62 protein-coding genes and 1 tRNA gene (2 of these 63 only partly in view) are annotated in these 53,908 nt (G+C 71.5%); 31 read left to right on the top strand and 32 right to left on the bottom strand.

The window, feature by feature from the left end:
• A protein-coding gene (locus tag ACIRSS_RS13040) for a 3-hydroxyacyl-CoA dehydrogenase family protein (protein WP_400894158.1) crosses the window boundary here: on the top strand, positions 1-1,326 show its 3' portion. It extends 441 nt beyond the left edge of the window; only the last 1,326 of its 1,767 coding nucleotides appear in the window; the start codon falls outside the window, past its left edge; the stop codon is at positions 1,324-1,326.
• Here the strand turns inward: ACIRSS_RS13040 and ACIRSS_RS13035 are convergent, their stop codons facing one another.
• The 4 genes from ACIRSS_RS13035 to ACIRSS_RS13020 all read right to left on the bottom strand — a co-directional run bounded on the left by ACIRSS_RS13035 (position 1,327) and on the right by ACIRSS_RS13020 (position 3,616).
• A complete protein-coding gene (locus ACIRSS_RS13035) occupies positions 1,327-1,842 on the bottom strand; it encodes a hypothetical protein (protein WP_400894156.1) in 516 nt (171 codons plus the stop codon).
• 105 nt (positions 1,843-1,947) lie between these two features.
• Positions 1,948-2,358: a tRNA (N6-threonylcarbamoyladenosine(37)-N6)-methyltransferase TrmO gene (gene tsaA / locus ACIRSS_RS13030; RefSeq protein ID WP_400894154.1), complete on the bottom strand. Its 411-nt coding sequence runs from the start codon at positions 2,356-2,358 to the stop codon at positions 1,948-1,950.
• On the bottom strand, positions 2,355-2,780 hold the full coding sequence (locus tag ACIRSS_RS13025) for a nucleoside deaminase (RefSeq protein WP_400894152.1): 426 nt from the start codon (positions 2,778-2,780) through the stop codon (positions 2,355-2,357). Before ACIRSS_RS13025 ends, tsaA begins: the two co-directional genes overlap by 4 nt.
• A complete protein-coding gene (locus tag ACIRSS_RS13020) occupies positions 2,777-3,616 on the bottom strand; it encodes an LLM class flavin-dependent oxidoreductase (protein ID WP_400894151.1) in 840 nt (279 codons plus the stop codon). The genes ACIRSS_RS13025 and ACIRSS_RS13020 overlap by 4 nt, the downstream gene beginning before the upstream one ends.
• A 93-nt stretch (positions 3,617-3,709) precedes the next feature.
• On the opposite strand from ACIRSS_RS13020, the gene ACIRSS_RS13015 reads away from it, so the two are divergent.
• On the top strand, positions 3,710-4,174 hold the full coding sequence (locus tag ACIRSS_RS13015) for an Lrp/AsnC family transcriptional regulator (RefSeq protein WP_400894149.1): 465 nt from the start codon (positions 3,710-3,712) through the stop codon (positions 4,172-4,174).
• A complete protein-coding gene (locus tag ACIRSS_RS13010; RefSeq protein WP_400894147.1) occupies positions 4,158-4,682 on the top strand; it encodes an adenylate kinase in 525 nt (174 codons plus the stop codon). Before ACIRSS_RS13015 ends, ACIRSS_RS13010 begins: the two co-directional genes overlap by 17 nt.
• 2 nt (positions 4,683-4,684) lie before the next feature.
• Here ACIRSS_RS13010 and ACIRSS_RS13005 read toward each other — a convergent pair whose 3' ends face one another.
• The gene (locus ACIRSS_RS13005) at positions 4,685-5,161 is read right to left on the bottom strand and encodes an Lrp/AsnC family transcriptional regulator (RefSeq protein WP_400894145.1); all 477 of its coding nucleotides are present in this window, start codon (positions 5,159-5,161) and stop codon (positions 4,685-4,687) included.
• Between the two features lie 58 nt (positions 5,162-5,219).
• Between ACIRSS_RS13005 and ACIRSS_RS13000 the strand changes: the two genes are divergently transcribed.
• Positions 5,220-6,338 carry a trans-sulfuration enzyme family protein gene (locus ACIRSS_RS13000; RefSeq protein WP_400894143.1) on the top strand — a complete coding sequence of 373 codons (1,119 nt, stop codon included), beginning with the start codon at positions 5,220-5,222 and terminating at the stop codon, positions 6,336-6,338.
• Here ACIRSS_RS13000 and ACIRSS_RS12995 read toward each other — a convergent pair.
• Positions 6,335-6,547 (bottom strand): FmdB family zinc ribbon protein, encoded by a 213-nt coding sequence (locus tag ACIRSS_RS12995; RefSeq protein WP_400894141.1) that lies wholly within the window; start codon positions 6,545-6,547, stop codon positions 6,335-6,337. The two genes, ACIRSS_RS13000 and ACIRSS_RS12995, sit on opposite strands and share 4 nt — an antisense overlap.
• A 283-nt stretch (positions 6,548-6,830) precedes the next feature.
• Between ACIRSS_RS12995 and ACIRSS_RS12990 the strand changes: the two genes are divergently transcribed.
• From ACIRSS_RS12990 to ACIRSS_RS12980, 3 genes are all read left to right on the top strand, one after another.
• Positions 6,831-7,955 (top strand): alkaline phosphatase family protein, encoded by a 1,125-nt coding sequence (locus ACIRSS_RS12990; protein WP_400894139.1) that lies wholly within the window; start codon positions 6,831-6,833, stop codon positions 7,953-7,955.
• 94 nt (positions 7,956-8,049) lie between these two features.
• A complete protein-coding gene (locus ACIRSS_RS12985; RefSeq protein ID WP_400894137.1) occupies positions 8,050-9,150 on the top strand; it encodes an NAD/NADP octopine/nopaline dehydrogenase family protein in 1,101 nt (366 codons plus the stop codon).
• A gap of 322 nt (positions 9,151-9,472) precedes the next feature.
• Entirely contained in the window at positions 9,473-9,778 is a 306-nt protein-coding gene (locus ACIRSS_RS12980) for a hypothetical protein (protein ID WP_400894136.1), read from the top strand.
• Positions 9,779-9,808: 30 nt separating this feature from the next.
• Here the strand turns inward: ACIRSS_RS12980 and ACIRSS_RS12975 are convergent, their stop codons facing one another.
• Positions 9,809-10,348, bottom strand: coding sequence for a GNAT family N-acetyltransferase (locus tag ACIRSS_RS12975; protein ID WP_400894134.1), 540 nt, complete (start codon positions 10,346-10,348; stop codon positions 9,809-9,811).
• Here ACIRSS_RS12975 and ACIRSS_RS12970 point away from each other — a divergent pair.
• Positions 10,347-11,108 (top strand): alpha/beta fold hydrolase, encoded by a 762-nt coding sequence (locus tag ACIRSS_RS12970; protein WP_400894132.1) that lies wholly within the window; start codon positions 10,347-10,349, stop codon positions 11,106-11,108. The genes ACIRSS_RS12975 and ACIRSS_RS12970 overlap by 2 nt on opposite strands.
• Here ACIRSS_RS12970 and ACIRSS_RS12965 read toward each other — a convergent pair.
• On the bottom strand, positions 11,096-11,908 hold the full coding sequence (locus ACIRSS_RS12965) for a phosphotransferase (RefSeq protein WP_400894130.1): 813 nt from the start codon (positions 11,906-11,908) through the stop codon (positions 11,096-11,098). The two genes, ACIRSS_RS12970 and ACIRSS_RS12965, sit on opposite strands and share 13 nt — an antisense overlap.
• 136 nt (positions 11,909-12,044) lie before the next feature.
• Here ACIRSS_RS12965 and ctaD point away from each other — a divergent pair, with 136 nt between their 5' ends.
• The 4 genes from ctaD (at position 12,045) to ACIRSS_RS12945 (ending at position 16,380) form a co-directional block, all read left to right on the top strand.
• The gene (gene ctaD, locus ACIRSS_RS12960; RefSeq protein WP_400894128.1) at positions 12,045-13,835 is read left to right on the top strand and encodes a cytochrome c oxidase subunit I; all 1,791 of its coding nucleotides are present in this window, start codon (positions 12,045-12,047) and stop codon (positions 13,833-13,835) included.
• Positions 13,836-13,953: 118 nt separating this feature from the next.
• The gene (gene serB, locus ACIRSS_RS12955; RefSeq protein ID WP_400894126.1) at positions 13,954-15,183 is read left to right on the top strand and encodes a phosphoserine phosphatase SerB; all 1,230 of its coding nucleotides are present in this window, start codon (positions 13,954-13,956) and stop codon (positions 15,181-15,183) included.
• Complete coding sequence (locus ACIRSS_RS12950) at positions 15,180-15,959, top strand: peptidyl-tRNA hydrolase (RefSeq protein WP_400894124.1); 780 nt, start codon at positions 15,180-15,182, stop codon at positions 15,957-15,959. Before serB ends, ACIRSS_RS12950 begins: the two co-directional genes overlap by 4 nt.
• A 16-nt stretch (positions 15,960-15,975) precedes the next feature.
• Complete coding sequence (locus ACIRSS_RS12945; protein ID WP_400894122.1) at positions 15,976-16,380, top strand: OsmC family protein; 405 nt, start codon at positions 15,976-15,978, stop codon at positions 16,378-16,380.
• Here the strand turns inward: ACIRSS_RS12945 and ACIRSS_RS12940 are convergent.
• The 3 genes from ACIRSS_RS12940 to ACIRSS_RS12930 all read right to left on the bottom strand — a co-directional run bounded on the left by ACIRSS_RS12940 (position 16,377) and on the right by ACIRSS_RS12930 (position 19,518).
• Complete coding sequence (locus ACIRSS_RS12940) at positions 16,377-16,718, bottom strand: hypothetical protein (RefSeq protein ID WP_086672538.1); 342 nt, start codon at positions 16,716-16,718, stop codon at positions 16,377-16,379. The two genes, ACIRSS_RS12945 and ACIRSS_RS12940, sit on opposite strands and share 4 nt — an antisense overlap.
• Positions 16,719-16,777: 59 nt before the next feature.
• A complete protein-coding gene (locus ACIRSS_RS12935) occupies positions 16,778-18,826 on the bottom strand; it encodes an ATP-dependent DNA helicase (protein WP_400894120.1) in 2,049 nt (682 codons plus the stop codon).
• A 104-nt stretch (positions 18,827-18,930) separates the two neighbouring features.
• Positions 18,931-19,518, bottom strand: a complete 588-nt coding sequence (locus tag ACIRSS_RS12930) for a biotin transporter BioY (RefSeq protein ID WP_364452688.1) — start codon at positions 19,516-19,518, stop codon at positions 18,931-18,933.
• A gap of 214 nt (positions 19,519-19,732) precedes the next feature.
• Here ACIRSS_RS12930 and ACIRSS_RS12925 point away from each other — a divergent pair, with 214 nt between their 5' ends.
• Positions 19,733-20,350: a choice-of-anchor P family protein gene (locus ACIRSS_RS12925; RefSeq protein ID WP_400897438.1), complete on the top strand. Its 618-nt coding sequence runs from the start codon at positions 19,733-19,735 to the stop codon at positions 20,348-20,350.
• On the opposite strand, the gene ACIRSS_RS12920 is transcribed toward ACIRSS_RS12925, so the two are convergent.
• Genes ACIRSS_RS12920 through ACIRSS_RS12910 form a run of 3 tightly spaced genes read right to left on the bottom strand, consistent with a single transcriptional unit; the run spans position 20,351 to position 22,877 of the window.
• Positions 20,351-20,995, bottom strand: coding sequence for a bifunctional 4-hydroxy-2-oxoglutarate aldolase/2-dehydro-3-deoxy-phosphogluconate aldolase (locus tag ACIRSS_RS12920; protein WP_400894118.1), 645 nt, complete (start codon positions 20,993-20,995; stop codon positions 20,351-20,353). It abuts the gene before it with no gap.
• On the bottom strand, positions 20,992-21,561 hold the full coding sequence (locus tag ACIRSS_RS12915; RefSeq protein WP_400894116.1) for an isochorismatase family protein: 570 nt from the start codon (positions 21,559-21,561) through the stop codon (positions 20,992-20,994). Before ACIRSS_RS12915 ends, ACIRSS_RS12920 begins: the two co-directional genes overlap by 4 nt.
• 14 nt (positions 21,562-21,575) lie before the next feature.
• Positions 21,576-22,877, bottom strand: a complete 1,302-nt coding sequence (locus tag ACIRSS_RS12910; RefSeq protein ID WP_400894114.1) for a nicotinate phosphoribosyltransferase — start codon at positions 22,875-22,877, stop codon at positions 21,576-21,578.
• A 74-nt stretch (positions 22,878-22,951) separates the two neighbouring features.
• Between ACIRSS_RS12910 and clpS the strand changes: the two genes are divergently transcribed.
• The 3 genes from clpS to ACIRSS_RS12895 are packed head-to-tail and all read left to right on the top strand — an operon-like array spanning position 22,952 to position 24,782.
• A complete protein-coding gene (gene clpS / locus ACIRSS_RS12905; RefSeq protein WP_400894112.1) occupies positions 22,952-23,251 on the top strand; it encodes an ATP-dependent Clp protease adapter ClpS in 300 nt (99 codons plus the stop codon).
• Entirely contained in the window at positions 23,248-23,805 is a 558-nt protein-coding gene (locus tag ACIRSS_RS12900) for a DUF2017 domain-containing protein (protein ID WP_372664175.1), read from the top strand. Before clpS ends, ACIRSS_RS12900 begins: the two co-directional genes overlap by 4 nt.
• Entirely contained in the window at positions 23,802-24,782 is a 981-nt protein-coding gene (locus ACIRSS_RS12895; RefSeq protein WP_400894110.1) for a P1 family peptidase, read from the top strand. The genes ACIRSS_RS12900 and ACIRSS_RS12895 overlap by 4 nt, the downstream gene beginning before the upstream one ends.
• 41 nt (positions 24,783-24,823) lie before the next feature.
• Here the strand turns inward: ACIRSS_RS12895 and ACIRSS_RS12890 are convergent, their stop codons facing one another.
• Positions 24,824-25,201 (bottom strand): hypothetical protein, encoded by a 378-nt coding sequence (locus tag ACIRSS_RS12890; RefSeq protein ID WP_400894108.1) that lies wholly within the window; start codon positions 25,199-25,201, stop codon positions 24,824-24,826.
• Positions 25,202-25,272: 71 nt separating this feature from the next.
• On the opposite strand from ACIRSS_RS12890, the gene ACIRSS_RS12885 reads away from it, so the two are divergent.
• From ACIRSS_RS12885 to ACIRSS_RS12875, 3 genes are all read left to right on the top strand, one after another.
• Positions 25,273-25,680: a Mov34/MPN/PAD-1 family protein gene (locus tag ACIRSS_RS12885; protein ID WP_400894106.1), complete on the top strand. Its 408-nt coding sequence runs from the start codon at positions 25,273-25,275 to the stop codon at positions 25,678-25,680.
• Positions 25,681-25,746: 66 nt separating this feature from the next.
• Positions 25,747-26,019 carry a MoaD/ThiS family protein gene (locus tag ACIRSS_RS12880; RefSeq protein WP_176175260.1) on the top strand — a complete coding sequence of 91 codons (273 nt, stop codon included), beginning with the start codon at positions 25,747-25,749 and terminating at the stop codon, positions 26,017-26,019.
• Between the two features lie 3 nt (positions 26,020-26,022).
• Positions 26,023-26,973, top strand: a complete 951-nt coding sequence (locus ACIRSS_RS12875) for a PLP-dependent cysteine synthase family protein (protein WP_400894104.1) — start codon at positions 26,023-26,025, stop codon at positions 26,971-26,973.
• A gap of 1 nt (position 26,974) precedes the next feature.
• On the opposite strand, the gene ACIRSS_RS12870 is transcribed toward ACIRSS_RS12875, so the two are convergent.
• On the bottom strand, positions 26,975-27,802 hold the full coding sequence (locus ACIRSS_RS12870) for an MBL fold metallo-hydrolase (protein ID WP_400894103.1): 828 nt from the start codon (positions 27,800-27,802) through the stop codon (positions 26,975-26,977).
• A 10-nt stretch (positions 27,803-27,812) separates the two neighbouring features.
• Between ACIRSS_RS12870 and ACIRSS_RS12865 the strand changes: the two genes are divergently transcribed.
• On the top strand, positions 27,813-28,535 hold the full coding sequence (locus ACIRSS_RS12865) for an aspartate/glutamate racemase family protein (protein WP_400897436.1): 723 nt from the start codon (positions 27,813-27,815) through the stop codon (positions 28,533-28,535).
• Here ACIRSS_RS12865 and ACIRSS_RS12860 read toward each other — a convergent pair.
• On the bottom strand, positions 28,525-29,373 hold the full coding sequence (locus tag ACIRSS_RS12860; RefSeq protein WP_400894101.1) for an arylamine N-acetyltransferase: 849 nt from the start codon (positions 29,371-29,373) through the stop codon (positions 28,525-28,527). The genes ACIRSS_RS12865 and ACIRSS_RS12860 overlap by 11 nt on opposite strands.
• A gap of 91 nt (positions 29,374-29,464) precedes the next feature.
• Here ACIRSS_RS12860 and ACIRSS_RS12855 point away from each other — a divergent pair, with 91 nt between their 5' ends.
• The 5 genes from ACIRSS_RS12855 to rdgB are packed head-to-tail and all read left to right on the top strand — an operon-like array spanning position 29,465 to position 33,109.
• Entirely contained in the window at positions 29,465-30,103 is a 639-nt protein-coding gene (locus ACIRSS_RS12855) for a rhomboid family intramembrane serine protease (protein WP_400894099.1), read from the top strand.
• Positions 30,100-30,906, top strand: a complete 807-nt coding sequence (gene murI, locus ACIRSS_RS12850) for a glutamate racemase (protein WP_400894097.1) — start codon at positions 30,100-30,102, stop codon at positions 30,904-30,906. The genes ACIRSS_RS12855 and murI overlap by 4 nt, the downstream gene beginning before the upstream one ends.
• Before the next feature lie 29 nt (positions 30,907-30,935).
• Entirely contained in the window at positions 30,936-31,703 is a 768-nt protein-coding gene (locus tag ACIRSS_RS12845) for an MBL fold metallo-hydrolase (RefSeq protein WP_400894095.1), read from the top strand.
• 24 nt (positions 31,704-31,727) lie between these two features.
• Positions 31,728-32,504, top strand: a complete 777-nt coding sequence (rph, locus tag ACIRSS_RS12840) for a ribonuclease PH (protein WP_400894093.1) — start codon at positions 31,728-31,730, stop codon at positions 32,502-32,504.
• A complete protein-coding gene (rdgB, locus tag ACIRSS_RS12835) occupies positions 32,501-33,109 on the top strand; it encodes an RdgB/HAM1 family non-canonical purine NTP pyrophosphatase (RefSeq protein WP_400894091.1) in 609 nt (202 codons plus the stop codon). Before rph ends, rdgB begins: the two co-directional genes overlap by 4 nt.
• On the opposite strand, the gene ACIRSS_RS12830 is transcribed toward rdgB, so the two are convergent.
• The 6 genes from ACIRSS_RS12830 to ACIRSS_RS12805 form a co-directional block, all read right to left on the bottom strand.
• Positions 33,106-36,237, bottom strand: a complete 3,132-nt coding sequence (locus tag ACIRSS_RS12830) for an NACHT domain-containing protein (protein WP_400894089.1) — start codon at positions 36,235-36,237, stop codon at positions 33,106-33,108. The two genes, rdgB and ACIRSS_RS12830, sit on opposite strands and share 4 nt — an antisense overlap.
• 79 nt (positions 36,238-36,316) lie before the next feature.
• Positions 36,317-36,790, bottom strand: a complete 474-nt coding sequence (bcp, locus tag ACIRSS_RS12825) for a thioredoxin-dependent thiol peroxidase (protein WP_400894087.1) — start codon at positions 36,788-36,790, stop codon at positions 36,317-36,319.
• A gap of 15 nt (positions 36,791-36,805) precedes the next feature.
• Positions 36,806-37,348 (bottom strand): hypothetical protein, encoded by a 543-nt coding sequence (locus ACIRSS_RS12820; protein WP_400894085.1) that lies wholly within the window; start codon positions 37,346-37,348, stop codon positions 36,806-36,808.
• Positions 37,349-37,540: 192 nt separating this feature from the next.
• A complete protein-coding gene (locus ACIRSS_RS12815; protein WP_364452639.1) occupies positions 37,541-37,723 on the bottom strand; it encodes a hypothetical protein in 183 nt (60 codons plus the stop codon).
• Positions 37,724-37,858: 135 nt separating this feature from the next.
• Entirely contained in the window at positions 37,859-38,746 is an 888-nt protein-coding gene (locus ACIRSS_RS12810) for a hypothetical protein (RefSeq protein WP_400894084.1), read from the bottom strand.
• Between the two features lie 49 nt (positions 38,747-38,795).
• Positions 38,796-39,686: an AraC family transcriptional regulator N-terminal domain-containing protein gene (locus ACIRSS_RS12805; RefSeq protein WP_400894082.1), complete on the bottom strand. Its 891-nt coding sequence runs from the start codon at positions 39,684-39,686 to the stop codon at positions 38,796-38,798.
• A 140-nt stretch (positions 39,687-39,826) separates the two neighbouring features.
• Here ACIRSS_RS12805 and ACIRSS_RS12800 point away from each other — a divergent pair, with 140 nt between their 5' ends.
• Complete coding sequence (locus ACIRSS_RS12800) at positions 39,827-40,909, top strand: aldo/keto reductase (RefSeq protein WP_400894080.1); 1,083 nt, start codon at positions 39,827-39,829, stop codon at positions 40,907-40,909.
• Here the strand turns inward: ACIRSS_RS12800 and ACIRSS_RS12795 are convergent.
• Positions 40,903-41,658 (bottom strand): NAD(P)-binding domain-containing protein, encoded by a 756-nt coding sequence (locus ACIRSS_RS12795; RefSeq protein ID WP_400894078.1) that lies wholly within the window; start codon positions 41,656-41,658, stop codon positions 40,903-40,905. The genes ACIRSS_RS12800 and ACIRSS_RS12795 overlap by 7 nt on opposite strands.
• Before the next feature lie 225 nt (positions 41,659-41,883).
• Positions 41,884-42,801, bottom strand: coding sequence for a helix-turn-helix domain-containing protein (locus ACIRSS_RS12790; RefSeq protein ID WP_400894076.1), 918 nt, complete (start codon positions 42,799-42,801; stop codon positions 41,884-41,886).
• A 71-nt stretch (positions 42,802-42,872) separates the two neighbouring features.
• Here ACIRSS_RS12790 and ACIRSS_RS12785 point away from each other — a divergent pair, with 71 nt between their 5' ends.
• Positions 42,873-43,820 carry a saccharopine dehydrogenase NADP-binding domain-containing protein gene (locus ACIRSS_RS12785; RefSeq protein WP_400894074.1) on the top strand — a complete coding sequence of 316 codons (948 nt, stop codon included), beginning with the start codon at positions 42,873-42,875 and terminating at the stop codon, positions 43,818-43,820.
• Here ACIRSS_RS12785 and ACIRSS_RS12780 read toward each other — a convergent pair.
• On the bottom strand, positions 43,813-44,739 hold the full coding sequence (locus ACIRSS_RS12780; RefSeq protein ID WP_400894072.1) for an AraC family transcriptional regulator: 927 nt from the start codon (positions 44,737-44,739) through the stop codon (positions 43,813-43,815). The two genes, ACIRSS_RS12785 and ACIRSS_RS12780, sit on opposite strands and share 8 nt — an antisense overlap.
• An 84-nt stretch (positions 44,740-44,823) precedes the next feature.
• Here ACIRSS_RS12780 and ACIRSS_RS12775 point away from each other — a divergent pair, with 84 nt between their 5' ends.
• On the top strand, positions 44,824-45,675 hold the full coding sequence (locus ACIRSS_RS12775) for an NAD(P)H-binding protein (RefSeq protein ID WP_400894070.1): 852 nt from the start codon (positions 44,824-44,826) through the stop codon (positions 45,673-45,675).
• A 183-nt stretch (positions 45,676-45,858) separates the two neighbouring features.
• Here the strand turns inward: ACIRSS_RS12775 and ACIRSS_RS12770 are convergent.
• Positions 45,859-45,932 (bottom strand) — tRNA-Leu (locus tag ACIRSS_RS12770).
• A gap of 98 nt (positions 45,933-46,030) precedes the next feature.
• Here ACIRSS_RS12770 and ACIRSS_RS12765 point away from each other — a divergent pair.
• Positions 46,031-46,252, top strand: a complete 222-nt coding sequence (locus tag ACIRSS_RS12765; protein ID WP_086679911.1) for a DUF3618 domain-containing protein — start codon at positions 46,031-46,033, stop codon at positions 46,250-46,252.
• Between the two features lie 7 nt (positions 46,253-46,259).
• Here the strand turns inward: ACIRSS_RS12765 and ACIRSS_RS12760 are convergent, their stop codons facing one another.
• Both ACIRSS_RS12760 and ACIRSS_RS12755 read right to left on the bottom strand, forming a co-directional pair.
• Complete coding sequence (locus ACIRSS_RS12760) at positions 46,260-46,685, bottom strand: hypothetical protein (RefSeq protein ID WP_400897434.1); 426 nt, start codon at positions 46,683-46,685, stop codon at positions 46,260-46,262.
• Positions 46,686-46,906: 221 nt separating this feature from the next.
• Complete coding sequence (locus ACIRSS_RS12755) at positions 46,907-47,464, bottom strand: TetR/AcrR family transcriptional regulator (RefSeq protein ID WP_372664600.1); 558 nt, start codon at positions 47,462-47,464, stop codon at positions 46,907-46,909.
• A 114-nt stretch (positions 47,465-47,578) separates the two neighbouring features.
• Between ACIRSS_RS12755 and ACIRSS_RS12750 the strand changes: the two genes are divergently transcribed.
• Positions 47,579-49,036 carry a flavin-containing monooxygenase gene (locus ACIRSS_RS12750; protein ID WP_400894068.1) on the top strand — a complete coding sequence of 486 codons (1,458 nt, stop codon included), beginning with the start codon at positions 47,579-47,581 and terminating at the stop codon, positions 49,034-49,036.
• 49 nt (positions 49,037-49,085) lie between these two features.
• Here ACIRSS_RS12750 and ACIRSS_RS12745 read toward each other — a convergent pair whose 3' ends face one another.
• The 3 genes from ACIRSS_RS12745 to ACIRSS_RS12735 form a co-directional block, all read right to left on the bottom strand.
• On the bottom strand, positions 49,086-49,556 hold the full coding sequence (locus ACIRSS_RS12745) for a helix-turn-helix domain-containing protein (RefSeq protein ID WP_400894066.1): 471 nt from the start codon (positions 49,554-49,556) through the stop codon (positions 49,086-49,088).
• A 240-nt stretch (positions 49,557-49,796) separates the two neighbouring features.
• Positions 49,797-51,449, bottom strand: a complete 1,653-nt coding sequence (locus ACIRSS_RS12740) for an LCP family protein (RefSeq protein ID WP_400894064.1) — start codon at positions 51,447-51,449, stop codon at positions 49,797-49,799.
• Between the two features lie 133 nt (positions 51,450-51,582).
• Entirely contained in the window at positions 51,583-53,745 is a 2,163-nt protein-coding gene (locus ACIRSS_RS12735; protein WP_400894062.1) for a phospholipase A2, read from the bottom strand.
• Positions 53,746-53,907: 162 nt separating this feature from the next.
• On the opposite strand from ACIRSS_RS12735, the gene ACIRSS_RS12730 reads away from it, so the two are divergent.
• Position 53,908, top strand: partial view of a hypothetical protein gene (locus ACIRSS_RS12730; protein ID WP_400894060.1) — a 1-nt sliver only. 866 nt of this gene lie beyond the right edge of the window; just 1 of its 867 coding nucleotides falls inside the window; only part of the start codon is in view: it crosses the right edge, with 1 base visible at position 53,908; its stop codon lies off the right edge, out of view.

Below are 53,908 nucleotides of genomic sequence, written 5' to 3'. Positions count from 1 at the left end.
CCGGTGCAGAAGCTGGTCGAGATCGTCAAGACGGTGGTGACCGAGCCGGAGGTGGTCGCCGACGTGGTCGCGTTCGCCGAGCGGCTCGGCAAGGTGCCGGTGGTGATCGGCGACCGGGCCGGGTTCATCGCGAACGCGCTGCTGTTCGGCTACCTCAACCACGCGGTCCGGATGTACGAGCAGCGCTACGCGACGCGCGAGGACCTCGACGCGGCGATGCGCTTCGGCTGCGGCTACCCGATGGGCCCGCTGGCGCTGCTCGACCTGATCGGGCTGGACACCGCGTACGAAATCCTCGACACGATGTACCACCAGTCCCGCAACCGGCTGCACGCGCCGGCGCCGCTGCTCAAGCAGATGATCACGGCGAACCTGCTCGGCCGCAAGACCGGCCGCGGCTTCTACACCTACGACGCACCGGATTCGCCGAACGTGATCGCCTCCGAGGTTGTGTCCACTGTGGACTCGGTGCCGCCGCGCCCGGTCGCTCGCGTGGGCGTGGTCGGCACCGGGACGATGGCTACCGGCATCGCCGAGGTGTTCGCCAAGCGCGGCGTCGACGTCGTGCTGCGAGCGCGGAGCCTGGAGAAGGCGCAGGCGTCGGTGGCTCGCGTCAAGAAGTCGCTCGACAAGGCCGTGGTGCGCGGGAAGCTGTCCGAAGAGGACGCTTCGGCCGCGCTGGGCCGGATCACGCCGGTCACCGACTTCGAGGCGCTGGCCGACGTCGACCTGGTCATCGAGGCGGTGGCCGAGGAGCTTTCGGTGAAGCAGGCGGTGTTCGCGACGCTCGACGAGGTCGTCCGCCCGGGCGCGGTCCTGGCGACGACGACGTCGTCGCTGCCGGTGATCGAGTGCGCGGCGGCGACATCCCGGCCGTCGGACGTGATCGGCCTCCACTTCTTCAACCCGGCGCCGGTGATGAAGCTGGTCGAGGTGGTCTCGACGATCGCGACGGCCCCGGACGTCGTCGCGACGGCGAGCGCGGTCTGCGCGGCGGTGGGCAAGCACGCGGTCCACTGTGGAGACCGGGCGGGCTTCATCGTCAACGCGCTGCTGTTCCCGTACTTGAACGACGCGGTGAAGATGCTGGAGGCCCACTACGCGGGCGCGGACGACATCGACACGGCGATGAAGGTGGGCTGCGGCCTGCCGATGGGCCCGTTCGAGCTGCTGGACGTCGTCGGGCTGGACGTATCGCTGGCGATCCAGCGGACGCTGTACAACGAGTTCCGGGAAGAGGGCTTCGCGCCGGCGCCGCTGCTGGAGCACCTCGTCACGGCGGGGCGGCTGGGCCGGAAGACCGGGAAGGGCTTCAAGGACTACTGATCAGCTGCCCAGGCTCAGCGCGACGTTCCCGTTTCGCGCGTCCTCGGGTTGCACCATGATCCGCCCCCGGTGGGACACCTCGACCAGGTAGAACTTCTCGCCCGCCGGAACGTTCGGCGCGGAAAGGGTGAACACGCAACTGCCGGCGCCGTTCGGCCGGCCGGTGCCGAGCGCGCCCTGCGAAAGCACGGTCCCCGCCGCGTTGTAGACGGTGACCGCCGTCCCGGTGGTGATGTCCGAATAGCCGCCGGAGCCGCCACAGGTGCTGTAGCCGTACCCGCCGCTGTTCAGCGTCAACGTGCCGCGGAGGTCGAAGGCCTCCCCGGACGTACCGGGCGGCGTGAGGGGTGCGCCGGAGTCGGCCAGGTCCAGGCCGACCCACAAGGCGCCCACCAGAGCCGCGCCCGCGGCGGCTGCGAGCACCAGGTGCCAGGGGTTCGTCTTGGTCCGCGCCGGCGGCGCAACCTGTGGCGGTGCCCAGGGGTCGGGCAGCTCGGGGTCGAACGCACTGGTCATCGCGATACCTCCGTCGGCACGTCCGAGCGTTGCTCCGTTTGTGCGTAGGAGGTCGGCCGGAAGGAGGTAGCTGTTACCCCGGTACCCCGATCGTGATCGTCCGGCTCAGCGGTCGGTCACCTCGCCCAGGACCGGCTTCACGTCCAGGACTGGCGTGCCGTCGATCGCTTCCAGGCCCGTTACCGTCAGCGTTCCGTCTTCGACCGCCGTCACCGTCACCGTGTGGAGGCCGATCGGGTTGGGGCGGTCCGGGGAGCGCGTCGAGAACACCCCTTCGCGGGGGCGGTCCGGGTCGCTGCGAGGGTGCACCGACTGGACTTCGCGGTCGGCTTCGTGCAGCCACGTCAGCAGGACCAGGCGGTCGCCCGGGCGGAGGTCGGCCGCCGCCGGGTGGTACTCCGGGTTGAACACCACCCTGGCTGGTGGGGCGCCCTCGTCGCCTTGTCTCGGGGCCGTCGCGCGGTCCGTCAACGCCGACTCGATGCGCGCCACCGGGCGGACCTCGTAGCTCGTCACTGGTAGTAGCCCTCGACCGGTACGCGGGCCTCGTCGAACAGCGCCGGGCCCTCCGACTTGTAGCCCCACGTCACCGGCGGGCGCAGCGTGAGGAACTGCTCCGACGACAGCGCGTAGACGACGCGGCCGAGCCCGGACCGCTCGATCGCGCCCGTGCACATGCCGCACGGCTGCGTGCTTGTGAACATCGTCGTCGTCGCCGCGGCTTCCGGGGCCAGGTTCTGCGCCGCCCAGCGGGCGAGCTTCAGCTCCGGGTGCGCGGTGATGTCGTTGTCGGACAACGATGTGTTGCGGTCCTCGGCCAGGATGTTGCCGTCGGCATCGGCCAGCAGCGAGCCGAACGGCGGGTTGCCGTGTTCCTCGCGCGCCTCGCGGGCGAGCTCGATCGCGCGGCGCAGCAGGGCTTCTTCGGTGTCCTTCACCGGTTCTCCTTCCAGGACGCGGCGATCGCCGCGAGGTCCCGCCACGCGACCTCCGGGTGGAGGGTCGCGGCGGGGTCCGCATCGAACGGGTCTAGCACGACGGTGTCCGCGCCCAGCGCCCGCAACTGCGCCAGGTCCTCGATGACCTGGTCGAGCGTTCCTTCTCCGGCACGCCGGTCCGGCCCGGTCACCGGGGTTCCGGTCAGCCGCAGCAGGATCCGCGGCGCGAACGCCGGCACCGGCCGGTCGCCGGCGAGGTTCTTCAGACGCGCCAAGCCTTCCCGGAACCCGGACATCGTCAGCCGCAGCGGGTGCCACGCGTCGCCGAGCTCGATCGCGCGCCGCAGCCCGGCGTCGCTGTGCCCGCCGAGCCACAGCGGGATCGGGCCGGCGCGGTAGTCGTCGTGGTCGGCCCACGCCGCGCGGATCGCCCGCAGGTACTCGCTGGTGAGCTTCCCGCGCTGCTCGAACGGCACGCCGAGCGCGGCGAACTCTTGCTTCGCCCAGCCGATACCGGCGCCGAGCACCAGCCTGCCGCCGCTGAGCACGTCGAGGTTCGCCGCCATCCGGGCCACCAGCAGGGGATGCCGGTACGGCACGACCAGCACGGTGGTGCCGAGGCGCACCCGCTCGGTGACGCCCGCGAGCCACGACAGCGTCGTGAACGGCTCGTAGAACGGCGCCGGGTACTGGCCGGCGACGTCGGGCGTGATCGCGACGTGGTCGGACACCATCAGCAGGTCGAAACCGAGCCCCTCCACCGTCCGCGCCCAGTCGCGCAGCACGCCGGGGTCCGTGCCGGGACCGAAGTTGGGGACGTTCACGCCGATCTTCACCGGGAAAGGCTATCGAGGTCGAAGCCGTGATCGGAAGGGAATGATCACGGCGTTCGGCGGTTTCAGCCGTGGATCTCGCGGTATATTCGCCGAATGACCGAGAGTCTGGACCCGACGGACTGGGCCATCCTGGTCGAGCTCCAGCAGGACGCCCGGCTGCCCCTCACCGAGCTCGGCCGCCGCGTCAACCTCAGCGCGTCGGCCACCACCGAACGGCTCCGCCGCCTCGAGTCGGCGGGCGTGATCACCGGCTACCGCGCCGACATCGACCTCGGCAAGGTCGGCTACCCGGTGCTCGCCGTCGTCCGGCTCAAGTACCCCGGCAGCCGGCACGAGGCACTGCACAAGCTGCTCGGCGAGCGCTTCGAGGTCCTCGAATGCCTGCGCACCACCGGCGACGACTGCTACACGCTCAAGGTCGCCGCGGCCTCGATGGCCCACCTCGAGCGCACGATGGACGAGCTGGCCCAGTTCGGCAGCACGACCACGAGCATCGTCTACAGCCAGACCCTGCCCTACCGCGGACCGCGGGAGCCCGCCCGTGACCTCGAAGCCTGAGCGCATAGTCGTCTACGGCGTCACCGGCTCGGGCAAGTCGACGCTCGCGGCCCGGATCGCCGAGCGCGCCGGCCTGCCCTACGTCTCGGCCGACGACCTCACCTGGGAGCCGGGCTGGGTCGCGGTCCCGGACGACGAGCAGCGCCGCCGCATCGCCGAGGTGTGCGCGGGGGAGCGCTGGGTCCTCGACGCCGCGTACGGCAGGTGGAGGGACGTCGTCCTGCCCCGCACGCAGCTGATCGTCGGCCTCGACTACCCGCGCTGGCTCTCCCTGGGCCGGCTGGTGCGCCGGACCGCCGTGCGCTCGGTGACCCGCGAGCGGATCTGCAACGGCAACGTCGAGTCGTTCCGCCAGATGTTCTCCGCCGACTCGATCATCCGCTGGCACTTCAGGTCGTTCGCGCGGAAGCGGGCGACCATCCGGGATTGGGCGGCGTCGTCGCCGGGCCCCGCGGTCGTCCGGCTGACCTCGCCGCGCGAGACCCGCCGCTGGCTCTCGACGCTCTGACGTCAGGCGCCCGGCGGCAGCAGCGGGCCGCCGCTCCAGTGCTGGAAGACGAGGTTCGTGTGCACGCGGGCGACCTCGTCCCGCGCGGTCAGCTCGTCGAGGACCAGGCGCTGCAGCTCGCCGGCGGAGCTGGTCGCGACGTGCGCGAGGAAGTCGTCCGGCCCGGTCAGGTGGTAGACCGCGCGGACCTCGGGCAGCGACAGCAGGTGCTCGACGAACGGGTCGACCAGCGGCCGCCGGTGCGGGCGGACCTGGACGAACAGGAACGCCTCCAGCGGACGGCCCAGCTTCGCCGCGTCGACCGACGCGTGCTGCCCGGTGATCACGCCGGTGTCGCGGAGCCGGCCGACGCGGTCCAGGCACGTCGACGGCGCGATGCCGACCGCCGCCGCGAGGTCCTTGTTGGTGATCCGGGCATCGTTCTGGAGGAGGCGCAGAATCTCGAGGTCGACCGGACTCAGTTCGACGGAATCGGGCATCGGCGAATGATATCCGAGAGTGTTGCCCCGGATCCGGCGAAAGCTCGACGATGCTGGCATGACCTCCTCGCTGCGCACCCGCGCCGTCCACGCCGGCCGTGACGACCTCACGGACCTCGGCGTGCACGCCGCTCCGCTGGACCTGTCCACGACGTACCCGTCCCGCGACAGTGCCGCCGAAGCCGCCCGGATCGACGCCTTCGCCGCCGGCGCCGAGCTCGACGGGCCGCCGATCTACGGCCGGGTGGGCAACCCGACCGTCGAGCGGTTCGAGCGGGCCCTCGCCGAGCTCGAGGGCTTCGAGCACGGCGTCGCGTTCGCCAGTGGCATGGCCGCCGTCTCGGCCTGCCTGCTTTCCGCGGTGGCGCAAGGGAAACGGCACGTCGTCGCGGTGCGTCCGCTGTACGGCTGCAGCGACCACCTGCTCGAGTCCGGGCTGCTCGGCACCGAGGTCACCTGGGCGGCGCCCGAGGAGGTCGCCGCCGCGCTGCGGCCCGACACCGGGCTGGTGTTCGTCGAGACGCCGGCGAACCCGACCCTCGCCGAGGCCGACATCGCCGCGCTGGCGCTGGCTTGCGGAGATGTGCCCCTGTTGGTGGACAACACGTTCGCGACCCCGGTGCTCCAGCGCCCGGGCCGCCACGGGGCGCGGATCGTGCTGCACAGCGCGACGAAGTTCCTCGGCGGCCACGGCGACGTGATGGGCGGGATCGTCGCGTGTGACGCCGCGGAAGCCGCCCGGCTGCGGCAGATCCGCTTCGCCACCGGCGGCGTGCTGCACCCGCTCGCCGGATACCTGTTGCTGCGCGGGCTTTCCACGCTGCCGGTGCGCGTCAACGCGGCGTCGGCCACCGCGGCGACGCTGGCCGCGCGGCTCGGCGACCACCCCGCGGTGACCGCCGTCCACTACCCGCGGATCGGCGGGCCGCTGGTGGCGTTCGAGGTCGACGGCGACCCGCACGCCCTGATCGGCGCGGTCCGGCTGATCACGCCGGCCGTGAGCCTGGGCAGCGTCGACACGCTGATCCAGCACCCGGGGTCGATCAGCCACCGCATCGTCGACGAGGGCGACCGGCACGACGCCGGCGTGTCCGACCAGCTGATCCGGCTTTCCGCCGGGCTGGAGGACGTCGAGGATCTCTGGGCCGATCTGGAGCAGGCGCTGAAGGCGCTCTAGCCGCAGCAGCCGCCGCCACAGCAGCCCCCGCCGCCACCGGCCGGGACCGCGGGTCCGCTCGCGGCCCCGGTGAGCGCGACGGTGGTGAGCAGCTTGACGGTGTCGGCGTGGCCCTCCGGACAGGCCGCCGGCGCGCCGGATTCGCTCATCGGGCGCAGGAGCTCGAAGGTCTCGGTGCACTCGCGGCAGCGGTAGGCGTAGGTCGGCATGCCGCGATTATCGGCGGAAACGCCTTGCCAGGACAGCCCGGGTCTTCGCGGTGGCTCGCGAGAGTGCTTGGTTGGGGCGCTCGGGGCTCGGCCACTCAGGCCGCGGCATCGCCGGGGGCCTGCGCACCGGGCCGAGGGGGCGGCGGTGGCTGCCGGGACTCGTCCGATCGGGGCTGCGGATTGCCGGGCGGCGGGCGGCCAGGGCTTCGGCCTTGACGAGGGCTTCTGTAACCGCTCGTGCTACCGCTCGGCCGCCCGGACCTGCCAGTGGGAAGCTGGGCGCGTGCAGCCGCCTTCGCTTGCCGATGTTCCGCACCTCGGCCAGGTCGTCCCGTCCCTGCTCGCCGCTCTCGGGGTGCCCGGCTGCGGGAACACCCTCGCCGTGCCGGAGGCGCGCAGCGCCGCGGTGCTGCTCGTCGATGGGCTCGGCCAGGAGCTGCTCGCCGCGCACGCCGCCGACGCGCCCGTGCTGACCGAGCTCGCCCGGGAGTCGCTGCGCGTGGGCTTCCCGTCCACGACCGCCGCGGGCGTGGCCGCGATCGGCACCGGGCTCGCGTCCGGTGAGCACGGCATGGTCGGCTACACCTTCGAGATGCCCGGCACCGGCGTGCTCAACGCGTTGCGCTGGTGCAGCCACGAAGACGGCAGTGACCTGCGGGGCGCCCTCCCGCCCCGCGAGGTGCAGCCGCTGCAGACGACGTTCGAGCGGGCCGCCGCCGCGGGCGTCGACGCGGCCGTCGTGTCGTCCGCCAAGTTCCGCGACACGGCCCTGACCCTGGCCACCCAAAGCGGCGCGCAGTACGCCGGCGTGCACGCGCTGGGCGACCTCGCCGCGCGGACGTTGTCCGTGCTGGACGGGCGCGCGTTCTGCTACGCCTACCACAGCGAACTCGACCTGCTCGGCCACGTCTACGGCCCCGGCTCGGCCGCGTGGCGGATGCAGCTGCGGCAGATCGACCGGCTCGTCGAGTCCCTTGTGGACGGTCTGCCGCCCGGCGCGCTGCTGGCGGTGGTGGCCGACCACGGGATGGTGACCGTCGACGACAAGCTCGACCTCGAAGACGTCCCGGAACTCCTGGAAGGCGTCCGGACGTTCGGGGGCGAGGTGCGCGCCCGGCACGTCTACACCGAGCCGGGTGCGGCCGCGGATGTCCTCGCGGCCTGGCGCGAGGTGCTGGGCGAACGGGCGTGGGTGCGCTCGCGGGAAGAGGCCGTCGCCGAAGGGTGGTTCGGCCACACCGTCAGCGACCGGGTGCTGCCGCGCATCGGCGACGTCGTCGCGGCGGCCCGCGACCGGTTCGGGATGGTGCGGGGGCTCGCCGAAGCCGTCGAGACGTCGCTGATCGGGCAGCACGGGTCGCTGACCACCGCCGAACAGCTGGTTCCGCTCGCCCTCGCCCAGGGCTGACGCGTCCGGTTTCCGGGACCGTGCGCCCGCGGGAACTTTCCCGGGCGGGGCCCCGACCTGTCCACTGCGTACCCGAGTGACGGGAGTGGGCGGAATGGGCGGGCTGAACGGGATCGGGGTCGTCGGAGCCGGTGGCGAGGGAAGGGCCGTCGCGGCGTACCTCGCTTCGCGGGGGCTGGCGGTGCACCTGTGCACGCGGGACCTCGGCGCGGTGGCGGCGATCGCGCGCCGGCGGGAGATCACCGCGAGCGGGGTGCTCGACGGGCGGTTCCCGCTGCGCGAGGTGACCGACGACCCCGCCGCGCTGGCCGGGCGGGCCGTGGTGCTGGTCGCCACCGTGACCACCGCCTACCCGGAGGTCGCCGTCCGGCTCGCGCCGCACCTGCGTGCCGGACAAGTGGTGGTGCTGTTCTCCGGCAAGCTTTGCGGGAGCGTCGAATTCGCGCACGCGCTCGCCGCCGCCGGGGTACCGGACGTCGACGTCGTCGAGACGGACGCGCTGTTCGCCGCGCGGCCGTCCGGCACCGATGGCGTGACGGTGCTGGGCGCCAAGGGCTGGAACCTGATCTCGGGCGGCACGCCGGCCGCCGTCGGACGGCACGCCGGGCTGCTGCGGGAGTGGTTCCCGATGCTGGAGGTCGCGTGCAACCCCGTCGAACGCGGGCTGCACGACTTCGGCGCGGTGGCGCACGTGCCGATCGCGCTCGCCAACCTCGGCACCATCGACCGCGCGGAGGAGCTGCTCTTCTACGTCGACGGCGTTTCGGCGCGGACGGTCGCCCTGCTGGAGCGGACCGAGGCGGAGTTCGCGCTGGTCGCGCGGGCTTACGGCGCGCGGCTGCTGCCGATGACCGAGGTGCTCGACCGGTACTACGGGTGCCCGGCCACGACGCTGCTGGACGCGCTGCGGACGGTGGAGCCGTACCGGACGATCGCCGCGCCGACCAGCCTCGACCACCGGTTCCTGACCGAGGACATCCGCTCGACGCTGGTGCCGCTGCAGGCGCTCGCGCGGTGCGCCGGGGTGGCGACGCCGATGGTGGACGCGGCGATCACGATCATGTCCGTGCTCGGCGGGGAGGACTTCGGGCGGACCGGGCGGACGCTGGCTCGGCTCGGCTGGGACGGGCTGGGGCACGAGGGGATCGTGCGCCGGTTGGGGGCTGGGCGGGTGGTGGCGGGCCGGGCGGCTTGAGACCTCGCGGGGGCTTCCGGCCGACTGGAGGGACGCTGGCCCGGCTGGGCTGGGGCACGAGGGGATCGTGCGCCGGTTGGGGGCGGGGCGGGTGGTGGCGGGCCGGGCGGCTTGAGACTCGCGTGGTGGGGATGCCGGGCCGGTGGCCGGGATTGCGGTGGGGATTCCGGTGGTCTGGAGCTGCGCGGGCCTCGGCGGCCAGTGCTTTTGCCCGGCGCTGTAGGGGTTTCGCCCGGCGCGCTGCCTCCGGCCGGTGGCCTGGTGAACCGGCACCGCGCGGGCCTGGGCGGCTCGCTTCGGCCCTCGCCGTTACCGTGGGCGCGTGCCTCGACGGAACCGTCCCGGCCGCCGCGCGGACGGTGGGCCGCCCGAACGTGAGCTTGGTGCCGCCACCGGGTGGGCGCGTGCCGAGTCCGGGAGCGATGGGGACTGGCTCGTGCGGACCGTCCCCGGCTCGCAGGCCGGCAAGACCTACCGGTGCCCCGGGTGCGACCACGAGATCCGGCCCGGCACGCCGCACCTCGTCGTCTGGCCCGCCGACGACACCGGCTCCGTCGCCGACCGGCGGCACTGGCACCGGGCCTGCTGGGACGCCCGGGCCCGGCGCCGGCCGAACCGCCGCCGCTGAACGCTCTGGAGTTGTCAAACACCGCCCGGCTCAGCGCCGGTAGTGGCGCGAGTACGCGCCGTCGTACATCTCCTCCGTGTACTCGGTGAAGCCGAGCCGCTCCGCCACCCGCAGCGACGGCTTGTTCTCGACGCTGACGCTCGCCAGCACCGGCAGCGACGGCAGGTCGCGGGCACACCACTCCAGGACCGCCAGCCCGGCCTCCACCGCGTACCCCTTGCCCCACGCCGACGGCCGGAACCGGTAGCCGAGGTTCAGCACCTGCTCGCCGTGGAACTCCCGCAGCCGCACCCCGCACATGCCGAGCACCTCGGTGCCCCCGCGTTCGAGCACCGCGGGGTAGCCGAAGCCGTGCTCGGCCCAGTGCGCCAGCCACTCCGAGAACATCGCCGACGCGCGCGGGACGTCGGGCGGGTCGGGGTGGAAGCGGTTGGTGCGCGGGTCGGTGTGGATGTCGACCATCGCCTGCCGGTCCGCCTCGTGGAGCGGACGCAGCAGCAGCCGGTCGGTTTCGATGTCGGTGAACACATCGGCGAAGCTAGCGCGGGGGTCCGACAAAATGGCCCGCATGACCGAACTGCCGCTGGTCCTCCTCCACGCCTTCCCCCTGGACGCCCGCATGTGGAACGCGGTGCGCGAGCCCCTCGCTTCACACCTTCGGGTGATCACGCCGGACCAGCGCGGGCTCGGCCGCTCGCCGCTGCCGGAGTCCGATCGCGAGCCGAGCCTCGAGGACGCCGCGCGCGACGTCGTCGCCCTGCTCGACCGCCTGGACCTGGACCGCGTCGTGCTCGGCGGCTGCTCGATGGGCGGCTACCTCGCGATGGCCGTGCTGCGGCTGGCGCCCGAGCGGGTCGGCGGGCTCGTGCTCATCGACACCAAGGCGACGCCCGACACGCCCGAAGCCGCGCAAAGCCGGCTGGCCGTCGCGAAGCGCGTCGACGACGAAGGCACCGGGGGCTGGCTGGCCGACGCCAACCTGCCGAACCTGCTGGCCGAATCGACCCGCGAAGAGCGGCCTGACGTCGTCGCGACCGTCCGGGAGATCATCGAATCGCAGCCGCCGGCCGGGATCTCGTGGACGGCGCTCGCGCTGCGGACGCGGCCGGATTCCCTGGACCTGCTGCGCGATTCGGGAGTCCCCGCGCTGGTCATCGTCGGCGAAGAGGACCCGATCACCCCGGTGGCGGCGGCCAGCGCCATGGTCGAGGTGCTGGACGGCGCGACGCTCGTGGTGCTCCCGGGCGCCGGTCACCTGACCCCGCTGGAGGACCCGGCGGGCGTGGTCGAGGCGATCCTGTCCTGGTACCCGGCGACTCACGAGAAGTAGGCGGAAAGCGCCGCGCGGGCTTCGGGCAGCCGGTCGGGGAACCGCTGAGCGATCACGAAGCGCCATACGACCGAGTACAGCTCTCGCAGCCGCGTGAAGTGGCGAAGGGCGTCTTCGTCGACGGAAGCCGGGTACGCGGCGAGGTACTCCGGGCCGCCCTGCCGCGCGAGGATCCCCAGGTCCCAGGCCAGCGGCCCGCGCCAGGTGTCCTCGAAGTCCAGCCAGCACGGGCCGGCGGGAGTGGCGATCAGGTTGCCCGGGTGCGCGTCGCCGTGCAGGGGTTGCACGGCGACGTCCGGCGGCCTCGCGGCGAGCCGGGCCGCCTCGGCGCGCAGGCGGGGGTCCAGGTCGTGCCGGTCGAAGACGCGCTCGAGGTCGTCCAGTGGGCCGCGCCGGGGCAGTTCGCCGGGGTACTCGCGCAGGGCCGCGTGCACCTCGGCGAGCGAGCGCGCGACGACGTCCGGTGCGTACCGGTGGTCCGGATCGTGCGGGGTGTGGTGCCAGAGCGTGACCGGCAGGCCCTCGGCGAAATGGGGCCCGGCCGGGGGATCCGCGGCCGGTGAGACGACGAGCACACCACGGTCGGTGAGGAACCGGGAGAGCGCGACGTCCCGTTCCTGCCAGGCCGGACCGGGCCGCGCCAGGCGGGTGGTCCCGGGCACCCGCGCGACCAGCGGACCCAGCCTCACCAGCACGTTCGAGCGCTCGTGGAGCACCTCGGGCTCGTGCGCGCGCAGGCCGAGCCGGGAGGTCACCGTCAGTGCCACGCGAACCGCGGTGCGCGTGTAGTCGTCGGCCACGGCCCGATCTTGCCAGCCGGTGCGCGCGACTGTCGGTAGCGAGGGCTACGATCCCCTTGACCGCCGGAACCGGGCCCCGCCCGCGTCCCGGCGGCCGGACGATGACCACCACAAGGTTTCAGTGTTGGAGGCAGGAGTGACGGCCGTAGCCCCCAAGCCGATCGCGACGCGCCCGTATCCCGCGCGCGAGTCGGTCAAGGGTTCGTACCTGCTGCGGTTGTTCCGCACGACGGACCACAAGCAGATCGGGATCATGTACCTGGTCACGTCGTTCGCCTTCTTCATGGCGGGCGGCGCGATGGCCATGCTCATCCGCACCGAGCTGGCGCGGCCGGGGCAGCAGTTCCTGTCCCAGGAGCAGTACAACCAGCTGTTCACCATGCACGGCACGGTGATGCTGCTGCTGTACGCGACCCCGATCCTCTTCGGCTTCGCGAACTTCGTGCTGCCGCTGCAGATCGGCTCGCCGGACGTCGCGTTCCCGCGGCTGAACGCGTTCTCGTACTGGCTGTACCTCTTCGGCGGCCTGATCGTGCTGTCGGGCTTCCTGACGCCGGGTGGCGCCGCCGACTTCGGCTGGTTCGCCTACACCCCGCTCTCGGACGCGATCCACTCGCCGGGCGTCGGCGCGGACCTGTGGATCTCCGGCCTGGTGGTCTCCGGTCTCGGCACCATCCTCGGCGCGGTCAACATGGTCACCACCGTGGTCTGCCTGCGCGCGCCCGGCATGACGATGTACCGGATGCCGATCTTCACCTGGAACATCCTGGTGACGTCGATCCTGATCCTGCTCGCCTTCCCGATCCTGACCGCGGCCCTGATGGGCCTGCTGGCGGACCGGCACCTCGGGGCGCACGTGTTCGACCCCGAAAACGGCGGCGTGATCCTCTGGCAGCACCTGTTCTGGTTCTTCGGCCATCCCGAGGTCTACATCGTCGCGCTACCGTTCTTCGGGATCGTGTCGGAGATCTTCCCGGTCTTCAGCCGCAAGCCGCTGTTCGGCTACAAGAGCCTGGTCTGGGCGACGCTGGCGATCGCGGCCCTGTCGGTCGCGGTGTGGGCGCACCACATGTACGCCACCGGCGCCGTGCTGCTGCCGTTCTTCTCCTTCATGACGTTCCTGATCGCCGTCCCGACCGGCATCAAGTTCTTCAACTGGATCGGCACGATGTGGAAGGGCCAGCTGTCCTTCGAGACGCCGATGATCTTCTCGATGGGCTTCATCGTCACGTTCCTCTTCGGCGGCCTGACCGGCATCATGCTGGCCGCGCCGGCGATCGACTTCCACGTGTCGGACAGCTACTTCGTCGTCGCGCACTTCCACTACGTGCTCTACGGCACGATCGTGTTCGCCACCTTCGCCGGCATCTACTTCTGGTTCCCGAAGATCACCGGCCGGATGATGGACGAGAAGCTCGGCAAGTGGCACTTCTGGACCACGTTCATCGGCTTCCACGGCACGTTCCTCGTCCAGCACTGGCTGGGTGCCGAGGGCATGCCGCGCCGGTACGCGGACTACCTGACCAGTGACGGCTTCACCACGCTGAACACGATCTCGACGATCGGCGCGTACATCCTCGGTGCCTCGACGCTCCCGTTCATCTGGAACGTCTTCAAGAGCTACCGGTACGGCGAGATCGTCACGGTGGACGACCCGTGGGGCTACGGCAACTCGCTCGAATGGGCGACGTCGTGCCCGCCGCCGCGGCACAACTTCACCGAGCTGCCCCGGATCCGCTCCGAGCGGCCCGCGTTCGAGCTGCACTACCCGCACATGATCGAGCGCATCCACAACGAGGGCGAGATCGGCTTCTTCGGGAAGCAGAAGGTCAACAGCCACGCGGCGCCGTCGCAGGTGCTCACTGAGGCGGTGATCCCGGGTGACCACTCCCAGGACAACGCCAGCGAGCAAGGCGACGACAAGTAACACCCTGAACGAGTGAGAGCGCGTGCCCGGCTTTTGTGAAGCCGGGCACGCGCTCTACTTATGTCCGAGCCCGGACCGGCAGACTGATCGTGCAGCGTTGCCGAACGAGGGATGACCAGTGACCCAGACCCCCGTCCTGATCACGACGACCGGCCCCGACAAGCCGGGTGTCTCGTCCGTGCTGTTCGCCGTGCTGACCCGCCACGACGTCGACGTGCTCGACGTCGAACAGGTCGTCATCCGCGGGCAGCTCGTGCTCGGCGTGCTCGCCGGCGTGTACCGCGACCCCGAGGGCCTGCAGGAGTCCGTCGAGCAGGCGATGGCGTCCGTCGGGATGCAGGTCGAGGTCAAGATCGGCTCGGCGATCGGGGACGACCCGTTCGCGCTCGGCCGCCGCGACTCCACCCACGTGCTGGTCGTGCTCGGGCGGCCGGTCACCGCGCGGGGCTTCTCGGAGGTCGCGCGGCGGCTGGCGTCGCTCGGCGCCAACATCGACGCGATCCGCAGCGTCGCCGACTACCCCGTGACCGGGCTGGAGCTGTACGTCTCGGTCGACCGGGACACCCCCGAGGCCGACGCCGCGCTGCGCTCGGAACTGGCCGACGCGGCCGTCGAAGTCGGGGTCGACATCGCCGTCGAACGGGCCGGGATCACGCGCCGGGCCAAGCGGCTGGTCGTCTTCGACGTCGACTCGACGCTCATCCAGGGCGAGGTCATCGAGATGCTGGGCGCGCACGCCGGCGTCGAACCGGAGATCCGCGAGATCACCGAAGCCGCCATGCGCGGCGAGCTCAACTTCACCGAATCGCTGGAACGCCGGGTCGCGCTGCTGGAAGGCCTGCCGGCCTCGGCGATCGACGAGGTCGCCGCGTCCATCGAGCTGACCCCGGGCGCCCGCACGACGATCCGCACGCTCAAGCGGATGGGGTTCAAGACCGGGGTGGTGTCCGGCGGGTTCACGCAGGTCATCGGCGGTCTGGTGGAAGAGCTGGGCCTGGACTTCGCGGCGGCGAACGAGCTCGAGATCGTCGACGGCAAGCTGACCGGCAAGGTCGTCGGCGAGGTCGTCGACCGCGCGGGCAAGGCGAAGGTGCTTCGCCGCTTCGCCGGTGAGTACGACATCCCGCTCGAGCAGTGCGTCGCGGTCGGCGACGGCGCCAACGACATCGACATGCTTTCGGCGGCCGGTATGGGCGTCGCGTTCAACGCCAAGCCCGCGCTGCGCGAGGTGGCCGACACCGCGCTGTCGCACCCGTACCTCGACGCCGTGCTCTTCGTGCTCGGCCTCACCCGCGGCGAGGTCGAGGCGGCCGACGCCGCCGACGGGCTCGAGCTGATGCGTCCGTGAGCAGCGTTCTCGACCCCCTGGCCGCCCGCTACGCCTACTGGCTGGGGCTTCCGGCCGAAGACACTTCGGACACCTCGGACGAGCTCCCGGAGGAAGTCCGGGCGATGCCGGTCATCCTGCGCATCGAACGCGCCGAGCCGCCGGGCCGCACGCCGCTGCTGGAGGCCGCCGCGGCCGCCGCGCTGGCGGTCTGCCTCGACGAGCGCTCGGAGCCCGGCGGCGAGTGGGCCGAGCCGATGCACGCCTGGCTCGACAACCGGATCCGCAAGGTCGCGCGGCGGGCGCGGGGCGCGCACTGGGCGGCCGTCCAGGACCTGCCGGGCATCACCGTCGAGATCGACGGCGCCGAGGCGCGGGCGCTGGTGCCGGGCCTGGTCGCCGAGGCGCCCAAGGAGGTCTCGCGGCTGCAGATCTCGGGCAGCGAACTGCCGCCGGACGAGCCGGGCCCGATCCCCGGCGGCGTCCCGCTGCTCCTGCTCAACCCGCACGCGCCGATGACCGTCGGCAAGGCCGCCGCACAGGTCGGGCACGCCACGATGATCCTCGCCGCGCTGCTGGACGACGAGCAGCGCGCGGCCTGGGCCGCGCGGGGCTACCGGACCGCGGTGCGGGCGGCGAGCGTCGCGCGGTGGAAGGAACTGCACCCCGGCGACGACCCCGAGGGCGCGTGGCGGCGCGACCGCGTCGTCGCCGTGCGGGACGCCGGGTTCACCGAGGTCGACCCGGGCACCATCACGGTTCTCGCGCAGTGGGAGCCGGAACAAGGGGCATCCTGAGCCGGTTGGAGCGGGCATGGGACTGGAAGTACAGCGCGACGGACAGCACGCGTTCACCGGCCGCAACGACCGCGGCGCGGAGGTCCGGCTCGGCCGGGCGGGCGCGGAAGGGGCGTTCTCGCCCGCCGAACTGCTGCAGATCGCGGCCGCGGGCTGCAGCGCGGTGACGGCCGAAGAGCTGATCACGCGGCGGGTCGGCGAAGACGCGAAGTTCCGGGTGACCGTGAGCGCCGATCGCCGCGAAGGCGCTTCGGAGCTGGACGCCGTGCACGTCGCGTTCGATGTCGACGTGTCGACTTTGGCGGCGGATCAGCGGGAAGCGCTGGCCGGTGCCGTGGACCGCGCGATCGAGCGGCTCTGCACGGTGAGCCGGACGCTCAAGAAGGGGATCCCGGTGACGGAGGAGTTCCCGACCGCCTAGTTCTCGCTGGATTCCCAGACGACGTAGGCCTGGTCGGCGTCGGTCGTCATGGCCTCGATGAACTTCTCGTTGTCGAAGCCCGGCAAGGCCTGCAGGCGCTCGATCAGCGCGTCCGCCGCCGGGTCACCGCTCGGGACCGCGGTGCCCTTGCCGTCGGTGCCCACCAGCATGAAGAAGACGTCTTCGTTCCAGGGGCCGTCGGGGATCACGCGGACCATCACCGACGACAGACCGGCCCACGTGACAGCCTCTTCGCTGCCGTCCGCGAGCCGCCGCCGCACGCCGGTGTCGTCGACGCTGACGGTCCGGGACTGGGCGCTGGACGAATCCTGGGTCAACCGGTGCTCCCTTTATTGCTTCGGTTGCTTCACCGTACCGGGCGGTGTTGTGGACCGCGTCACGCGGGCGCGGCTGCGTCCAGCCGGCGCAGGGCGTCGCGCGCCACCTTCGGGTCCATCGTCGGCCAGAACGGCGGCAGCGAAGCACGGAGGAATCCGCCGTAGCGGGCGTTCGCCAGCCGCGAATCCAGCACCGCGACCACCCCGCGGTCGGTGACCGACCGGTGCAGCCGCCCGGTGCCCTGCGCGAGCAGCAGCGCCGCGTGCGTGGCCGCCACGGTCAGGAACCCGTTGCCGCCGCGGGCTTCCACCGCGCGCTGGCGCGCCGAGGACACCGGGTCGTCCGGCCGCGGGAACGGGATCCGGTCGACCACCACCAGTTGCAGCGACGGCCCGGGCACGTCCACGCCCTGCCACAGGCTCAACGTGCCGAACAAGCACGTGCGGACGTCCTCGGAGAACTTCTGGACCAGCAGCGAAGTCGCGTCTTCGCCCTGGCAGAGGATCGGGAAGTCGAGCCGCTCGCGCATCTCCTCGGCCGCCTGCTTGGCCGCCCGCATCGAGGAGAACAGCCCGAGCGTGCGGCCGCCCGCGGCCTCGATCAGCTCGGCCAGTTCGTCCATTGTGGACGACGCGAGGCCGTCACGGCCCGGCGGCGGCAGGTGCTTGGCCAGGTAGAGGATGCCGTTGCGCTTGTGGTCGAACGGCGAGCCGACGTCCAGGCCGGTCCACTTCGGGCCTGAGTCGTCCGACGGCACTTCCTTGTCCGTCGCGGCTCCCGGCGCCTTTTCGACGCGGGCGGCGCCCGGCGGGAGGCCCCACTGGCGCGCCATGGTGTCGAACGTGCCGCCCAGCGTCAGCGTCGCCGACGTCAGGATCGTCGTGTGCTGGTTGAAGACGCGCTCGCGCAGCAGACCCGCGACGCCGAGCGGCGCCACCTTCAGCGCCGGCGGCCGCGGGTTCGCGGAGTACTTGTCGCCGGAGAGCCAGACGACGTCGCGCTGGTGCGCCTGGTCGTCGTCGAACGCCTCCAGCAGCCGGACCGCGGTGTCGTGCACCTCGTCGAGCAGCGAGCGCGCCAGCTTGCGCGCGGTGGCGCCCTCGACGTCTTCCTTGCGGTCCGAGCCCAGCGCCGTGATGCACGCGTGCGCGGCGTCGCGGACCGCCGGGATCGCGCCCTTCAGCGGCCGCGGCAGCTCGTCCATCCGGCCCGCGGGCAGGTCGTCGACGATCAGCGCCAGCCCGTCACCCGCCTCCAGCAGGCCGTCGGCGACGTCGGCGTCGATCAGCTTGCCGCAGCGGCGCGCGGCCGACGCGCACATCGCGCTGGTCAGCTCGCCGGTGGCGACCGAGGTGACGCGGTCGACGAGGTCGTGCGCCTCGTCGATGATCACGACGTCGTGGTCCGGCAGGACCTGGTAGCCCTGCAGGGCGTCGATCGCCAGCAGCGCGTGGTTGGTGACGATGATGTCGGCGCGGCCGGCCTCGGCACGCGCCTTCTCGGCGAAGCAGTCCGTGCCGATCGGACAGCGCGAAGCGCCGAGACATTCCTTCGCCGTCACCGACACCTGGCGCCACGCCTGGTCGGTGACGCCGGGGACGAGCTCGTCGCGGTCGCCGGTTTCGGTGTCGGACGCCCACTCCCGCAGCCGCGTGACCTCCTTGCCCAGCCGCGACACCGCGAACGGGTCGAAGAGCTGGGCGTCCTCCGGCTCGTCCGGCGCGCCGGAGTCCAGGCGGTGCAGGCACATGTAGTTGCGGCGGCCCTTGAGGATCGCGAAGGTCGGTTCGCGGCCCAGCGGCTTCTTCAACGCCTTCGCCAGCCGGGGGAGGTCGCGGTCGACGAGCTGGCGCTGCAGCGCGATCGTCGCCGTCGAGACGACGACGGTGGCTTCCTTCTCGACGGCGTGGCGGATCGCGGGGACGAGGTAGGCCAAGGACTTGCCGGTGCCGGTGCCCGCCTGCACGGCCAGGTGCTCGCCGGTGCGGATGGCGCGGCCGACGGCGTCCGCCATCTCGACCTGCCCTGGGCGTTCGGCACCGCCCACGGACTCCACCGCGTGGGTGAGGAGTTCGAGGACGCCGGGGAAATCGGTTCGGGCGGGCACAGCGACACACATTAGCCGCCGGGGCCGACAGGATCGGTGATCCGTCGCGAACGGGCCACTCGCGCCGCCGGGGACCTCCCGCGTGGCAGGTCCCCGGCGAGCGGTCAGTCTTCGGTGCGGCCCGAGACCAGCTTCCAGGTCAGCGGCAGCAGACCCGCGGCGACGACGATCTTGATCGCGTCCCCGACGAGGAACGGCGTCACGCCCTTGGCGAACGCGGTGGACAGGTCGAACCCAGTCGACGCCATCAGCCACGGCACACCGAAGGCGTAGATCACGAGGTTGCCGAGCACCATCGTGCCCGCGGTGCGCACCGGCGTCCGGTCGCCGCCGCGGCCGGCCAGGGCGCCCACGAGCGCGCCGGCGAAGACGAACCCGACGATGTAGCCGGCGCTCGCGCCGGACAGGCCCGCGGTGCCGTGCTGGAACCACGGCACGCCCACGGCGCCGACGAGCAGGTACACGAGCATCGACGCGGCACCGCGCGACATGCCGAGCGACGCGCCGACGAGCAGCGCGGCGAACGTCTGGCCGGTCATCGGCACCGGGCTGCCCGGCACCGGGATCGTCAGCTGCGCGGCGGCGCCGGTGAGCACGGCACCGCCGGCGACCAGCGCGATGTCCCGGACGAGCGAACCGGGCACGAGGTCGGCCAGCACGGGCCGCTTGGCGGCGAAGGACAGCGAAGACACAAAACCTCCCAGGGTGGGACACAGGCGACGATCGAGGTTAACGCTCGTTACCCCGGGAAAAGACCCCTGAGTTGCGTTCCTCACCGGCCACCCGTCCGGGTGGACCCGATCAGGGGCGGCGGCCGGCCTGCCGATCACGAAGTGGGTAACTACGAACTGTCACGCGAACCGTGGAGGCCGGCGCATGCGAACCGCCAGGAAGAGGACATTCCGGTTGCTGGCGGTGACGACGCTGGCCGCTCCGCTCCTGGTCGCCGCGGCGCCGGTCACGTCCACCGGATGGGCGTCTTCCGGCTCGCTGGACGTGACCATCGACAACGAGCACGTCGTCACGGGTGACCTGGCGAAATGCACCGCCGACGGCCCCTACGCCGCCCGGACTCCCGGGGGCGAGACCGGTGAGATCGCGGTGTTCGGCACCGGTGAGAGCGGCTGCGGCCGCTCGGACGCGGTGTCGATCGCGCAGGCGTCCGGGCACCGCTTCGAGGCCACGGTGCTCAAGCGCTACGGCGGCCCGGCGCTGTCGGTGCGCACGTACTCGGTGAAGTGCGCGACGACGGCCACGGGCAGCCAGGGCGAGGTCTCGATCGGCGCGGTCGAGGGGATCACCGTGCCCGCGCAGATCCCGCCGAACGACCGGATCGTCATCCCGGGCGGCCCCGCGGGCACGGCGCTGGCCACGGTGATCCTCAACGAGACGGTGACGCCCCAGCCGCCGGACGGCAGCCTGGTGACGCACGCGGTGCACATCGAGCTGTTCCCGCAGGGCGGCCCGGCGAGCGGCGACATCTACCTGGGCACGGCCGCCTGCGACCCGTTCGGGAAGAAGTAGCTAGGCGGTCGTGAAGCGGGCCGCCGCCGCGACGAACTCGCCCGCCCGGGCCGCCAGGTCCGGCAGGCTGCCGCTCGGCGACAGCGCGTCGCCCAGCAACGGTGTCGCCGCGGCGACCGCGATCGCGCCCGCCCGCAGGTAGCCCTCGACGTCGGCCAGGTGGACGCCGCCCGTCGGGACCAGCGGCACGTCCGGCAGCGGGGCGCGGACCGCGCGCAGGTAGGCGATCCCGCCGACCGCCGCGACCGGGAACACCTTCACCGCGGCCGCGCCGAGGCGCCACGCCTGGTCGATCTCGGTCGGCGTCAGCGCGCCGCAGACCACCGGCGTGTCCAGCTCGGCCGCGCGCTCCAGCACCGCCGGGTTGACCGTCGGCGTGATCAGGTACGCCGCGCCCGCGTCGACCGCGATGTCCACATCGGACGGTTCGCGGACGCTGCCCGCGCCGATCAGCGCGTCGTCGCCGAGCGCCAGGCGCAACGCGGTGATGGCCGCGGGCGCGCCCGGCGTCGTCAGCGTCGCTTCGAGCAGGCGGACGCCCGCCGCGTGCAGCACCATCGCCGCGTCGGCGAAGCGCGACGCGTCGGCGGCGCGCAGGATCGCGACGAGCCGGTGTTCCGCCAGCAGTGCCTGCAGGTCCTTCACGCGACGTGCGCCCTTCCGGTGTGCGTGACGCCGGCTTCGTCGAAGTCCCGCAGGGTGCTGTCGACCGAAGCGCGCGCGATCCCGGCCGTGTGGTCGAGCAGCACCCGCACGCCGAACCCGGCCCGGGCCGCGTCCAGCGCCGTCGCCCGCACGCAGTAGTCGGTGGCGATGCCGACGACGTCGACGTCGGTCACGTCGTGCTCGCGCAGCCACGTTTCGAGGGACTTGCCGTCCCGGGACGCGCCTTCGAAGCCCGAGTAGGCCGCGCTGTACTCGCCCTTCGAGAACACCTCGCCGATCGGGACGACGTCGAGCGCCGGGTGGAACGACGCGCCGGGCGTGCCGGCCACGCAGTGCGGCGGCCAGCTCTCCTCGAAGTCCGGCGTCGCGCTGAAGTGGGTGCCCGGGTCGATGTGGTAGTCGCGGGTGGCCACCACGTGCGAGTAACCGCCGGTCGTGCTCAGCGCGGAGATCGTCTCCGCGGCCGCCGCGCCGCCGGCGACGGCCAGCGAACCCCCTTCGCAGAAGTCGTTCTGCACGTCCACCACGATCAGCGCGGTCCCCATGGGTCGGTCTCCGTTCAGAGAAACAGCGTCGGGATAGCGGGCTCGCCGTGCGAGAGCTTGAGGCCCTCCCACGGCAGGCTGACCAGGCCGCGGCGCAGCCGCTGCCTCGCGTCGTCGAGCGTAGGCAGGTCCGCCTCCGCGCGGCCGCCGCGGATCAGGGGAATCTGCAGCGGGCGGTCGTTCGCGTCCGGCTCCGGAGCCTTCCCGGACGTCGTCCAGACGACCTCTTCGACCGCCGTGCCGGTGCCGCGGTGGCGCCGCAGCGCGGACTTGCGCCCGCCCCGGGACTCCTTGTGGGCACTGCGCTTGGCGACCGGCTTGCCGTCCACCTCGACCAGCTTGTAGACCATCCCGGCGGTCGGCGCGCCGGACCCGGTGACCACCGACGTCCCGACGCCGTACGCGTCCACGGGCTCCGCGCGCAGCGCCGCGATGGCGTGCTCGTCGAGGTCACCGGACACGACGATCCGGGTGTCCTTGGCGCCGAGGGAGTCCAGCTGCTCGCGGGCGCGGCGGGCGAGCGGGCCGACGTCGCCCGAGTCGATCCGGATCGCGCCGAGCTCCGGCCCGGCCACGCGGACCGCGGTCTCGATGCCGGCGGTGATGTCGTAGGTGTCGACGAGCAGCGTCGTGTCCGGGCCCATCTTCTCGACCTGCGCGCGGAACGCGGCCTCTTCGCTGTCGTGCAGCAGCATGAACGCGTGCGCGACGGTGCCGCGGGTCGGGATGCCGTAGCGGCGTCCGGCTTCGAGGTTGGACGTGGTCGCGAAGCCGGCCAGGTAGGCGGCGCGCGCGGCCGCGACGGCGGCGTACTCGTGCGTGCGGCGCCCGCCCATCTCGATGATCGGGCGGCCGTGCGCGGCGCCGGACATCCGGGCCGCGGCCGACGCGATGGCGCTGTCGTGGTTGAGGATCGACAGGACCAGCGTCTCCAGCAGCACGCACTCGGCGAACGAGCCGGCGACGGTGAGCAGGGGCGAGCCCGGGAAGTACAGCTCGCCCTCGGGGTAGCCGTCGATGTCGCCCGAGAACTCGTAGTCGGCGAGCCACGCCAGCGTCGCCTCGTCGACGACCGCGGTCGCTTCCAGCTGCGCCAGTTCGGCGTCGGTGAAGCGGAAGTCCGCGATCGCGTCGAGAGCGCGGGCGGTGCCGGCGACGACACCGTAGCGGCGCCCGTCCGGTAGTCGCCGGGCGAACACCTCGAACACGCAGGGCCGCGCGTGCGTCCCGTCGGCGAGCGCGCTGCCCAGCATGGTCAGCTCGTAGTGGTCGGTGAGCAGCGCAGTGCTGGCCGTGGCCGGCTCCGGTGAACCCATGGGGTAAGCCTATTCACCCACATGGCCGGACCTGGCGCGGCGTACCCCGTGCGCCCCGTGACACCATGGGGTGCATGTCCACGCCTGTCGCTTCCGAACAGACGCAGGTCGAGCCGGTCGGGGCCGAGGTCGCCGAGTCGGACACCCCCTGGCGGACCGTGGTCTGGAACGACCCGGTGAACCTCATGTCGTACGTGACGTACGTCTTCCAGAAGCTGTTCGGCTACAGCCGCGACCACGCCACCAAGCTGATGCTGGACGTGCACCACAAGGGCAAGGCGATCGTGTCGTCCGGCAGCAAGGAAAAGGTGGAGGTGGACGTGGCGAAACTCCACGCGGCGGGCCTGTGGGCCACCATGGAGCAGCCCTCGTGAACGGTTGGCGGCGCAAGGGCGCGGTGATCCACGCGGGCTTCGAGCAGCAGGAGGCCGCCGTGCTGCGCGGGCTGGTCAGCCAGCTCGAGGACATGCTGACCGCGCGCGCCGAAGAGGCGCCGCAGGACGAGCTCGCCGAGCTGACGGGTATCCGCACCGGGCCCACCGAGTCCCCGGACGACCCGGTGCTCTCGCGGCTGCTCCCGGACTTCCACAAGCTCGACCCGGACAACCCCTCGCGGGAGGACATCGACTCGGCCGCGGCGATGCGCTCGCTGCACGAGCCGGAGCTGCTGGACGTCAAGGTGGGTGTCGCGAAGATCGTGCTCGACACGCTGCCGCGCGACGGCGGCCACGTCCGGCTGACCGAGGAGCAGGCCGACGCGTGGCTGGGCGCGCTCAACGACGTCCGGCTGGCGCTGGGCACCGCGCTCGACGTCACCGAAGACATGCCCGACGAGCTGCCCGAGGACGACCCGCGGGCGCCGCACCTGGGCGTCTACCACTGGCTGACCTGGGTGCAGGAGACGCTGATCCAGGCGCTGACCGGATGATCACCGACGTCCCGGGTGTCCTCGTCGGGCACCACGAGCGGATCGGCGACGGCTGGGCGACCGGGACGACGGTGGTCCTGGTCCCGGACGGCGCGGTCGGCGCCGTCGACCAGCGCGGCGGCGCACCCGGTACGCGGGAGACCAACCTGCTGGAGCCGGAGAACCTGGTGCAGCGGGTCAACGCGGTGTGCCTCTCCGGCGGTTCCGCGTACGGCCTCGCGGCGGCGGACGGCGTGATGAAGTGGCTTTCCGAGCGCAACCTGGGCTTTCCGGTGGGCGCGCAGCCGCACGAAGTCGTGCCGATCGTGCCCGCGGCCGTGCTGTTCGACCTGCCGCGCAGCGAATGGGGAAACCGGCCCGACGCGTCCTTCGGGTACGCGGCGTGCGAAGCGGCTTCGGGCTCTTTCACGCTGGGCACGGTCGGCGCCGGTGCCGGCGCGGCCGTCGGGTCGTTGAAGGGCGGGATCGGCTCGGCCAGCGAGGTCGTCGGCGAGTACACGGTCGGCGCGCTGGCGGCGGTCAACGCGGCCGGCGAGGCCGTGGACCTGACGACCGGCCGGGCGTATGCGGCCGACCACGGCGACTTCGGCGTGACGTGGCCTTCGCGACCGGCTGACCTGCCGTCCCGGCGGACCGACCTGAACACGACGATCGGCGTGGTCGCGGTGGACGCGGCGTTGTCGAAGGCCGAAGCGCGGCGGCTGGCGGTGGCGGCCCAGGACGGCTTGGCGCGCGCGGTGCGCCCGGCGCACTCGATGTTCGACGGCGACACGGTGTTCGCGCTGGCCACGGGCGCACGCGAGCTGCCGGACGCGAGCGGCCCGTTCGGCTTGGCGGCGCGCCCGGCGGCGTTGGACACGCTGTGCGCGGCGGCGGCGCGGGTGTTCGCGCGGGCGATGGTGCACGGCCTGCTGGCGGCGACCACCGCGGGCGGGGTGCCGGCGTACCGGGACGTCTGGCCGGAGGCGTTCGCGTAACGGCCGCCGGTGACGGCGGGCACCCGGGAGCTGTGACCGGGTCAGAGGTCCGGGAGCGGGTCCGGCGGCAGGTCGTGGGCGCCTTCGAGGTTCGCCGCGCGGACGGCGCTCACGTACTCCTCGTCGATCTCCAGGTGCAGCCGGGCGAAGGACAGCACCGGGCCGAGCGACGGGTGGACCTCGACCGGGCCGATCTCGATGCGCCGGGGGAGCCGGTCGTAGACCGCCTTCGGCGTGTAGCGGCGGAACCGGCCGCCGTAGAGCACCGTGATCGCGCGGTCGGTGACCACGATGAAGAACGCGGCCCGGGTGCGGACGCCGTCGACGTAGAGTGAGGTGCCGGGGATGAGGTACTGGATCCGCTCGCCGTCTTCGAGGAACTCGCGGCAGCGTTCGCGGGCGTTCGCGGGCATCGGCATCCACCGATTGTCCTGGTGAGCGCAATATCTCATCATCTGGACAGCTTGTGTCCACCACCTAAGATGTCGGTGTGCTCCGGATCCGCCGTGAACTCGTCGACGAGATCGTCGCCCATGCCCGTCGTGACCACCCCGACGAGGCGTGCGGCGTCATCGCCGGGCCCGAAGGGTCCGACTCGCCCGAGCGGTTCATCCCCATGCTCAACGCCGCCCGGTCGCCGACGTTCTACGAGTTCGACTCCGGTGACCTGCTGAAGCTCTACCGGGAGATGGACGCCAACGACGAGGTGCCGGTGGTGATCTACCACTCGCACACCGCGACCGAGGCCTACCCGTCGCGGACCGACGCGAACATCGCGGCCGAGCCGGACGCGCACTACGTGCTCGTCTCCACCCGCGACCCCGAAGTGCACGAGTTCCGGTCGTACCGGATCGTGGACGCCGAGATCACCGAGGAGCCGGTCGAGATCGTCGACTGAGCCCGTCGGAATAAACCGCCGCGCCACCGGCGTCTGCGTGTAAGAACCCACCGGAGGTAAGAACCCATGGCCGTGACCGTCTCCATCCCGACGATCCTGCGCACCCACACCGGCGGCGAGAAGTCCGTCGAGGCGAAGGGCGCGACCGTCCTCGAGGTCATCGACGACGTCGAGTCCCGGCACGCCGGCCTCAAGGCGCGCCTGGTGAAGGAGGAGAAGCTGCACCGCTTCATCAACGTCTACGTCAACGACGAGGACGTGCGCTTCGCCGGCGGGCTCGAGGCCGAGGTCAAGGACGGCGACACCCTGACCATCCTCCCCGCCGTGGCCGGTGGCTGATCGATGGCTCGCTTCGAGTCCCTGCTCGACGCGCTCGGCGGCACCCCGCTGGTCGGGCTGCCCCGGCTCTCGCCCACGCACGACGTGCGCCTGTGGGCGAAGCTGGAGGACCGCAACCCGACCGGCTCGATCAAGGACCGCCCCGCGCTGGCCATGATCGAAGCCGCCGAGCGCGAGGGCAAGCTGCGCCGCGGCTCCACGATCCTGGAGCCGACGTCGGGCAACACCGGCATCTCGCTGGCCATGGCCGCCAAGCTCAAGGGCTACGGGCTGGTCTGCGTCATGCCGGAGAACACCTCGACCGAGCGCAAGCAGCTGCTGCAGGCCTACGGCGCGCGGATCGTGTTCTCCCCGGCCGCGGGCGGCTCGAACGAAGCTGTCCGGCGGGCGAAGGAGCTGGCGGAGGCGAACCCCGAGTGGGTGATGCTCTACCAGTACGGCAACCCGGCCAACGCCGACGCGCACTACCGCGGCACCGGGCCCGAGCTGCTGAAGGACCTGCCGACGCTGACGCACTTCGTCGGTGGTCTCGGCACGACCGGCACGCTGGTCGGCGTCGGGCGCTACCTGCACGAGGCGAAGCCGGACGTCCAGGTGATCGCGGCCGAGCCCCGCTACGGTGAGCTGGTGTACGGCCTGCGCAACCTCGACGAGGGGTTCGTCCCGGAGCTGTACGACCCCAGCGTCCTCAACGGCCGCTTCTCCGTCGGCGCGTACGACGCGCTGCGCCGCACGCGCGAGCTGCTGGAGCACGAAGGCATCTTCGCGGGCATTTCGACCGGCGCGGTGCTGCACGCGGCGCTGGCGGTGGCCGAGAAGGCCGCGGCGCGCGGCGAGACGGCGGACGTCGCTTTCGTCGTCGCGGACGCGGGGTGGAAGTACCTGTCGACGGGGGCTTACGCGGGGTCGCTCGACGAGGCCGCCGAACGGCTGGACGGGCAGCTCTGGGCCTGAGTCACTCGGCCTTCCACAGCTCGGGCAGGGCCAGGTCGACGCCGTCGGCCTCGGCCAGCCGCTCGAAGGTCGCCATCGTCGCTCCCAGGTCGTCGAACAGCTTCGGCAGCAGCTTCAGCGGCTTGGACAGCGGGCGCCAGAAGGCGTCCCAGTGGATCGGGCGGACCGCGCGCGGTTCGAGCGCGCGGACGGTCTCGCGCCAGTACCGCTCCCGCCATTCCTCGGTCTGCTTCCCCGCCTCTCCGACCCCCAGGTAGACGACGTCGGCCCGGTAACCCGCCAAAGCGCCGGGCACGAAGTTCGCCGACGCGTGGACCTGGACGCTGGCCGCCGCGTGCGCGATGTGGAACGAGTAGCAGCGGCCGGTCTTGAACGCCTTCGCCTTGGCCGGTACCCGGACCGGCTCGGTGATCTCGCCCGGCACCCGGTCGCCGGCGCTGTGGACGGCCTCGACCGGCGTCACCGTGAAGGCGCCGAACTCGACGGGCCTGCCCGGCAGCAGCTCCTCGAAGGGCTCGGCGGCCAGGCCGTAGCCTTCCTGGACCTTCCGGGTCGACGGCGAACCGGCCAGCGTGGCGCCGGTCAGCTCGGCCACGACCGGCGCGTCGAGGACGTGGTCGACGTGGGAGTGCGCGACCAGGACGGCGTCCAGCTTCGTGACCCCGAGGCGCCGCAGGGCGTCGTCGATGCGGCCGCGATCGGGCGCCACCCGCGTCGCCATCTTCAGCAGTGACGGCCGCGAGAAGAAGCCGTCGACCAGGACGGCCGAGGTGCCGTCGGTGACCAGGACGTTCGACACCCCGGCGAAAGCCGTGCGCAGTTCGGGCATGCTGGACAGCATGAAGGTCATCGGGCTGCTCGGCGGGATGAGCTGGGAATCTTCCGCCGAGTACTACCGCCTCGTGAACGAGCGGGTGAAGACCGCGCTCGGCGGGTTCCACTCGGCGCACACGATCCTCTACTCCGTCGACTTCGCCGCCATCGAAGCGATGCAGGCCGAAGACCGCTGGGACGACGCCGGCGCCGAGCTGAACCGCGCGGCCCGCGCGTTGGAGGCCGCCGGTGCCGACGTCGTCGTGCTCTGCACCAACACCATGCACAAGGTCGCCGACCGGCTCGAAGACGGCCTCGGCATCCCCTTGCTGCACCTCGGCGACGCCACCGCCGAGGCCGTCAAGGCCGCCGGGATCCGGCGGGTCGGGCTGCTCGGCACCGGGTTCACCATGGGACAGCCGTTCTACCGCGACCGGCTCGCCGCGCACGGCCTCGACGTGCTCGTGCCCGCCGAAGCCGACCGCGATCTCGTCCACCGCGTCATCTACGACGAGCTCGTGCTCGGCGTCGTGAAGCCGGAGTCGCGCGAGGCCTATCGCGGCGTGATCGCACGGCTCGTCGAGGCCGGTGCCGAGGGCGTGATCTACGGCTGCACCGAGATCGAGCTGCTCGTCGGCCCGGACGACTCGCCCGTGCCGACCTTCCCCACCTCCCGCCTGCACGCCGACGCCGCCGTCGACTACGCGCTCGGCAAGGCCCCGCTGCCGCCGGCGCCGGTCACACGCTGACCACCGGCCCGCCCGCGTGGGCCTCGTGCTGCGTCACGACCTGCCGCCACAGCCGCTCGCGCTCCTCGTCCGTGAACAGGTCCGGGGTGACGCCGAAGACGTCCGCCGCGGCCGTCCACCACTCGGCCGGCGACTCGACGACCTCCTTCACGCCGTGGCGGTTCAGGGAGAGCGCACGCAGGGTGTCGACGCCCGCCGCGTCCCGCCGTTGCAGCACGCAGACCCGGACGAACCCGGACTCCGGCGAGGTCGACAGCCACGCGTGCTTCTCCGCGAAGTCGCCCATCTCCGCCGCGCCGGGGGCGAAGTCGAAGCCGGTGAAGCTGCCCGACGGGTCGTGGTCGAACCGCCAGCCGCCCGGCGCGACCTCCGACGGCCGCAGCCGGTAGGTGTGCGGGCCCTGGGTGTACGTGCCTTCCCGTAGGGGGAGCGGCTCGTGGATGCCGTCGCCCAGCCCGACGTCGGCCAGCCAAGTCGCCCCGGGGTCGTCCGGCAGGCCGGTGACGGTCAGCGCCAGGTGGTTGCGGTCGACGTTCGGCGCGTCGCCCGGACCGCCCTGCACCCCGCCGAGGTGGCGCGTGACCTGGTAGCCGAGCTCGCGCAGCAGCGCCGAAAAGGCGCCGTTCAGGTGGTAGCAGTACCCGCCGCGGCCACGCAGGATCCGCGCCAGCGACGCCGACGGCTCCAGCGGCGTCGGCCGCCCGAGCTGGACCTCCAGCGCCTCGTACGGCACGCGCTCGACCTGCGCCGCGTGCAGCCGCCGCAGCGCGGCCACGCTCGGCGGCTCCGCCTCGAGGCCGAGCCGGTCCAAGTACCCGTTCACGTCGAAGTTCCCCATGCCGCAGACGCTAGCGGGAGGCACCGACAAAAACGTGGATCAGGGATTTCACCCGAGGTGGAGGCGCCGCGATCGACGTAGCGTCGATCACGTGAGCACTTCGAACCCCGCCCCGGAAACCGACGTCGCCCAGCGCGTCCTGCCGCCGAAGCCCAAGGCGGCCGCGATCGTGGCGCTCTCCTTCACCCTGCTGCTCTACCTGGTCGAGCTGGTGGATGTGATCTTGCCCGGCGACCTGGTCCAGGGCGGCATCCACTCGCGGGTCCTCTCCGGTCTCGACGGCGTGCTGTTCGCGCCGCTGCTGCACGCCGGCTGGTCGCACCTGTTCGCGAACACGGTGCCCGTGCTCGTCTTCTCTTTCCTCGCGATGGCCGCCGGGATCGGCCGGTTCGCGCTGGTCACGGCCATCATCTGGGTGGTGTCCGGGCTCGGCGTGTGGCTGATCGGGCCGGCGAACGGGGTCACCGTCGGCGCGTCCGGGCTGGCCTTCGGCTGGCTCGCCTACCTGCTGGTGCGCGGCATCTTCAACCGCGCGGCCGGGCAGATCCTGGTCGCCGTCGTCCTGCTCGGCGTGTGGAGCGGCATGCTCGCCGGGCTGCTGCCGGGCAACCCCGGCGTTTCCTGGCAGGGACACGTCTTCGGCGCGCTGGCCGGCGTCCTCGCGGCGTGGCTGACGAGCCGCCGGTCGCGCAAGGTCGTCCCGGCGGCGACGGGTAACCTCGAAGGGTGACCTCATCGCCCGCTGATGCCCCGATCGGCGTGTTCGATTCCGGTGTCGGCGGGCTGACGGTGGCGAGGGCGCTCCTCGAGCAGCTGCCCGCCGAGCAGCTCCGGTACGTCGGTGACACGGCGCGCAACCCGTACGGGCCGCTCCCCATCGCCACCGCGCGCGGCTACGCGCTCGAGGCGCTCGACGAGATCGTCGAGAGCGGAGTGAAAGCCCTGGTCATCGCGTGCAACACGGCGTCCGCGGCCTGCCTGCGCGACGCACGTGAGCGCTACGACGTGCCGGTCATCGAGGTGGTCCTCCCGGCCGCGCGGCGCGCCGTCGTGGCCACCCACACCGGCCGGGTCGGCGTGATCGGCACCGAGGGCACCGTGCGCTCGCGCGCGTACGAGGACGCGTTCGCCGCCGCGCCGGGCATCACCCTCACCAGCGTCGCCTGCCCGCGGTTCGTCGACTTCGTCGAGCGCGGCATCACCTCCGGCCGCCAGGTGCTCGGGCTCGCGCAGGGCTACCTGCAGCCGCTGCTCGACGCCGAGGTCGACACGCTCGTGCTCGGCTGCACGCACTACCCGCTCCTGCAGGGCGTGCTGCAGATCGTGATGGGCCAGGAGGTCACCCTCGTGTCGAGCGCGGACGAGACGGCCAAGGACGTCGTCCGCGTGCTCACCGAGCGGGACCTGCTGACGACCCGGGAGACCCCGCCGCGGCACGAGTTCCTGGCCACCGGCTCGGCCGAGCCGTTCACCCGGCTCGCCGCGCGGTTCATGGGGTTCGCCCCGGGTGTCCTCGCTCCCACCACCGCGTGATCAGGCGCCCGGGCGCTTAGGGTGTCGACGTGCGACTGACCATCCTCGGGTGCTCCGGCAGCATCCCCGGGCCGAACACCGCGGCGTCCGGCTACCTGGTCGAGGCCGAGGGCTTCCTGCTCGGCCTCGAACTCGGCAACGGCACGCTGGCGCAGCTGCAGGCCGTGGCCGACCCGTTCGACCTGGACGCCCTGGTGCTCACGCACCTGCACCCCGATCACTGCGCCGACGTCAGCGCGCTCACCGTCCTGCGGCGCTACCACCCGGCGCCGCCGTACCCGGCGCGCCCGCGCCTGCTGCCGCTCTACGCGCCGCCGGACGCGCCGGTCCGGCTGGCCAACGCGTACGCGCCCAACGAGACCGAGCGGGCCGTCACGGACCTCTCCGACGTCTACGCCTTCCACCCGCTGCGGGCGGAGCCGTTCCGGATCGGGCCGTTCGAGGTCGTCGCGGTCGAGGTCGACCACCCGACCCCGGCGTACGGACTGCGCATCTCCTACGGCGGCCGGATCCTGGCGTTCACCGGCGACACCGGGCCGTGCCGGGCGCTGAACGAGCTCGCCGACGGCGTCGACCTGCTGCTGGCCGAGGCGTCCTGGACGGATTCGGCGGAACGGCCGGCGGGCGTGCACCTGTCGGGCAAGCAGGCCGGTGAGCTGGCGCGCGACGCCGGCGTCGGCCGGCTGCTGCTGACGCACATCGCGCCGTGGACGGACGCCGGCGCGGTCCTGGCCGAGGCCTCGGTGGAGTTCCCCGGCGCCGAGGTCGTCAAGCAGGGTGCCGTATACGACGTCTGAGCGGCCGGTCCTAGAGTGCTCTCCGTGGCTCGCAAAGATGGCAGGAACGACGACCAGCTCCGGGACATCAAGATCACCCGGGGGTTCCAGCAGTGGCCGGCGGGGTCGGTCCTGATCGAATTCGGCAACACGCGCGTGCTGTGCGCGGCGAGCGTCACCGAAGGCGTGCCGCGCTGGCGGGCCGGGTCCGGGCTGGGGTGGGTGACCGCCGAGTACGCGATGCTGCCGTCGGCGACGAACACCCGCGGCGACCGCGAGTCGGTCAAGGGCCGCATCGGCGGGCGCACGCACGAGATTTCGCGGCTGATCGGCCGCTCGCTGCGGGCCTGCATCGACCTGGCGGCGCTGGGCGAGAACACGATCGTCATCGACTGCGACGTCATCCAGGCCGACGGCGGCACCCGCACGGCCGCGGTGACCGGCGGGTACGTCGCGCTGGCGGACGCGGTCACGTGGCTGGGCGCGGCGAACCGGCTCAACGACCCGCAGCCGCTGTCGTCGTCGGTGGCGGCGGTGAGCGTCGGCGTGGTCGACGGCCGCGTGCGGCTCGACCTGCCGTACGAAGAGGACTCGCGCGCCGAGGTCGACATGAACGTGGTGGCCACGGACGCGGGCACGCTGATCGAGGTCCAGGGCACCGGCGAGGGCGCGACGTTCGCGCGGTCCACTTTGGACACGATGCTGGACATGGCGCTGGCGGGGTGTGAGGAGCTGACCCGCCTGCAGAACGAGGCGCTGGCGCTGCCGTACCCGGGCGAGCTGCCGGAGCCGCGTCCGGACAAGAAGAAGGGCTCGAAGTGACGAAGCTGCTGCTGGCGACGCGCAACGCGAAGAAGCTGGGCGAGCTGCGGCGGATCCTCGTCGCGGAGGGGATTTCGGGGATAGAGGTCCTCGGTCTCGCGGACGTGCCCGACTTCCCTGAGGCGCCCGAGACAGCGCCGGACTTCGAGGGCAACGCGGTGGCGAAGGCCCGCGACGCGGTGGCGGCGTGCGGGCTGCCGGCCATCGCCGATGATTCGGGTCTCGCGGTCGACGCGTTGAACGGCATGCCGGGCGTGTTGTCGGCGCGGTGGTCGGGTGGCCATGGCGACGACGACGCCAATTTGGACTTGGTGCTGGGGCAGCTGCGGGACGTGCCGGACGAGAGGCGCGGGGCACAGTTCGTGTGCGCGGCGGCTCTTGTTTTGGTGTCGGGTGAGGAGACGGTGGTCCGCGGCGAGTGGCGCGGGTCGTTGGTCCGCGCGCGGCGGGGTGTGAATGGGTTCGGGTATGACCCGATCTTCGTGCCCGACGGGGAGTCGCGGACGTCGGCGGAGATGGAGCCGGCGGAGAAGGACGCGGTTTCCCACCGGGGCAGGGCGTTGCGGGCCCTGCTCCCGGCGTTGCGGGAACTCGCCGAGGGTTAGCGGACGATCAGCTTGACGCCGGGGCCGAGCTTCTCGACGCCGCGGAGCTCGGTTCCGGTGACCGTGATGGTCACGTTCAGTTCAGCCAGCGGGCTCAGGTCCACCGGTCCGATGATTGAGTCAAGAGTCAGCTTGCGCAGCTTTCCGCCAGCAGCGATAGGGCTGAGATCGCCGACCTTCATGCCGTGGAGATTGAGGTTTGCCACCCGAGGAAAGCAGCCGATGATTGTCTCGCCGGCAATCATCGCTCCCTTGCTTTCCTGATGAATTACGACGTTCGTTGGTGCGGTCAACGGTATCGAGGTGGCTAACGTCTTCGGGTGGACTCCTTCCAGGGACAAATGGTTCAATTTTTCCAGCGATGCGAGCGGGTCGAGGCTTCTCACCCGCTGCAGATGACTGAGGCTGAGCAGTTCGAGGCTTGTCAGCTCGCTGAAAGGTTCGAGATTTCGCCAGGGAAGATAACTGTAAAGTATGAAATACCTGAGTCGCTCGAGACTTTTAAGGTTTCGTATACCGGTGAATTTTCGGGCGAAGAAAAGGAAGACTGATGCCAGGTTTGCGTGATCGGTCAACGAACTGAGATCCACCGTTTCTTCCTCGTGGAAGAATACCGAGGCGGATGTTAAGGACGGCAAATAGTTGAGTGTGCTGAGATCCGATTGTCGCTCGGCGGCAGGCAGGACGACCAGCAGCCTGGCAAGGTTCTTGAGGTGGCGCACGTGCGGTAAGAGACGCGTGCTCTTGACGCTCGCTGTGCCTCCGGCTAGCGGAGAATCGGCCAGAACTTCGATCGCGTAGCTTTCGGGGTCGAAAAACTGCCAGGCCTGGATCAGTTGTTCTTGAACCTTCAAGCGTGGGTCTTGCGCGTAGTTACGCAGCAGCCTCAATGCGTCGGTACCTGCGGTGAGCGCAGCCGCCCGTACTGAAGCCGCTGCCATCGCGTTCGACAACCCCTCGAGGGTCTCGGGCATGTACCGCAGAACGCGATGCCCGATCGATGCCAATGACTGTGTCTCTCGCATGCTTCGCGGTGGCACCAAGTGTTCCTGGATCATCGCCTCGACCCGGGCGATGACGTCCGGCGACACGTTGCTCACCGTCTCGAGGCAGGCCGCCGCCAGCAACCGCAGGTGCCGGGCGTGACGGGTTCCCTCGTCCGCCCGGTCCAGAATTCCGTTCAGCAACGTCCCCGCCTGATGGTGTTTCGCGTGGCCGCACGCCATCACGATCGTCTCCCACCACGTGTCCAGGTGGGCTCGGTCGATCAGCGTCTCCAGATAGTCCTGCTCGGTCGCTTCGTTGGCGGCCAGGCACTCCTGGAATGTTCGGTGCACGAAGTCGACCCGGTCCCGCACCGGCTCGCGGAGTACCCCGCTGCGTTCCAAAAGGTGATCCAGCACTTCGTCCGGCGTGTGGTCGACGTGTGGCAGCGACGGCAAGCGCCGGGCTAGGTGCTGCCGGACGCGATCCTTGGGCAGTTCCACCTTCGAAGCCATGGTGAGCCGCCACGCCAGATCGCCGAGCAGGATCTGCTTCTGCGCCTCCGTGAGGATCACGCCGATCTTGCGCTCCGCATCGCGCAGGTGCAGCAACATGGACAGCGCCTTGCGGTACAGATCCATCCGGTCCCGCGGTAGCTCCGACCGGTGGGCCAGATTGAGCGCGCACAACATCGCGCAAAGCAACGGGCTCGCGGCCAGAGTTCGTAAGTGCGGCCGGCTGTCCAGTTGGTTGAGCAGCCGCCTCTGGACCGCGGGCAGGTCGGTGTCCGACCTCACTGTGCCGCCGGCTGCGGCCGCCTTGTGCCAACGCTCCACCAGCGCTCTGATGTCGTCGGCGTTCATCGGCTCGAGCAGGACGCAGCTGAACCCTTCCTGGAGCAACCAGTTCTGGTCCGCCGCGGCCGTGCGGGAGGTCACGACGATCACGTTGGCCGGGAAAGCCAGCGCCAGCTCTCGCAGCCACGCCTTCACCTCGCGACGGTGGCCGGTGCCCACCTCGTCGACCCCGTCGACCAGGACCATGGCCCGGCCCGCATCGAGCAGGCGGCGTGCCCAGCCCTCCGGCGGCGCCAGCATCGGCGCGATGTGCGCGACGAACTCTTCCGGACGCGGTAGCGGCTTCGCGGCGAAGGAGCGCAGCCGGATCGGGAACGGCACCCGGCCGTTCCAGTCGGCGAGCTTGCCGGTGAACCGGCCGCCAGCCGCCGTCACGGCCAGCCAGTCCAGCAGCGTCGTCTTGCCCGACCCGGCCTCCCCACGCACCAGGACCCGGATGGTGCCGCTCAGGGCCGTCTCTACTCGCATGTTCGCGCTACCCGCGTGATCTTGTCGCTTTTCGAACCACAACTCGTCGATGCGACGGTCGGCCGCGCGGGATTCGCCCTCGGGCGAGACGCTCAAGCTCAGGTAGGCGACCGTCAGTGGCAACGCTGGCTGATCGTCCATCGTTAGACCGAGCAGTTCGAGCCGGTCGAGGTCACGGGCGAGCAAGCTCAGATACGTCGCCTCGAACTCGGCGTCGTGATCCGTGCCGTCCGGGGCCGTGAGGCTCGTCTTCGGGAGCCGGGCCAGCAGCTCCTCCAGCTGGTCACTCTGCTTGCTCAGTCGCCCCAGCAGCTCCGCCAGTGCGCGCGGCTGGAACGACGGCAGGTGCCGGACCACCTGCACCAGGTGCCGGCACGCCTGGTCGAGCGCCAGCTCGTACAGCGCCGCCGCCTTCGGCGCGAGGTGCCGCGAAGCCGCCAGGTCGGGCAACGAACCGCGGATCTTGCGAGCCAGCTGCTCGGGATCCGCGTCCGCCGACAGCAACGCCTCGTCCGACAGATCCGCTTTCGTCAGCGCGTCTTCAACCGCGAGGAAAGCCGCGTCGATTTCGTTCTGCGGCAGCGTCGAGAAGCGGTCCGCGAGGACCTGCTCCAGCTGCTCGGCCACCTGCATGCCGATGTTCTGGACCAGGTTCTCCAGCTTGCGCCGCTCGAGCGGCCCCTTCAGCTCACCAGCCGCCAGGTCGACCAGGTCAGCAGACCGCGCGACGCTGGCCTTCCGCCGTTGCAGCCACGACTTCGCCGCCGTTGAAGCGATTTGCCCGCCAAGCTTCAGCGCCGGTGCTTCCAAGCCCGTCAAAACCGTCCTCCCGCCCTCAGACCGCCGGATGTTTCCTGGCGGACCGAGGGAGGACAAGCCTGCAAGCGGGTGGAAGAAGTCAGGAAGCCAGGCCGAGGTCCCGGATCAGCTTCGCCACGTGGCCGGTCGCGCGGACGTTGTAGAACGCGTTCGCGATCTTGCCCTCCGGGTCCACCACGAACGTCGAACGGATCACGCCCATGTAGGTCTTGCCGTAGTTCTTCTTCTCGCCGTACGCGCCCCAGGCCTCGATCACCGTTTTCTCGGGGTCGCCCAGGAGCGGGAACGTCAGGCTCTCGTTCGCGGCGAACTTCGCCAGCTTCGCCTGCGTGTCCGGGGAGATGCCGATGACCTGGTAGCCCGCGTCGTTCAGCTCGGCGAGGTTGTCGCGGAAGTCGCACGCCTGCTTGGTGCAGCCCGGCGTGCTCGCCGCCGGGTAGAAGTACACGACGACGGACTTGCCGCGGAAGTCGCGCAGCGAAACGTCCTTGCCCTCGCTGTCGGGCAGGGTGAAGTCCGGGGCTTCGTCGCCGGGGGAAAGTCGCTCGGTCATGAACCGAGCGTAGCGTCAGGCCGGACCGCAGTAGGTGACCGCGGCGGGCTCGGTCGCGCTAGGGCGGACCTGCAGGCGCAGCTGGGCCGGCTCCTCCGGGACCGCGAACGCCAGCGTGACGTGCACCGAACGGCCCGACGGCACGTCCTTGCCCGCGTCCGCGATGCCGGTGAACCCCTGCGTCGTGTCCACGACCTGCTTGACCGGGCTGCCCGACGAGGTCGCGGTGACCGTGAGGCCCGAGAGCTTGTACGTCGTCGCGCCGTCGTTGGTCAGCTCGACGTCGAACGCCGCGCCGCGCGCGCTGCGCGGGTACGCCGACGCGCTGGGCTGGAACGACTTGGGCGAGCCGACCGAGATGGTGAGGCCGCTGGGGAACCGGTGATCGGCGCCGAACTTGAGGTCGTTGCCCGCCTGCGAAGCCGACGCGCCCGCGCCCGCCGGCGAACCCGCGCCGAGCGCCGCGGTGCCCTCCTGCGCCGAAGGGACCCCGCACGCCACCGCCAGGGAAAGCAGTCCTGTGGTGAACATGATCTTGCACGTGCGCGCGAGCGCCATCGCGGGTACTCCAGTCGGCGGGTCGGGGGTGCCGTTCGGCAACGGGGCGTGCCGGGCGAACCCGCTCCACTCTGGCCGTGATCGCGCGGGGTTACGAGGAAACACAGGGGGTTGTCGCGCACCTGGTGCCGCGCCGTGGCCAATCCGTGACCGGAACGGCACGGGTGGTGACAATCACCACCGACATGCCACTTAAACCGCGAGCGCGAACAGCAGGATGAAGATCGCCACGCCGGCCACCCACGCGGCCATCAGCCAGCCGAAATCGCGCACCGGGTCGACCGCGCGGCTCTCCTCGCCGGGCACGTAGACGCCGCGTTCCTCGAACCAGTCGGCCCAGCGGGTGAACCAGCTCAACGGGTTGCGCGACGACATGCTTCACCTCCGGGCACCGGCATCCCCGTCACAGTACGGGTTCGGCCGGGTACACCGTAAGGCACGGGACCGGTCACCGCCCGTAACTTCGATGTACCACGGCCGAGTGAAGCTCGGCGTCGCTCGTGTAGAAGCTCAGACGACGCCGTTGCGCTGCAGGATCGATACCGCGCGGACGGTCGCGTACCCCCGCCATTCGAGCTCCGCGGCGGGCGAATAGCTCGCGAAATCGACGCGCCAGCCGCCGTCGTCCTGCTGCTCCGAGGCGAGCCGCTGCAGCTCCGCTTCGATGACGGCGTCCGCGAACAACGTGCGGGCGGGGCGGTCCGGCAGCGGCGCGAAGTCCAGTGCCCGCAGGGTTTCCCCTTCGGAACCGCCGGCCACCGGGACCAGGCCGTCGGGCGAGACGTACGCGGCCAGCCGGTCCAGCAGCGGGGCCGCCTCGGCGTGGAAGTCGTGCGCCGCGTCCACCACGCCCACCGCGAACGACAGCGCGATCGCGTGCGGTGCTTCGGAAAGCGCGCGGATTTCGCGGAAGCAGTATTCGGTCGCGGCGGCCAGCCACGGGTGGTCGCGCACCGCGCGGTCGTGGCGGGCGACGCGCAGCGCGACGCCGGCGGCGAACGCCGTGCTCTGCAGCGTCGCCTCCTTCGGGTCGGCCTGGACCCAGAAGGGCGCGCAGCCGGCCGGGTCGGCCACGGGCAGGGCGAAGGGCAGGCCGCCGTCCGGGGTCGACACCGAGGCCAGCCAGTCGCAGAGCGCGGCGGCGTGCGGGGTGGTGTCCGGGCCGAGCTCTTCGAAGACCTCGAAGGCGTGCAGCGCGCCGCCGGGCTGGCTTTCCGGCGCCCGCAGGTCGGGCTCGAGGCCCCAGCCGTAGCCCCCGTCGGGGTTGCGGTAGCCGTCGACGGCGGCCAGCACGGCGTCGGCGTGAGCTTCGCCGCGAAGCAGCTCGAAGCGGCGTCGGTCGAGGAGCCGGGCGTGCGTCGCCATGAACGACGCCGCCGCGGAAAGGTTCACAGCCATGCGCTCAGCCTCGCACCGGCGCGGGCGCGGGTCTTGAACGGATCGGACGTCACGGCAGCTGCGGCCCCGGCGCCGCCGCCGCGCGCAGCCGGGCCGCGTCTTGACCGGGCGGGGCGCCGAAGAGGCGGCGGTACTCGCGGTTGAACTGCGACGGGCTGTCGTAGCCGACGAGGTGCCCGACGCCCGCGACGTCGCCCGCGCCGGCCAGCAGCAGCGAACGGGCCTCCTGCAGGCGGATGCGCTTCTGGAACTGCAACGGGCTCATCGCGGTGACCGCGCGGAAGTGCCGGTGGAACGCCGACGGGCTCAGTCCGCTAAGCCGCGCGAGCTCGTCGATCCGCATCGGCTCGGCGAAGTTCTCGCGGATCCACCGGATCGCGCGGCCGACGTGGGCCAGCCCGCTGTCGGCCAGGCCGAGCTGGCGGACCAGACCGCCGTGCGGGCCGGTCAGCAGCCGCCAGAGGACCTCCCGCTCGATCAGCGGGGCGAGCACGGGCGCGTCGGTGGGGTGGCCGACCAGTCGCACCAGCCGGACGACGGCGTCGAGCAGCTCCGGGCTCGCGTCCCCGGTCGCGATCGGCGACGCCGGCGGCGTGCGCGGGAACCGGCCCGGTGGGGCTTCGAGCAGCAGCGGGGCGATGGCCGCGGGCCGCAGCGCCAGGCCCACGCCCAGCGCCGGCGTCTCCGGCGTCGCGCCGACGAAGTGGCCGGTCACCGGCAGGTCCGTGCCGACCAGCAGGTACTGCCCGGCGCGGTACTCGTGCACCTGCTCGCCGAGGAGCAGGCGTTTGCCGCCCTGGGCCATGACGACCAGCAGCGGCTCGGCCAGCGAGTGGTGCGGTTCGCTGGTGTCCACTTCGGACAGCAGCAGGCCCGGGATCGGCGTGCGCAGGTCGGCGCGCGCGTGGGCGGCGACGAGGTCGCGGAGCTCGGTCAGCACGTCTCCAGGGAAGCACGCCCGCTTGCTCGTGACAATCCAGGTTGCGCGGATCGTGCAAGAACCCGCGTCGATCGATCTACCGCTGAGCTGGGTGTTCACGGTTTCCTGGTGGTACCAATCCGACACCGGAGGAGAGTTCCATGCCACTCGACCACTACGTCACCCTCGGCCGGTCCGGGCTGCGCGTCAGCCCGTTCGCGCTCGGCGCGATGACCTTCGGCGAGGATCCCGGCGGCGCCGGCTGCGGCGTCGAGGAGTCCGAGAAGATCCTCGCGACCTACCTCGACCTCGGCGGGAACTTCGTCGACACGGCCAACTTCTACACGAACGGCCACTCGGAGAAGATCCTCGGCGACTTCTTCGCCGCGCACCCGGGACGCCGTCAGCACGTCGTGCTGGCGTCGAAGTTCTTCGGCAACATGTTCCCCGGCGATCCCAACGGCGGCGGCGCGGGCCGCGCGTCGATCATCGCCCAGCTCGACGAGTCGCTGCGCCGGCTGCGGACCGACCACCTCGACCTGTACTGGCTGCACAACTGGGACCGCCACACGCCGATCGAGGAAACCCTGCGCACCCTCGACGACCTGGTGCGCGCGGGCAAGATCCGCTACGTCGGTTTCTCGAACACCCCGGCGTGGGTCACGGCGCAGGCCCAGACGACGGCGTTGCTGCGGGGCTGGACGCCGCTGGTCGCGCTGCAGGTCGAGTACTCGCTGCTGGCGCGGACGGTGGAGGGTGAGCTGGCGCCGTTCGCGCTCGACCAGGGGATCGCGCTGACGCCGTGGAGCCCGCTGAAGAACGGCTTCCTGTCGGGCAAGTACCGGCGCGGCTCGTCGGCGCCGGACTCGGCCCGCGCGGCGTTCGTGGGTGGCCCGTCGGATGCGGAGTACGCGGTGATCGATCTCGTCGCGGAGATCGCTTCGGCGCTGGAGACGACGCCGGCGGCGGTTTCCCTGGCGTGGCTGCGGGCGCGGCCGGGGACGGTGGTCCCGATCGTCGGCGCCCGGCGGCTGGAGCACCTGACGGGCAACTTGGCGGGCTTGGACGTCACGCTCTCGGCATCGGACCTGGCGCGCTTGGACGAGGTTTCGGCGCCGACGCTGGACTACCCGGCCCCGATGCACGGCGCCCAGCGGGCGATGCTGCAGTTCGCGGGCGCGACGGTCGACGGCGAACCGTCCACTGTGTACCCACCGCTGCTGCAGAGCGACGTGCGCTACTGACCTTTCACGCGGGTGAGGACGTCATCGAGGCCGCGGCGGATCCGGTCGTCGTCTTGCGACGCGGTCCGGAACTGTTCGTTGATCCCGCCGGGTGTTTCGTGCTTGCGGGCGAGTTCGCCGAGGGTGCCGTCGTGGTCGGCGAGGGTGCGGCCGAGTTCGCCGTAGACGTGGGCGACGTAGGCGTCCGCTTGGCTGACCCCGTTGTCGGCCATCCAGTTCGCGATTGCGGCGAGCTGGGCGAGGTGCGCGGAGAAGGTGGCAGTGGCGGCGCTGAACGTGGCCAGGGCCGTCTCGTCTTCGGGGACGACGACGTCTCCGACGCTTTCGAAGAGCGCCCGGGCGTCGGGGTCGTCGGGGAACACGGCGGTGCGGCTCGCCCGCCGGCTCGCGGTGGGCAGCGGGATGGAGCGGACGACCCGGCGCGCGGGGGCGGCCCATTCGTGCAGCTGCGCGAGGCTGGTCGCGGCAACCGCGCTGACGACGACGTGCTCCGGCCGGAAGGTGAGTTCCGCCAGTACGTCTTGGACGATCTGTGGGCGCACGGCGATGACGACGACGTCCGCGCGGTCGAGCACTTGCTGGTTGTCGTGGCAGACCTCGGCGTTGGGGAAGCGGGCGGCGAGGTCGTGCGCGAGATCGCGGTTGCGCGGCGAGAGGAAGACGGCGGGCGGGTCGGAGACGTCCGAGCTGAGCCCTTCGACAATGGCGGCGGTGAGCTCGCCGGTACCCACGAACCCGTACGACTGCATGGCGAACCCTAACCGCGGAAGGTCCGCCGGTAGGTGTCCGGGGGCGACGAGCGGCCCCGCCGCTCCCAGGGGGCGTCCCCAGGTCGATTCTATCGGGGCCGCCCGACAAAACCGGCTGTTCGGGCCTGTGACGGCGCACCTATCCACAACGGCCCCGGCCTGTGGACAATCGGAGGAACCGTTGGGACACAACGACTCCGCGGCCGAAGGAATCGCCGCCGGACCCTATCCGCGGAACGTCCGCCGATACGCGTCCGGGGGCACGCCCACCGTCCGGTTGAAATGCCGGCGCAACGTCGTCGCCGTTCCCATGCCCACCGACGCCGCGATCCTCTCCACCGGTGCGTCCGTTTTCTCCAGCAGCTCCTGGGCGCGCCGGATTCGCTGGGTCAGCAGCCACTGCAACGGCGTCGTGCCCGTTGCCGCGTGGAAGTGGCGGGTCAGGTGGCGGGTGCTCACCTTTGCCTGGCGGGCCAGGTCCTCCACCGTCAGCGGCTGGTCGAGGCGGGCGGTGATCCACGGGAGCAGCGCCGCCAGCGGGTGGTCGTCGCGGGCTGGGACCGGTGTGGCCACGTACTGGGCCTGGCCGCCCGCTCGGTGCGGGGGCACCACCAGGCGGCGGGCGACCGCGTTGGCCGCCGCCGGGCCGTGGTCGGCTCGGAGCAGGTGCAGGCACAGGTCCATCGCCGCCGCCTTGCCCGCCGATGTCAGCACCCTGCCGTTGTCGACGTACAGCACGTCCGGGTCCACCGTCACGCGCGGGAAGCGGGCGGCGAGGACGTCGGTGTGGGCCCAGTGCGTCGTCGCGCGGAGGCCGTCCAGCAGGCCGGCCGCGGCGAGCACGAACGCGCCCGTGCACAGGGATGCCACCCGCGCGCCGGCCGCGTGGGCCGCCCGCACCGCGGCGAGCAGGTCGGCGGGCGGGGCCACGTCTACGTCGGCCCAGCCGGGTACGAGCACCGTGCCGGCGCGCGCCAGGCGGTCGAGGCCGTCGTCGGGTTCCAGGAGGAACCGGCCGACGCGGACCGGTGCCGAGCCGCAGACGGCGAAGTCGTACCTCGGGTCGTCGCCGAACACCTCCGACGCGATCGTCAGCTCGAACGACAGCATCCCGTCGGTGGCGGCCAGCGCGACAGCGTGCATGTCCGAAAGTGTACGCAGCACGGCGTTCCAGACACTGTCGCGAACGCGCAACGATCTCCAGGATTGTCCGCATGACTTCGGTACTGGTTTACGGCGCTTACGGACACACTGGCCGCTTCGTGGTGGCTGAGCTGCGCGAACGCGGCTTCATGCCGGTCCTTTCCGGCCGCGACGCGGCGAAGCTCGCTGGAGGACGGCCGGCCTCGGTCGACGACCCGGCGGCGCTCGACCGCGCGCTGGAGGGCGTCGCCGCGGTGATCAACTGCGCCGGCCCGTTCGCCGCGACGGCGCGACCGCTGATCGAGGCGGCGGCGCGCGCCGGCGTGCCGTATGTGGACGTCGCGGCCGAGATCGAGGCCAACCTCGACACGTTCGCGCTGGACGCCGGCACGGTGGTGGTGCCCGCGATGGCGTTCTTCGGCGGCTTGGCCGACCTGCTGGCGACGGCGGCGATGGGCGAGTGGGCGGCGGCCGACGAGATCCACGTGGCGTACGGGCTGAGCGGCTGGCACCCCACGCCCGGCACCCTCGCGGCGGGCAAGGTGTCGCGCGAACGCCGTGGCGGCAAGCGCATCCGCTTCGCGGGAGGCCGGCTGGAGCACCGCGAGGACGCACTGCCGTCGCAGGACTGGACGTTCCCCGACCCGCTGGGCCCCAAGCAGGTGCTCGGCGAGTTCTCGATGGCGGACATCGTGACGATCCCGAGTCACCTGAAGGTCGCCGACGTCACCAGCTACATGACGACGGACGCGGCGAACGGCCTGGCGGCGGCGAACGAGCGCGACGCGGCGGAGACGTTCGTGGTGGACGTGGTGGTCCGCGCGGGCGGCGAGGAGCGCCGGGCCGTCGCCCGCGGCGAGGACATCTACGCGGTCAGCGCGCCGCTGGCGGTCGAAGCGGTGGAGCGGATCCTGAGTGGACGGACAAAGGCGACAGGCGTCGCGTCGGCAGGAGAGATGTTTGACGCGGCCGAATTCCTGAAGGCCCTCCACCCGCACATCGTGGTCGAACTCAGCTGAGCTCGGCTCCGCGGTAACCGCCCGGCGTAGTGGCGTACTCGCGCCGAAAGGCTTTGGAGAAGGCAAAGGCCGACCCGTACCCGACGGCCGCGGCGACTTGCGCGACCGGCCGATCGGACTCGCGGAGCAGCTGCGCGGCGGTGGTCATCCGCCACCGGGTGAGGTAGGTGAGCGGCGGCTCGCCGACCAGCGAGGTGAACCGCCGGGCGAAGGCGGCCCGCGACAGCCCGGCCGCGGCCCCGAGCTGCTCAACGGTCCAAGCACGAGCGGGATCACCGTGAATGGCGTCAAGAGCCCGCGCGGTAACGGGATCGGCGAGCGCACCCGACCACCCGGCAGCATCGGCCGTCTCCTGCAGCCAGGCACGCAGCATGTAGACGAGCAGGGCATCGACGAGCGAGGGAGCGACAACGGCAGCACCGGGCGGGTGCGCGGCGAGCTCGTCACCGAGAAGCTGGACGAGCGCCCGCAACCCGGGATGCCGCCCCGGCACAGCAGGCAGGTGCAGCACCTCGGGCAGGTCCCGCAGCAGCGGATGCGGCCGGTGCCGCCGCAGCCGGTAGGCCCCGCAGACGATGGTCGCGCGAGCACCCGGACCGGGCACCGAGACACGCCCGAAGGGCGTGGTCGCGGAGGGCCGAGTGGGCCGGAAGTCGATCAACGGAGTACCGGGCATCGAGGTCATGGCATGCGGAACACCCCGCCCGAGCAGCACAACGTCTCCAGGCCCGAGTTCGACGGGCTCGAAGTCAGGACCACCGGCCAGCGGAGTAAGCCAGGAGGTGCCTTGCAGGACAACGTGGAAGGAGGCCCCGGTGACGTGGTCGAACCGCAGCCCCCAGGGAGCACAGGCCTCGGTGTGAGCAGCAACAGGAGTACCAGCCCGCAGGGCGGCAAGAACATCGGCAAGCACATCCACAGGTCCACGATAGCGAGACGATCAGACAAGGCAACAAGAGTTTGAGCCATTCACCGTCTCGCAAGAAGCCCATAGCTTGAAGCAATGACAGTGTGGATCGAAGGTGCAACAGGCAAGGCGGGCCGACGAGTGGTGGAGGCCTTGACGAAGGCAGGGGTCCCGGTACGGGCAGCAAGCCGCCACCCAGGCGAAGCAAACGGCCTGGTGACGCCGGTGAAGTTCGACTGGTACGACGAATCGACGTGGACGACGGCGCTGGGCGACGCGGACGCGGTGTTCCTGAAGGGTCTGGACAGCAACGACAAGGCGGCGACGATCATCACCCGCTTCCTGGAGGCGGCGCCATCGGTGACGAGGGTGGTGCTGATGTCAGCGGTGGGGGTCGACAAGGCACCGGAGGACGCACCGCGCCGAGCGGTCGAGCGAGCGGTCCAGGAGGCGGGCAAGACCTGGACGATCCTGCGCCCGAGCTGGTTCTTGCAGAACTTCGACGAGGACGAGTGGGTCTTCGCAAGGGCGTTGCGCGAGAGGAACGAGCTGTACGCGGGAACCGGCAAGAGCAAGGTCGGTTTCACGGACACAAGAGACCTGGCAGAGGCGGCGGCAAAGGTCCTGACAGAGAAGGGCCACGAAGGCCGCGGCTACACGATCACGGGCCCAGAGCAGCTGACGTTCACAGAGATGGCAGAGCTACTGGCAGAGACATCGGGCCGCCCGATCCACCACGTGGACGCAACACCGGAGGAGCACCGAGCACACTTCGCAAAATCAGGCCGCCCGGAGGCCTGGGTAAACCACATGCTGCACCTGTTCAAGCAGGTGAGAGCAGGAGTATTCAGCCCGATAACGGAAGACTTCGAGCACTTGACGGGAAAGAGGCCGAGAACGCCGAAGGCGTACGCAGAGGAAAACTGGCAGCCAACGACACAAAGCTGACCACGAGCAGGAGCGGGGGTCCCGGGGGCGAAGCCCCTGGGGGAGGGGGTTCGGGGGCGAAGCCCCCGAGAAGGGGGTCCGGGGGCGAAGCCCGCCGGGCGGGGTCTGGGGGTTGCACCCCCAGAGAACACGACGAAGTGAAGCCCGGCGGAGGCAGCGAAGCGCCGAGCAAGGAGCGGAACGTGGGCCCGGAGAGACTCGAACTCTCACTGGCATGGACCTAAACCATGTGCCTCTGCCAATTGGGCTACGGGCCCGCTGCAGTTGGCAGCGTAGCGTGCGGCGTGGCCGGTGCGGTGGGTGCGGGGCGGTCGTCTAAGTTGGGGTTCGGTAGTTGTTGCGGCGAGGAGGACATGTGGCTCGCGATCCGGAGACGATCGAGCGTGAGATCGAGCAGGCGAGGACCGCTTTGGCGGCGACGCTCGATCAGCTGACCGTCAAGGCGGACCCCAAGAAGCTCGCGGATGCGGCGCAGCGTGGGGTGCGCGCGAAGCTGGACAACCCGAAGGTGAAGTACCCCTTGATCGGTGGGGGGATCCTCGTGGTGGTCCTGTTGGTGCGCAAGCTCCTGAAGTAGGGGTGTCTCAGGCGCGGGCCTGCTCGGCTGTCTTCTCGGCGGCCGGGGCGGGCTCGGCCGCGGGCTTGCTTTCCTCGACGGCTTTGGGGAGCTGCTTGCTCGGGGGCAGCGCCGGCTTCTTGTCCGCGGCGGCCTTCTCGGTGGTCTGCTGCTTCGGCACGCTGCCGGGCGGTGGGACCTCGAGCGGGGGCAGCTTGGGGAGGGTCAGCCGGGCTGTCATGTAGGCCTGGGTGAACTCGAACGCGCTGCCGTTGAGCAGGTGGACGACGGTGGTCTTGCCTTCGCCGCCGAGCTCTTCGACCAGCTGGTCGGCGCGGTCGCGCGCGGCGATGATGCCGGGTGCTCGCGCGGTGAGCTCCTTGCCGTGGCCGCTGACCGTGATCGCCCAGTCGGCGTCGTCTTGGACGTACGTCGCCGTGATCATTTCCACCATCTGCCTCACGCCCCTCTCCCTCTCAGCATGCTTTACACAACCGTGACGCGGCTACCGCATTCCCATGACGCGCATCCTTTGGAAATGTCACAGTCGCGCCCCCTCTCGGCTGCGCAAAGTCCAGCACACTTTCTACCGTGTCCTCGATACCGTAGAGCAACTCTGTGTCACACGACACGACAGCGCTGAGTAACGACCGAATGGCCTAATGCACTTGCAGACTACCGTGCACGGTGCTGCAGGCCGCTCCACAGCACGTCCATGGCGTATTCGGTGGCTGTCTCGGGGCTCACTTCGTCGTGGCGCTCACACCAGATCGCGAGCCGTTCGCACGCTCCGACCACGAATTCCGCGGCCGCTTCGGCTCGCAGGTCGTCGCCGCTGTCGAAGTGGCCGCTCATCAGGGCGGCGATGAGGTCGGTCTGCTGGCGGCGGGTCTCCTCGACCTCGTCGGCGGCCGGCGTGCCGATGAGGGCCATCTCGTGCCGTAGGAGCGACCACGCCTGGCGCCGTTCGCGGATGAAGACGAAGAAGGCCAGCAGGCCGCGGCGCAGGGCGTCCTCGGCGGTGGCCGCGCCGACGGTCGCCTGCTCGGTGACTTCGCGCAGGACCGAGCGGGACTCGCGGATGCAGGCCAGGAGCAGGCCTTCCTTCGAGTTGAAGTACTCGTAGAGCATCGGCTTGGAGACGCCCACCAGTTCGGCGATCTCGTCCATGGACGCCGCCGCGTAGCCGCGCGCCGAAAACACCTCTTCGGCGACCTCGACCATCTGCCGCATCCGCTCGGCCCGGGGCATGCGCTTGCGCTTCGCGGTGGTCACGGGCGACACTCTACCGGTAGTAACCTACTCTGAGTAAGCTGGACGACGAGTAACAGGCAACCGGGAGGCGCGATGGGCAACCGCACGGAGACCGGGGTCGTCATCGTCGGGACCGGGTTCTCCGGTCTCGGCATGGCGATCCAGCTGCGCAAGGAGGGGCGCGACGACTTCGTCATCCTCGAAAAGGCGCACGACGTCGGCGGCACGTGGCGGGACAACAGCTACCCCGGGTGCGCGTGCGACATCCCGTCGCACATGTACTCGTTCTCCTTCGAGCAGAACCCGGGCTGGTCGCGGGCGTACTCGCCGCAGCCGGAGATCTGGCGGTACATGCGCGAGGTGGCCGACAAGCACGACCTGCGCCGGTTCACCCGCTTCGGCCAGGAGATGACCGGCGCCCGCTGGGACGCCGACGAGAACCGCTGGCACGTCGCCACGAGGGGCGGCGACGAGTTCGTGGCGAACGCCCTGGTCGCCGGGGTCGGCGCCCTGCACCTGCCGATGATCCCGGAGCTGCCCGGCATCGAGAAGTTCGAAGGCCCGGCCTACCACTCCGCGCGGTGGCGGCACGACGTCGACCTGAAGGGCAAGAAGGTCGCCGTGATCGGGACCGGCGCCAGCGCGGTCCAGTTCGTGCCGAAGATCGCGCCCGAGGTCGAAGAGCTGACGCTGTTCCAGCGGACGCCGCCGTGGATCATGCCGAAGGCCGACCACGAGATGTCCGGGCGCACCCGCGCGCTGTTCAAGGCGTTCCCGCCGGCCCAGCGCGCCTACCGGAACCTGCTGTACTGGCTGCTCGAAGCGCGCGCGATCGGCTTCAACGGCCAGTCGTGGGTGATGAAGCTGGGGCAGCGCCTGGCCAAGCGCAACATCGACCGCGCGATCACCGACCCGGCGCTGCGGCGCAAGGTCACCCCGGACTACACCATGGGCTGCAAGCGCGTGCTCATCTCCAACGACTACTACCCGGCGCTGGCGCGGGACAACGTCGACGTCGTGACCGACGGCGTGCGCGAGGTCCGGGAGCGCAGCGTCGTGGACGCGGCCGGGGTCGAGCACGAAGCCGACGTCATCATCTACGGCACCGGCTTCCACGTCACCGACGCCTTCGACGACCTGGAGATCGTCGGCCGCGAGGGCCGGAACCTCGGCAAGGAGTGGGCGACCGAGGGGATGCGGACGCACCTCGGGATCACCGTCGCCGGCTTCCCGAACCTGTTCTTCCTGCTCGGCCCGAACACCGGGCTCGGGCACAACTCGGTCGTGTTCATGATCGAGGCCCAGATCTCCTACGTCGCCGAGGCGCTGCGGCTGGCCCGAGGCAAGGCGATCGAGCCCAAGCCCGAGGTGCAGGAGCGGTTCAACACCGCGATCCAGCGCAAGCTCGCGAAGGGCATCTGGACGCGCGGCGGCTGCAAGAGCTGGTACTTGGACGCGAAGGGCGTCAACCGGACGATCTGGCCGGGCTTCACCTGGCGGTACTGGCTGGACACGCGCAAGGTGCGCCGCGAGGACTTCCTGGTCGGCTGACCCGCACGCGGTCCCCGCCGGCGGAGGAGGCCGGCGGGGACCGCGGGGATCAGCGGGAGGCGTAGCGGCGCAGGCGCGAAATCAGGTCCACGGTCGGCAAGCCGCACAGCTCGGCCATGCGCTCCAGCGCCGGCAGGTCGAGCGCGATCTCGCCGGCCCCGTGCTCGCCGGTCCGGTGCAGCCGGTCCTCGGCCCAGCGGCGCAGCGGCAGCAGGTCGTCGGAGGCGTCGGCGACGACCTTGCGCAGGTCCACGCGGACCCGGCCCGGCTCGTCGACGAACACCCGGCGGTGCACCTTGGCCAGCAGGTCCTGGGGCAGTTCGTCCATCGCGACGCACAGCTCGACCAGGCGCACCACGGAGCACTGTCTGGTGCCCAGTTCGTAGGTGGCCAGCGTCTGCAGCGAAATCTCGCTCTGCAGGTGCTGGTTCAGCTCCTTGCGCGTCCAGCCTCGGCTGCGCCTGAGCTTGCGGAGCTCGTCTCCGAGAATCCGCTGATACTCCTCAGCGTCGATCAGCACATCAATGTCCCCTGCCGTGCTCTCCCGCGGCACTCGCACGGTGGTGACAAGTTTCCCGTGCAGGTGCACCCTCACGTGTATGTAAGTGCGCAGGTGCCCGGCCCTTACGCGATTTCGGGCATGTCTTTGATACCGATTGCGCGAGTTAGGCCGATCGGGTTAACAACAGGTGGCCATGCGTGCAAATTGCAGTTTGCAGGCCCCGGAAATGGTTGCTACGACGCTGGTACCAGCCGTCTTTCAGTTGACGCAGGGAACGCCTTCGGCGGTGATCGGCTTGTCGTCGGCGGCCGGCGGCGGAGCCGGGGCCTGCGACGTCGCGCCCGCGGCGGCACCCGACCCGGCGCTCGCGTTGGAGCTGGTGCCCTCGTAGTCGGCGCCGAGGAACACCATCACGTGTCCGGCCGCGACGCTCTTGTCCTCTTGGATCGTCGGCGAGCCGCCGAGGGCGTCGGCGACGGCCTGGCCCTTGTCCTTGCCGCCCTTGGGGACCCAGATGACCGTCGTCTTGCGCGCGGTCGCGTTCGCCGTGTCGCCGGAGGTGAAGCCCTTGGCGTCGAGGGTCTTGGCGACGCTCGCGGCCAGGCCGGTCTTGCCCGAGGCGTTGCGGACGTCGACCGTGGTCGCCTTGTTGGCGGGGTCGGCCTGCTGCGCCGGCGGCGTCGTGGCGCCCGGCTGCGGCCCGGCGAGGCTCTGGACGAACTGCTTCACCTCGGCCGGGTCGACCTGGATGGCCGTGCCGTCTTCGGGGGTCTTGTACTCGACGTTCTTCACCGGGATCGTGCGGAACTCGAGCTGGCCGCCGGTCAGGCCCTTCATCTGCTGGGCGAACCCGAAGATGTCCCAGTTCTGGTTGAGCACGACCGACTTCTTGATGGCGTCGATCAGGTCGGACAGCTTGCTCGGGTTGGTCAGCGTGCCCGCCGAGAGCACCTTGCGGGCCATCCCGGCCATGAACACCTGCTGGCGGACGACCCGGTCGAGGTCGCCGTTGGGCAGGCCGTGGCGCTGCCGGACGAACTCGAGCGCCTGCACGCCGGAGATCGTGTGCTGGCCCTTGGTGAAGTCCGCGCCGGAGTACTCGTCCTTGACGTTGTTGTTCAGGCAGACGTCGACGCCGCCGATGGCCTTCGTGATGTCGCTGAAGCCGAGCAGGTTGACCGCGGCGTAGTTGTCGATGGTCGACCCGGTGAGCTTCTCGATGGTCGCGATGAGCTCCTTCGCCCCGGCCTGGTTGGCCTTGACGTCGAGCTCCTTCGGGTCGGTGACGCCCTGCTTCTGCAGGTCCTTGCGGGCTTGCAGCATCGCCCGGGCGTAGGCGGAGTTGATCTTGTGCTTGCCGTAGCCGGGGATGTCCACGTAGGAGTCGCGCGGCAGCGACATCGCGACGGCCTTGCTGCCGTCGTTCGGGATGTGCACGAAGATCAGCGAGTCGGTGTTGAGCTCGCCGTCGGAGTCGCCGGCACGCAGCTCGTCGAGCACCTCGCGCGAGAGCGGGTTGCCCTGGGCGTCGGTGCGGCTGTCCAGGCCGACGAGCAGGATGTCGCGGGCGCCGTCGGCCGGCTTGTCGCCGCCACCGCCGTCGCTGAGCACGTTCGCGTAGTTCAGCCCGTTCACCAGGCCCTGCATGGCGGCCCACGCGTACCCGGTCAGGCCCATCACCAGCAGCGACACGACGGCCAGCGCGATCTTCGCGCCGCGGAAGGAGTTGCGGCGGGCGCGCGGCGCCGGGCGGTCCTGGGGGCGACGCGGGGGCGGACCGGCGCGGCGCGCGTCCACCGGCTCGCGGCGGGGCGCCGGACGGCGAGGGGGAGGGGTGCGCCGGCCTGGCTCGTCCTGCCGGGGGCGGGCGGGGCGGCGGCCGCCTTGCCCGGTCCGAGGCGGGTGATCCACGCGGGCTACTCCTCACTGCTCAGCTCGATGGTCCTGGGGTTGGGACGCATGGTGCCCTCACCTGGTTGCCGTAGCGTTACACATCCCCCCGCGAATGTGTCGCGCACCACCCAGTTTCCCGCATCCGCGCCGGTTACGCCTGGTCAGAGAGCCGGATCGCGGTCCGGCGGGCCGGCAGCAGCGTGCCGGCCGCCGCGAGCAGGGCGAACCCGGCCGTCGCCGCGTGGAGCGTGACGCCGAGGAGCTCGGACGTGCCGCCGCCGTCGGCGAACAGGAGCGAGGGCGCGCAGGCGAGCGCCGTGGCGAGCCAGGTGCCGGTCGCCGCGCCCGCCCCGAGCCGGATCGTGTGCAGCAAGAACACCCCGAGCAGCAGGTGCACAAGGCTCTGGATCGGGTCGAGCCGCAGGCCCAGCAGGTCGGCGTCGGCGGCCACCCCGCCGAAGCGGGTCAGCGCGAAGCCGAACACGCCGAGCGTCGCGTACCCGATGCCGAACGCGGCGGCGGCGCGGGTCAGGACGACCGTGCGGCGGCCGGGGAGCTCGGCCGCGCGGGGCCGCCGTCCGTGGTGGCTGTGCCGTTCGAACCACCAGAAGACGAGGGTCGCGGGCACCGCGAGCAGGCCGACCGCGACCAGCGTGCGCGGCCGGATCAGCCAGCTCAGCCCGTCGGCGATCCGGCCGGGCAGGTAGACGACGGCGACGAGCAGCAGCATCCCGGCGAGGAACGCCAGGTAGAGGCTCATCGGCGCGCGCACGACGAACCGGCACGCGGCGGCGACGCGGGGCCGGTCGCCGAGCCGGCTCAGCGGGCCGGCCACGAGCCCGAGCACGCCGAGCTGGACCAGGCCGAGCAGCAGCACGCCCCACGGCGGGGCCGACAACGCCGCCGGGGCGCCCGGGCTGCCGAGCAGGACGGGTGGCCCGTCCCGCAGGACACTCGCCACGGCGAGGCCCGCGACCCCGGTGGCGGCAGCCGCGGCGAGCAGCCGCCGAGACGGGCGTACGCCGTCAGCGTGCGCGAAGGCGAGTTGTTGGGCGAGGAGCGCGAGCGCGAACGTCGCCGCGAAGCGGGGCAGAGGCGAGCCGGTCGCGTCGGCGGCCAGTTCGCCGCCGACGACCAGCGCGAGCAGCCCGGCCGCGGCGCTCACCGGGGCGCGGCGGTGCAGGGCCAGCAGCGGCGGCGCGCAGACGATCGTCAGCAGGTAGACACCGAGCAGCCACAGCGGGTGCAGCGCGATCCGCATGACCGTCGCCGTCGTGCCGGCCGGGATGCCGAGGAGCTCGAGCGCGAGCGGCGTCAGGAGCGCGACGACGGCGAAGATCAACGCGGGCCGCAGCAGCGGGCTGGCGCGTTCGGCCAGGAAGTGGCGGTAGCCGCCGCCGTGCTCCTGCTCGGCGCGCCAGCCGGCGGCGTTGGCGTGGCCGCCGGCGAAGAAGATCAGCGGGACGAGCTGGGCGAGCCAGGTCAGCGGCCACAGCGACGTCTCGGCCGCGCCGGCCCAGTGCGCGAGCGCCGTCACCGACTCGCCGACGAGCAGCAGGACGACCCCGCCCGCGCCGAGCAGCGCCCACCGGCTGACTTCGGCGGGGGTGGCGGCGGGCGCCGGCGGCCGCGGCTCGCGGCGGGCCCGCAGCCAGCCGCGCAGCCGGAAGACCAGCAGGCAGGCGATCACGAGCACGCCGGCGACCATGGGCCCGATCGGGTCACCGACCGGCGGGCCCCAGCGCTGGTGCCACGAGTTGACGACCAGGCCCGCCGAGTAGAGCGTCGCGACGAGCCGGCAGGTGCCCGCCGAGTTCATCGGGTTGAGGTCGCAGGCGTGGTGCATGTCGTGGGAGAGCTGGTTGTCGAGCGCCGCGCGGACCTCGGGGCCGAGCGGGTGGCCCTTGCGGTCGGCGTAGCGCAGCAGGTCGTAGCCGAGGTCGTGCGCCTTGCACGGCACGGCGTAGTCCCACTTCGTGTTGTCGTCGCCCCACGGCGTCGAGCAGCCGCCGTCGGTGTGGACGGCGCGGACGGTGCCGTCGCGGGCCGGCATCGCGCCCGGGGTGACGCCGCTGAGCGCGGTGAAGTCCTTCGGCAGCCGCGCGAGCGCGTCGGGGTGCGGGCCGGGGTGCACGAGCGCGTCGATGGCGTTCTGGGCGGCCAGGACGTCGCCGGTGGGCGGACCCTGGTCCGGCGGGGCGGGCGGGCGCGAGGCGATCAGGCCGAAGGCGAAGACGACCAGCAGGACCAGCAGCAGCCAGCCGGACGTCGACCAGGGTCGGCGGACACGCTGCGGCTCGGTCGGGGCTGGCATGGGTCCAGGGTGCCAGCCCCGCTTCGGCGGCGACACGGGGCTAACCCCCGGAAGCCGGTTGCCCGATCGGGTGGTGCTCGGGGCTGCCCCTTCTTACGTTCCGCGCCCGGCCGCGGCCGGGGAGAATGACGGACGGGGGTGCGGCGACCGGGAGGGCGTGCGG

The sequence above is a fragment of the Amycolatopsis sp. NPDC101161 genome (genome assembly GCF_044768185.1).
GTDB lineage: Bacteria > Actinomycetota > Actinomycetes > Mycobacteriales > Pseudonocardiaceae > Amycolatopsis.
This window is presented reverse-complemented; position numbering and strand designations above follow the sequence as displayed.

Coding starts and splice junctions, on each gene's coding strand:
- ACIRSS_RS13035 (WP_400894156.1), bottom strand. CDS start 1,842: ATGACCAGTGCGTTCGACCCCGAGCTGCCCGACCCCTGGGCACCGCCA.
- ACIRSS_RS13015 (WP_400894149.1), top strand. CDS start 3,710: ATGACCGAGAGTCTGGACCCGACGGACTGGGCCATCCTGGTCGAGCTC.
- ACIRSS_RS13005 (WP_400894145.1), bottom strand. CDS start 5,161: ATGCCCGATTCCGTCGAACTGAGTCCGGTCGACCTCGAGATTCTGCGC.
- ACIRSS_RS13000 (WP_400894143.1), top strand. CDS start 5,220: ATGACCTCCTCGCTGCGCACCCGCGCCGTCCACGCCGGCCGTGACGAC.
- ACIRSS_RS12995 (WP_400894141.1), bottom strand. CDS start 6,547: ATGCCGACCTACGCCTACCGCTGCCGCGAGTGCACCGAGACCTTCGAG.
- ACIRSS_RS12985 (WP_400894137.1), top strand. CDS start 8,050: ATGGGCGGGCTGAACGGGATCGGGGTCGTCGGAGCCGGTGGCGAGGGA.
- ACIRSS_RS12970 (WP_400894132.1), top strand. CDS start 10,347: ATGACCGAACTGCCGCTGGTCCTCCTCCACGCCTTCCCCCTGGACGCC.
- ACIRSS_RS12975 (WP_400894134.1), bottom strand. CDS start 10,348: ATGCGGGCCATTTTGTCGGACCCCCGCGCTAGCTTCGCCGATGTGTTC.
- ACIRSS_RS12945 (WP_400894122.1), top strand. CDS start 15,976: ATGGGACTGGAAGTACAGCGCGACGGACAGCACGCGTTCACCGGCCGC.
- ACIRSS_RS12915 (WP_400894116.1), bottom strand. CDS start 21,561: ATGGGGACCGCGCTGATCGTGGTGGACGTGCAGAACGACTTCTGCGAA.
- ACIRSS_RS12910 (WP_400894114.1), bottom strand. CDS start 22,877: ATGGGTTCACCGGAGCCGGCCACGGCCAGCACTGCGCTGCTCACCGAC.
- clpS (WP_400894112.1), top strand. CDS start 22,952: ATGTCCACGCCTGTCGCTTCCGAACAGACGCAGGTCGAGCCGGTCGGG.
- ACIRSS_RS12895 (WP_400894110.1), top strand. CDS start 23,802: ATGATCACCGACGTCCCGGGTGTCCTCGTCGGGCACCACGAGCGGATC.
- ACIRSS_RS12890 (WP_400894108.1), bottom strand. CDS start 25,201: ATGCCGATGCCCGCGAACGCCCGCGAACGCTGCCGCGAGTTCCTCGAA.
- ACIRSS_RS12880 (WP_176175260.1), top strand. CDS start 25,747: ATGGCCGTGACCGTCTCCATCCCGACGATCCTGCGCACCCACACCGGC.
- ACIRSS_RS12875 (WP_400894104.1), top strand. CDS start 26,023: ATGGCTCGCTTCGAGTCCCTGCTCGACGCGCTCGGCGGCACCCCGCTG.
- ACIRSS_RS12870 (WP_400894103.1), bottom strand. CDS start 27,802: ATGCCCGAACTGCGCACGGCTTTCGCCGGGGTGTCGAACGTCCTGGTC.
- ACIRSS_RS12865 (WP_400897436.1), top strand. CDS start 27,813: ATGAAGGTCATCGGGCTGCTCGGCGGGATGAGCTGGGAATCTTCCGCC.
- ACIRSS_RS12860 (WP_400894101.1), bottom strand. CDS start 29,373: ATGGGGAACTTCGACGTGAACGGGTACTTGGACCGGCTCGGCCTCGAG.
- bcp (WP_400894087.1), bottom strand. CDS start 36,790: ATGACCGAGCGACTTTCCCCCGGCGACGAAGCCCCGGACTTCACCCTG.
- ACIRSS_RS12820 (WP_400894085.1), bottom strand. CDS start 37,348: ATGGCGCTCGCGCGCACGTGCAAGATCATGTTCACCACAGGACTGCTT.
- ACIRSS_RS12815 (WP_364452639.1), bottom strand. CDS start 37,723: ATGTCGTCGCGCAACCCGTTGAGCTGGTTCACCCGCTGGGCCGACTGG.
- ACIRSS_RS12810 (WP_400894084.1), bottom strand. CDS start 38,746: ATGGCTGTGAACCTTTCCGCGGCGGCGTCGTTCATGGCGACGCACGCC.
- ACIRSS_RS12800 (WP_400894080.1), top strand. CDS start 39,827: ATGCCACTCGACCACTACGTCACCCTCGGCCGGTCCGGGCTGCGCGTC.
- ACIRSS_RS12795 (WP_400894078.1), bottom strand. CDS start 41,658: ATGCAGTCGTACGGGTTCGTGGGTACCGGCGAGCTCACCGCCGCCATT.
- ACIRSS_RS12790 (WP_400894076.1), bottom strand. CDS start 42,801: ATGCACGCTGTCGCGCTGGCCGCCACCGACGGGATGCTGTCGTTCGAG.
- ACIRSS_RS12785 (WP_400894074.1), top strand. CDS start 42,873: ATGACTTCGGTACTGGTTTACGGCGCTTACGGACACACTGGCCGCTTC.
- ACIRSS_RS12775 (WP_400894070.1), top strand. CDS start 44,824: ATGACAGTGTGGATCGAAGGTGCAACAGGCAAGGCGGGCCGACGAGTG.
- ACIRSS_RS12760 (WP_400897434.1), bottom strand. CDS start 46,685: ATGGTGGAAATGATCACGGCGACGTACGTCCAAGACGACGCCGACTGG.
- ACIRSS_RS12755 (WP_372664600.1), bottom strand. CDS start 47,464: ATGCGGCAGATGGTCGAGGTCGCCGAAGAGGTGTTTTCGGCGCGCGGC.
- ACIRSS_RS12750 (WP_400894068.1), top strand. CDS start 47,579: ATGGGCAACCGCACGGAGACCGGGGTCGTCATCGTCGGGACCGGGTTC.
- ACIRSS_RS12735 (WP_400894062.1), bottom strand. CDS start 53,745: ATGCCAGCCCCGACCGAGCCGCAGCGTGTCCGCCGACCCTGGTCGACG.